This is a genomic window from Lysobacter soyae (genome assembly GCF_019551435.1).
GTDB lineage: Bacteria > Pseudomonadota > Gammaproteobacteria > Xanthomonadales > Xanthomonadaceae > Solilutibacter > Solilutibacter soyae.
The window spans coordinates 168449-224572 of record NZ_CP080544.1 but is presented as its reverse complement, the minus strand read 5'-3'; the positions used below and the strand labels follow the sequence as shown (position 1 = coordinate 224572).

Here is a 56124-nt window from a genome sequence, read left to right as displayed (position 1 = left end):
GCTTCACCCATCTGGAAACGCGACGAATTTCGCAAGCCTCGGCCGACCAACGCGCCGGCCGCGCGGGCCGCGTTGCCGAAGGACTGGCACTGCGCCTTTGGCCGGCATCGCAGCGCCTGCAGTCACAACGCACACCGGAAATCCTGCAGGCGGATCTTGCACCGCTGCGTCTTGAGCTTGCCGCCTGGGGCAGTGACGATTTGCGTTTTGTGACCGCACCGCCCACGGCCGCGATGCAGAACGCCTCGGCCTTGCTGCGCGACCTTGGCGCCTTGGATCGAGATCAGAGCTTGACTGCCCGCGGCCGTCGCCTGCTCGAGCTCGGACTGCATCCACGCATGGGTGCGATGGTGTTATCCGCACAAACCCCCACCGAGCGCGCCCTCGCCTGCGATCTGATCGCCTTGGCCGATGCGCGCTCACCCCTGCTGCGTCCGGGTGATGCTTTCGCAGAACGCTGGCAAGCACTGGCGGCATTTCGCGCAAGAGGATTTGTGGACGGCGCACACGCCGGCGCCTTGCGCGCGTTGGATCGTGCCGCGATGCAATGGCGTAAACGATTGCGCGTCGATGCAGGGGCGCCCAACGTATTGCCTGCGCATGCCTTGGGGGCATTGCTCGCGCAGGCCTATCCCGACCGTATTGCGCGTGCGAGTGCGAACGATCCGTATCGCTACCAATTGGCCAACGGACAAACCGCCAAGTTGTCTGAGTACACGCAGTTGCTTGGCGAGCCTTGGCTCGTCATCAATGAACTGCATTACGCCCGACCCGATGCACGCATCCTGTCGGCGGCGCCGGTGGATGAAGCCTATTTGCGCGAGGCCTTCTCCGCACAATTCCAGGAAGGGGATGAAGTGGAGTGGGACGAAGCGCGTGCCGCCTTGGTGGCCGCACGGATCAAACGCTTCGATCGCATCGTGCTGTCGCGTGCGCCTGGCGGCCAAGTAGATGCCGAGCGCGCGCAGGCTGCCTTGGTGGATGCGGTCCGCCGACTGGGTCTCGCGGTGCTTCCATGGTCTGATGCCAGCCGGCAGTGGCAGGCGAGAGTTCAACTGCTGCGCAAGCATTTGCCGGCATTGGCCTTGCCCGCGATGGATGACGACAGTCTCGTCGCCGACTTGGATGATTGGCTCGCGCCCGCGTTCGCCGGAAAGACGCGATTGTCAGCCTTGGATACGCAGGCGCTGTCGAATGCCTTGCGAACACGCTTGGATTGGTCGCAACAACAGGCGCTCGACATGCATGCGCCGAAGCAAATGCAAGTGCCCTCGGGACTGTCACGCGATATCCATTACGCGCTCGATCACGAGGGTGAACCCGAAGCACCGGTGCTGGCGGTGAAGTTGCAAGAGTTGTTCGGCCTTGGTGATACCCCGACGATTGCCGACGGCCGTGTCAGCTTGACCTTGCATTTGCTCTCGCCCGGCGGTCGGCCGCTACAGGTGACGCGCGACTTGCGCGGTTTCTGGGATCGCACCTATCCGGAAGTGAAAAAAGAGATGAAGGGCCGCTATCCCAAGCACCCCTGGCCGGATGACCCATGGTCCGCAACCGCGACGCACAGGGCCAAACCGCGCGGAACTTGAATGCCGATTCAGGCTCGCGGCGCGTGCCAAGGATTTATCACGCGGGTATGACATTCCGCGCCAGATACTGAGCCCATCGTTTGACAGACTTGGATTTGCGCCATGAGCAACAAATTTGAAGATCTCGCATCCGTCGCTGGCGACATGGCAGAGAAGCTGGGCGGCAATTTGAAGAACGGCTTGCCGGGCAAGGCCATGAAGTGGGTCGAAACCGGCGCTGCGCTCACCGCATTGCGTACCGGCTCGCGCATCGGCCTGCGCTTTGCGCGCCGCAATCCCGTGCTGGCCGTTGCCGCCCTCGCCGGCGCCGGCGCATTGATGTACGCCACCCGCCGCGCACAGCAGAAAAAGCTTGAAGCCGGCGAGGTGATCGAAGGCAAGAGTAAACGCGTCACCGCACGCAAGATTTCGCGTGCAAAGAGCGAATAGTTTTCAGAGTGGTTTGGTGTTTGGGTGAAAGTTTTGACGGCGCCGCAAGGCGCCGTTTTTTCATCCCCAATTTCCCCAGCCCTTCTCCACAAAGTGGAGAAGGTGGCGCGAAGCGCCGGATGAGGCGCTCCCCTACCAAAATGCATCACCAACGGAACCACCCCATACGACCGTTGATACGTAGCTGGTAAATAGCCTCTTTGTCGAATGTCATCGGAAACGTAGGCACACCATGCATGATGTAGCCAGTGTAGCCATGATGATGACTACCTAACAGCGAGCTATGCCCGCAACGGCAACTCCACCACAAACCGCGACCCGCCGCCTTCGCGATCTTCATAGAACAACTGTCCGCCGAAGCGCGAAATGATTTGCCGCGCCAATGACAGTCCCAAGCCGTTCGACATCTCTGCATGGGTATCGTCATCTGACAAGCGAGTGAACGCTTTGAACAATTCACGTTGCTTGTGGCTAGGAATGCCAGGGCCGCGATCTTCCGCCATGATTACGCCAAAACCCGGTGCGCCGGTACGTGCAGTGAGTTTGAGCTCGCCCCCTTCGGTCGCGTATTTCAACGCATTGGTAATGAGGTTTTCGCACACCTGGCGCAGCACCATGGCGTCCACGGCCGCCGTGCGTTCTTCGGGCACTGTGACCACCTGCATTGCCAAGCCTTTGCTTTCACATTGCAGCTCATAGCGCGATCTCAGCCAATCGAGCGTATCGTTCAAACCCGCACCGGTATGTGCGGCATTGTCCATGGCAACGTTGTGCGGATCCTGCGATTCGAGATAGCGCCGGATGTAGACCACGGCATCGTTCGCGCTTTCGTGAATCATTTCCAGATAGCGCGGCACGCGCTCGGGCTTGCAGCCCTCGTGGATGATCACTTCACTGGCAAACATGATGCTGGTCAGTGGGTTCTTCAGATCATGCGCCACCAGATTCACCAGACTTTGCCGTTCGCTAGCCACGCGCTCCAAGCGGTCTCTGGTCAACTTGAGGCCGACGTGTGCACTGACGCGCGCCAACAATTCTTCCGCCAGAAACGGCTTGGTGATGTAATCCACGGCGCCGGCCTCGAAGGCGCGTACCAACAGATCGCGATCCTGCATCGCTGTCAGGCAAATGACAGGCACTCGCATCAGCGCCTCATCTTGCTTCATGCGCGTCAAGACATCGAAGCCATCCATCATCGGCATCAACATGTCGAGCAGGATCAGGTCCGGCATTTGGACTTCGCAGGCGGCGAACATGGCTTCGCCGTTCTCGGCGGTGGCCACTTCGTAGCCATTCCGTGTCAACAATGTGGAGACCACCCGCAGGTTTGCGTCTTGGTCGTCCACGACCAAGATGCGCCCGGAGTGGGGAATCGTCGACGCCATGCTTTATGAACCCCTTCAGGAAAGCGAAGTATAGCCCGCTAATTTCCGCTCGTCTCGAAGTTTAATGAACCGTTTATCTTCATGGTTGCGCTAATCCATCCAGCGCGCGCCATTCGCCCGGCGACAGCGTCTCCAAACCGATATGACCGATACGTACGCGAACCAAACGCAGTGTCGGCAAACCCACTGCCGCGGTCATCCGGCGAACTTGTCGATTGCGTCCCTCGTGGATTTCCAGTTCGATCCAAGCGTCGGGAACGGTTTTCCGGAATCGCACCGGCGGATTGCGCGCCCAAATCGCCGGCGGGTCGAGCAGTCGCGCGCGCGCCGGACGCGTCGGGCCATCGTTGAGCTGCACCCCGCGCGCCAACTGTCCGAGCTGGTCCTCGGTTGGCGAGCCTTCCACTTGGGCCCAATAGGTTTTCGCAACTTTGTGTTTGGGGTCGGTCAACCGGTGCGCGAGCGCGCCGTCATCGGTCAACAGCAACAGCCCTTCACTGTCGAAATCGAGGCGGCCGGCCGCGTAAACGCGTGGCGGCAAACGGAAGTCGGCCAAGGTCGCGCGCGGCGGTCGGCTTTGATCCGTGAATTGGCAGAGCACGTTGAACGGTTTGTTGAACGCGATCAACATCCGGATCAGGGTTTGCGGAATCGCAAAGTCATACGATCGCTTTCGCCGATGGCTTTGTACTTTGCATCATCTTTCGCGTCGTGCCGGTTGGTTGGCGGCAAGGTCCAGACACCGTTGGGATGGTCGGTCGTGTCCGCGGGGTTGGCGTTGATTTGCGAGGTTTCTTCGAGCACAAATCCCGCGCGGGTCGCGTAGTCGATCACCAGTGCTTCGGTGAGATAACCGGTCTTTTTCATGGTGTCGAGATCGGTACCGGGTTTGGCGCGATGATCTGCCACACCCAAAACGCCGCCCGGCTTCAAAGCTTTGAAGAACGCGTCGAAATACAACTGGGCATTGCCGGCGGCCACCCAGTTGTGCACGTTACGGAATGTCAGAATCGTGTCCACGCTACCGGGAGCCCCGAAAACGGGGGCACTTGGATTGAAGCCGATCTGTTTGAGCGTGTTAAAGCCTTGCACTTTGCCCGCGAGAAAGCGCGCAAAGGTATCGCGTTGTTTTTCTTGGAATGCGCGCGATGCACCCATGGGCACGGTCGCGGGATCCACCAATGCGGCGGTGTAGGAACCGTCAGTGATCAGGTACGGCTGCAGGATTTCCGTGTACCAACCGCCACCGGGCGTGATTTCCACCACATGACTTCGCGGCGTGACTTGGAAGAAGCGCAGCGTGTCGAACGGATGGCGATAGACGTCGCGGGCGCGATTGGCGGCTGAGCGATCTTCGCGATCGATGGCCATTTGTAATTCGGCCTCGTCGGCGGCATCGGCAGCGGCTTTGGCCGCAGCGTCTGCCGCTTCAACTGCGGCGATGGCGGCCGCTGAGTGGACGGGCGCGCCGTCGGTGCCGGTCGCGACATCGTGGGATGCCGAGCTGGCGCAGGCGGAGAGCACCAGGCTAAGGGAACAGGCTAGGAGCTTGGACTTTTGCATGGTGGGGACTCCGGGGGTTGGGGGGAGTGGAAAAATGAGAGAAAGATTTAAGAGCGCCTCATCCGCCCCTGCGGGGCACCTTCTCCACGGAGTGGAGAAGGGATTCTCTTCGTTTTAGATTAGGGCTAGGTCGGTGTTGAAGGTGGGGCTGGGGCGCATTGCGGCGGCCAGTTTGGTGAGGTCGGGTTTGTAGTAGCCGCCGATATCCACCGGTTGGCCTTGCGCGCCGTTCAACTCTGCGAGGATTTTGGCTTCGTCGCGGGTCAATGCTTCGGCCAAGGGCGTGAACGTGGCTTTCAAGTCGGCGTCGGCATTTTGGGCGGCCAAGGCTTGCGCCCAGTACATCGCCAGATAGAAGTGCGAGCCGCGATTGTCGAGTTGACCCACCTTGCGCGCCGGTGAGCGGTTTTCGTCGAGAATCTTGCCGTTGGCGACATCCAAGGCGTCGGCCAACACGCGGGCTTTTTGGTTACCGGTGTGTTCGGCGAAATGTTCGAACGATGCGGCCAAGGCCAGGAATTCACCCAAGGAATCCCAACGCAGATAGTTTTCTTCGACGAATTGCTGGACATGCTTGGGTGCGGAACCGCCGGCGCCCGTTTCGAACAAACCGCCGCCGGCCATCAGCGGCACGATGGACAACATCTTGGCCGAGGTGCCCAGCTCCATGATCGGGAACAGGTCGGTCAAATAATCACGCAGGACGTTGCCCGTCACCGAGATGGTGTCTTCGCCTTTGCGTGCACGTGCGAGGGTGAAGGTCATCGCCTCCACCGGCGTTTTGATGCTGATCTCAAGCCCTTGGGTGTCGAGGCCCTTCAACGCCGCTTCGACCTTGGCAATCATTTGGCGGTCGTGGGCACGCTGGGCGTCGAGCCAAAACACGGCCGGCGTCTTCGACAGGCGTGCGCGATTGACGGCGAGTTTCACCCAATCCTGGATCGGCGCGTCCTTGGTTTGACTCATACGCCAAATGTCGCCGGCCTTGACCGCATGCGACATCAATACCTTGCCGGCGGCATCCACGACTTTGACCGTGCCGTCTTCGCTTAACTGGAAGGTCTTGTCATGGCTGCCGTATTCTTCAGCTTTCTGCGCCATCAAGCCGACGTTGGGCACACTGCCCATGGTCGCCGGATCGAGCGCACCGTTGGCCTTCATGTCGGCAACGACGGCGGCGTAGATCCCGGCGTAATTGCGGTCGGGAATCATCGCCAACGTGTCTTGCAACGCGCCTTGTGCGTTCCACATTTTGCCGCTGTCGCGCAGCATTGCGGGCATCGATGCATCGACGATCACGTCGCTCGGCACATGCAGATTGGTAATCCCCTTATCCGAATTCACCATCGCCAGCGCAGGACGTTGGCTGTACAGCGCGGCGATGTCCGCTTCGATGGCCTTGCGCGTTTCTTCCGGCATGGACGGCAGGCGCGCATACAAATCGCCGATGCCGTTGTTGGCGTCGAAGCCGGCGTCGTCCAAGGCTTTCGCATGCTTTTCCAGCACCGGCGCGTAATAACGCTTCACCGCGACACCGAACATGATCGGATCGCTGACCTTCATCATGGTGGCCTTCAAGTGCAGCGACAACAGCAAATTCTCGGCTTGCGCGCGGGCGATGCTGGCATCGACGAAATCGGCCAAGCGGCCGGTATCCATGCTGGCCGCGCTGATGATTTCGCCGGCCTTGAGTTTCAATCCTTCTTTCATGGTCTTTGCACCGTTGGCGCCTTCAAACACGATGTTCACCGTGTCGTCTGCCGCCAGCGTGACGGATTGTTCGGTGCCGTAAAAATCACCGGCATCCATGTGCGCGATGGCGGTCTTGGAGCCGGCATCCCACTTGCCCATGCGATGCGGATGCTTCTTGGCGTAGTTCTTCACCGACAGCGGCGCGCGACGATCACTGTTGCCTTCGCGCAGGACCGGATTCACTGCCGAGCCCATGACCTTGGCGTAACGGGCACGCGCGTCTTTTTCCGCGTCGGTCGCCGGTTCATCAGCGTAATCGGGAATGGCAAAGCCTTGTGCCTGCAATTCTTTGATGGCCGCCTTCAATTGCGGAACGGAGGCCGAGATGTTCGGCAGCTTGATGATGTTGGCATCCGGCGTCGTGGCCAACTGGCCGAGCTCGGTCAGATCGTCTGGCACCTTGTTGGCGCCCAAGCTTTCCGGAAACTGGGCGAGGATGCGTCCCGCCAGCGAAATGTCACGCGTCTCGACGGCAATACCGGCCTGGGCCGCGAACGTGCGCACGATGGGCAGCAGCGATTGCGTTGCCAGAAACGGGGCTTCATCGGTCAACGTATAAATGAGCTTGGCGTCATTCGACATTTCAACATCCTTGGATTCGACATAAGCGACCATTGTCGCCGCTGCCGCGGGTCACATGCAAAGAAAAGGCGCGCCGTTTCCGGCGCGCCCGACTACACGCAAGCGTGTGGTGGCCTTACTTGGCGACGGTGAATTCAGCCGACTTGACCGGCGCGCCGTCCAAGCTGATGTCTACCTTGTACTTGCCGACCGGGAAGCCCTTCGGGCTGTTGATCTTGAAGTTGGTGACACCATTGCCGTTGAAGTTGATGTCTTTGGACTCTTCGTTGACGGTCTGACCGTCTTGGAAGGTCCACTTGGCGCTCAACTTGCCCGGGACGGTGGCGGCAGCGTCGCTGGTGGCGGTACCCACAGCGGCGATGATCGCGTCGGTGGGCTTGAAGGTAGTCATCGGCATGGTGACCTTCATGTCGGCGCCGACGGCATTGCCGAGATCCAACGAGGTCACCGAAGCGGTGGCAGCGACCGGAGCCGGTGCAGGTGCGGTTTCAACCGGTGCCGGCGTCGGGGTCACAACGGCTTCTTCTTTCTTCTTACAGCCAACCACCGCAACGGTCGAAATCAAGGCGGCGGCAACAAAAAGCGAGAGACGATTCTTGGTCATTTTCATTCCTTGGAAAAGTGATTGAGTGAAGCGGATCAGGCCGCCGGGATGTTGAGCACTTGGCCCGGTTTGATCTTGTCGGGGTCGTCAAGCTGGTCGCGGTTGGCCTCGAAAATGGTGTTCCACTTGTTGGCGTTGCCGTAGAACTCCTTCGAAATGTGCGACAGGGTGTCGCCGGACTTCACGGTGTAGGTTTGTGCTCCGGCACCGCCGCCGTTTTCAACAATTTCTTCGGTCGAGGTGACCGAGGATTGCACGTCAGAGAAATCAGGACGTTCGTTGTTCATTGCCATTTGCCTCCGGGGGATCGAGTGGATTCACGATGCCATGGCGAATGTTAAGAACGAATCATTTCCTCATTGCCGGACATCACGCTCGAAATCGATTCGGTCTTCGTTCACGGTGGCGCGCCAAGGGTTGATATCCAGCCCGCCCCGCCGTGTGTAGCGCGCAATCACGGACAAACGATCAGGTGAAGTCCGCGTCATCAAATCGTTGAAAATCCGTTCAACGCATTGCTCATGAAATTCGCAGTGATTGCGAAAACTGACGATGTATTCGAGCAAGGCGGCGCGATCCAAGCGCGGGCCGCTGTAATCGATCGTGAGCGTCGCCCAATCCGGTTGCGAGGTGACCGGGCAATTCGACTTCAACAAACGCGTCAGCAACACCTCCGTCACACGCGTGTCGTCGTGCCGGAGGAGACCGGCATCGGGCGGACCGTAGCTGGCAATCGTCACCGGCAAATCGTCGATGCAAATGCCGCTTTGCTGCGCTTGTGTATGCGGGACGCCGAAGCGCATGGTCACTTCGCCACCCGCCGCGGTCGATAGCGCGGCAACGACCTTTGCCTGCACCTCGTCATGGCTGGCAAAGCGTTCGTTGTTCAAGCTATTCAAGTACAGCTTGAAGGATTTCGACTCAATCAAATTCGGTGACTCGGCCGGCACGATGAATTGCGCCGTCTCAACCACGGGCTTGCCGCGTGTATCCAGCCAGCTCAGTTCGTAGGCATTCCAAATGTCGTGGCCGATGAACGGCAGCGCCCCGTGGATGCCGATCTCATTGCGTGCCTGTGCGCGTGGAATGGGAAACAACAAACCTTCGTCGTAGGCTGCCGGATATTCCGTGCCACGTCCCAAGCTGCTGTTTTCCGGGGTATGTGCATTCATGATGCAATGTCTCTTGAGGGCTCGCCATCGCCGGCATGCTCACCGGCGAGATATTCGGCACTTTGCATTTCAATCAAACGCGACGAGGTGCGCTCGAAGACCGCCGCCATGCGCGTGCCTTGGTAAAGGGTTTCCGGCGCGGCATCTGCCGTGCAAATGAAATTGACACCGCGATCATAAAACTCGTCGATCGCGTTGATGAAGCGTCGCGCCGGATCGTCGTTACTACCGTCGAACACCGGAATGCCACCACAAAACACGGTGTGGAATTCGCGGGCGATCTCAATGTAATCGGTGGTACCGCGCGGCCCGTCGCACATGGCCGCAAAGTCCAGCCACACCATGCCCTGCCCGCGCGCGCGTACCGGAATGCGGCGTCCGTCAATTTTCAATCCGGCATCGCGGTGCCGGTCGTCGCCACCCAATGTGTGCCAACGTGTTTCCAGCCAGGATTCCGACTGCGCGTCGAGCGGGGCGCGATAAACCGGGCTTTGCGTCAACGCACGCAGTCGATAATCGGTGCTGCTTTTGATCTCGACGACTTCGCAATGCTGTTCGATCAATGCAATCGCCGGCAGGAAGCTGGCGCGCTGCAAACCATCTTTGTAGAGGTTCACCGGCGGGGTATTCGAGGTGGTCACCAAGGTGATGCCTTGCGCGAAGAGCTGATCCATCAAGCGACCCAATAACATCGCGTCGCCGATGTCGGTGACGATGAATTCATCGAGCACCAGCAAGCGCAAACTGTCGCGCCACGCTTCGGCAATCTTTGCCAAGGGATCACTCTCGCCGGCATGCGCGCGTAAGCGCTCGTGAACCTCACGCATGAAGCGATGGAAATGGGTGCGTTTCTTTTTCGGCGTGTCGACGGTGTCGTAGAACAGATCGACCATGAAGGTCTTTCCGCGGCCAACGCCACCCCAGACATACAAACCGCGCACCGGCGCGTCGGCGTCACGATTGAACCATTTGGACAACAGACCGCCCGACGCGGGTGTTTTGCGCAATTCCGATTGGATGCGATCAAGGACGCGCAGCACTTCAAGCTGGGCGGGATCCGATTGCCAGTCGCCACGTTGCACGCCGGCGAGATAGGCCTGCGTCGGAGAAAGCGCTGCGCTCATGCGCGACGCACATCGGCTGCCCAAGCCAAGATGGCTTCGCGCAGATCGATCAATTTGCCGTGGAAGAAATGCGAGGTCTCCGGCATGGAGACGTAGCGCGCCTGCGGCGCTTGCAGTTGGTCGAACCATTGTTTGGTGACGTTGGCATCGACCAACTCATCCGCCTCGCCCTGCACCACCAACCAAGGCATGCCCGGCCGCACCAAGGCATCAAAATCCCAACGACCCGCCGGCGGCGCGATGGACACCAGATAGTCGGGGCGCGAGAGACCGATCGACGACAAGGACACATAGCTGCCGAAACTGAAACCGGCCAGCCACAGTGTGGTGTTCGGCCGCGTCGCGCGAACCCACTCCACGACCGCCATCAGATCAGCCACTTCACCAATACCGTTATCGAATGCACCGGCGGATTTTCCGGTACCGCGAAAGTTGAAGCGGACGCTGGGCATGCCGAGTGCGCGAAAAGCCTTTGCCGCGGTCGTCACCACCTTGTTGTCTTTAGTGCCGCCGCCGGTGGGCAGCGGATGACAAACGATCGCGGTTGCCGCGATAGCGGTTTGATCGGCATCAGGCCACTCGACGTGGACCTCCAGCGGCCCCTCAGGCCCCTCGAGCATCAGCAGCGAATCAATGGCGGGAAAAGGGGTCTGTGTGTTGTTCATCGAAACAGTGTGCCTGTCGGCACGTAAACGACGGAAAAAAGAACGCCGCCCGAAGGCGGCGCGAGACTTTTCAAGCTGGGGGCTTATTTCGCTTGCGCGACCATCCAGTCCACCGTGGCCTTCATTTGTTCGTCGGTCAAGGCCGGGTTGCCGCCGCGCGCCGGCATCGCACCGGACTTGCCGGTGAAGCCTTCAATGGCGTGCTTGTACAAGGTTTCCTTGCCTTGGGCGATACGGGCGGTCCAATGCGACGGGTCGAGCGTCGGGGCGCCGCCCGAACCGGAGGTGTGGCAACCGGTGCAGAGGTTGTCGTAAATCACCTTGCCGTCCGTGGTGCCGCCGTAGGCGACAGCCGATTTGGCCTTGTCCTTGGCCGCTTCGTCGGCCGCGGCTTGCTGGGCGAGACCCGTGCGACCGGCGTAGACGGCACCGACCGGCGCAATCCGTTCGATGGTCTTCTTTTCCGCGCTCTTGGAAGCTTCGTAGGGCAGCTGCTTGCCGATGTAATGGGCAGCAATAATCAGGGCGATCGTCAATCCCAAGAGGAAAGCGATAACCATGGAAAACTTCTTCAAAAATTCAAGATCGTAATTGCGCACGTTGCCTGTTCCCAAGCCGCTCCCTTGCGGCGCTAGCCACACAGTATAAAGGCTAGGCGCAGGCGCAACCAGTCAGCTCCGGCGGCGGATGACCGCCAAGGTCAGGCGGGAAATACAAACCAGCTTGCCTGCCTCGTCTTCGATGCGGATTTCCCAGACCTGGGTCGTGCGACCAACATGCAGCGGTCGGGCGGTGCCCGTGACTACGCCTTCGCGGACCCCGGCGAGGTGATTGGCGTTGATTTCAATGCCGACCACGCCTTGGCCTTCTTCGACACACAACCCTGCGGCGGTACTGCCCAAGGTCTCGGCCAGTGCGGCCGATGCGCCGCCATGCAAGAGGCCGTAGGGTTGATGCGTCCGCGCATCCACCGGCATGGTGCCGCGCAAATAATCGGGACCGATCTCGGTGAAAAGAATGCCGAGCGGTCCCATCAAGGTGTTGCGGGACAGATCGTTCAGTTGTTCAAGGGTGACGGGACGCTGAAACATCGGGGGCCTGCAGTTGGGGTAGAACTGAAGGTTACCCCGAAGTTTCAGCGAACGGAAAAGCGGGCCGGACCCCAATCCTGGCTGTAACGGCGGCGGCTGACATAGCCGCTGCTGCTGCCATAGCCCACGCCGAAGCGGGCGGGTTCTTCATTGATTTTGGTTTCCGGCAAGTAGGATTCGCTATTGGCGGCCAGGCTGCGGTTATCGAAGCGGACGAATTCACGGCGGTCGGCGGTGGCGTTGAGTTGGGCGTTCATGTCTGTCTCGTTGTTGTGGTGTACTGGTAAAGTAACACACCAAGACAATTGCGAATGTGCCGGAAGTCACCCAACCAAAGTAGGCGAATCGCCGAAGTTGAGGCCAGTAGTCCCGATGCTGCGTTCCATTTCAGTAGTTGGAGCCCTTCCACGGGCTCCACGTCGAGAATGCAATGACCAATCCCTTACTGCACTAGTTAGGCCGCTGAAGCGTAGGTTTGGTGGGTGGGTGCTTTTCTTTGCCAGCGCAGCTGCATCACGAAAGTTGTGATGGGTCGAAATCTGAATCACGTTGGTCATCGAGTCGCCTTGAATGTTGACCCAAGCGCGTGGCTTTTTCCGCTAACTGGCGCTTGCGTTCGAAGGCATTCACAGCGGAAAACAAAGCGTCCGCTATAGGAATCGCACCAGACGGCATACGCTTCAGTAATTGCGGTGCAGATCGCTCAAAAATTCCCTTAACGGCAGCGTCCCCACGCCTGTTGGCTCCGGCGGTGCCAACAAGCCGCGTCACTGCCCATCGCTGGCTCAAAACTTTTCCCATTCGCCAGTGCACCAAGCGGACCGGTTCGACCCCTATTGCATCGAACGCCGCTCAAATGGGCACGGCCGTTTCCATGATCCAGACGCTTGCGGCCGCAGCCGCGCAGGCGGCATAGCGATTTACGATCTCCCATTCGCGAAAAGTGGGGTCCTACTTTCCTGTTTTGCCCAAAGGGCACGGCGCCTCGCTGCCCCAATTCGGATCAGTCAAAGACCTTGCCGGGGTTGAGAATCCCGTCTGGGTCGAAAGTTTCGCGGATCCCGCGCAAGCGTACCATCTCCGCTTCACCCCGCATGCGCGCAAGCCACGGCTTCTTGACCAGCCCAATGCCGTGCTCGGCGGAGATGCTGCCGTCGTGGCGCGCCAACACGTCGGCGAGCATGTCGGTGGCGTGTTCGCAATGCGCCACGAACGCGTCGGGCGCGAGGTCTTCGGGTCTCAAGATGCTGATATGCAAGTTCCCATCGCCAATGTGCCCGAACCAGATCACTTCAAATGTTGGGTACCCCGCCGCGAGCAAGGCCTCGGCTTCCGCAAGGAAAGCCGGTAGCGCGGAAACACGCACCGCGATGTCGTTCTTGTAGGGCGTGCGCGCGGCAATCGACTCAGTGATGCTTTCGCGCAATCGCCACAAGGCCGCCACTTGGGCATCACTACCGGCGACGACGATGTCTGATGCGACCCCGCGTTCAAGACAACGCTCGAGCACGGCCAGCATTTCCGTCTCCTCGGCGTCATCTATCGAATCGACTTCAACCAATGCATAGGCTGGGTGCATCTCCGCAAACGGATCCTGTGCACCGTGTGCGACGACATGGCGTAGCGCGTCGCCTGAGAAAAACTCGAACGCCTGCAGGCCCAATGCGCCGCGCACTTCGACAAATGCAGCCATCACGGCGTCGAAAGACGGCAGTGCGAGCAGCACCACTTTGGACGCGGGCAACGGTGCTCCCAATCGAACGATGGCCTCGGTGACAATGCCCAGCGTGCCTTCGGAACCGATGACCAAATGGCGCAAGTCATAGCCGGACGAATTCTTGATGAGGCCACGGTTCAAACGCATGACTTCGCCGGTGCCGGCAACCAAAGTCAGCCCAGCGATCCACTCCCGCGTATTGCCATGGCGAATCACCCGGATGCCGCCGGCATTGGTGGCGATAGTGCCGCCGATAGTGCAAGAACCACGCGATGCGAAATCGACGGGATAGGACAGGCCCTGTTTGCCAGCCGCGTCTTGTACTGACTGCAGCGTAGCGCCGGCCTGGACCGTCAAGGTGCGATCGACGGGATCGAACGCGAGAATGCGATTCATCCGTTCCAAGCTCACCACCACCTCGCCGTTTGCAGCGACAGCGCCGCCAGACAGACCGGTTCGCCCACCCGAAGGCACCAGCGGCGTACCCGTGGCGCGCGCCCACTGCACTAGCGCTTGCACTTCTGCGGTGTCTGCTGGGAAAACAATCGCCAACGGCGCCGGGGTCCAACGTCGCGTCCAATCGCGGCCATAGTGGGCCAAGTCACTCTGTTCGGTGGAAATACGCAGCGCGGGGATGGTGTGGCGAAGCTTGTCGAGTGTGTGCATCGATGCAGTATCGTATGGATTCGCCCCGCCAGCGCACGCCATGAACGCAACCTCCTTTCCGAAATCAGAAATGCGCGTGGTGCTGCTTGAAGGCATCAGCACGCGCGCCGAAGCGGTGTTCCGCGCCGCAGGTTACAGCCGGATCGAAACACACGCGACCGCGTTGGACGGTGATGCCTTGCGCGCGGCACTGGCCCAAGCGCACATCGTTGGCATTCGTTCGCGCACGCGATTGAGCGCCGATATGCTCGGCGATGCGAAGCGCCTGCTTGCGGTGGGTACCTTTTGCATCGGCACCAATCAGGTTGACCTTGATGCCGCGGAAGCGCTCGGCATTCCGGTTTTCAACGCACCCTATTCCAATACCCGCAGCGTGGCCGAATTGGTCATTGCCGAAACCGTGCTGCTGTTGCGTGGGATTCCGGCCAAATCGATGCAATGCCACCGCGGCGGTTGGTCGAAATCCGCCCTCGGCAGCCACGAGGCGCGCGGCAAGACCCTCGGCATCATCGGCTATGGACACATCGGCACCCAGGTTGGCTTGCTGGCCGAAGGGTTGGGCATGCGCGTGCTGTTCCATGACATCGAGAGCAAATTGGCCTTGGGCAATGCGCAGCCGGCACCCGATCTCGACACGCTCCTCGCGCAGTCCGATGTCGTCACGCTGCACGTTCCGGATACGGCGGCCACACGCGGCATGATCGGCGCCGCGGCATTCGCGCGCATGCGCCGTGGCGTGCAATTCCTCAATGCCTCCCGCGGCACGGTGGTCGATGTGCAGGCCTTGGCGGATGCAATTGCGAATGGCCACGTGGCCGGTGCGGCTGTGGATGTTTTCCCAGAGGAGCCGGAGGGCAATGCGGATATTTTCGAATCACCGCTGCGCGGTCTGGACAACGTGATTTTGACCCCGCACGTGGGCGGCAGCACCTTGGAAGCACAAGACAGCATCGGCGTGGAAGTGGCCACCAAGCTGGTTCGCTACAGTGACAATGGCAGCACGCTTTCGGCCGTGAATTTTCCCGAAGTGACTTTGCCCGAACACGCGGGCAGCCATCGCCTGTTGCACATCCACAAAAACGTGCCCGGCATGTTGTCGCAGGTCAACGCGGTGTTCAGCGCACGCCACGTCAATATCGATGGCCAGTATTTGCGTACCGATGCCAACGTCGGCTACGTAGTCATTGATGTTGGCACCGGCGCCGCCCAGGCCGATGCCTTGCGTGCAGAGCTCGCAGCCATACCCGGCACCTTGCGCGCGCGTGTGTTGTATTAGAAGAAAGGCAAGCTGGCGACCCTTGGGCCGCGCGCTAGACCAATGCGTCGGCAACCTCGGCCCACGACAGCCCGTCGCCGAACTGCTGACTCTTGAGCTTCAGCCCGCGAATGCCCAATTTGCCCGCGAACTGCACGTCGGTATCGCGGTCACCCACCATCGCTGAACGGGTCCAATCGATGCGCGGGTCGCCCACGTAATGGGTCACCAATCCGATTTCCGGTTTACGGGTGGGTGCGGGATCATGGGCGAAACTGCAATCGATCAGCACTTCTCGAAATGAGAGGCCTTGGCTTTCGAAGACCTGCATCATCAAATTGTGCGGCGGGTTGAAGGTTTCCCAGGGAAATGAAGGCGTGCCCAAGCCGTTCTGGTTGGTGACCATCACGAATTCATAGCCCGCATCCCGCAGGCGCAACAGTGCGGGAATACAGCCCTCGACAAATCGCAGTTTTTGAAACGAATCGATTTGGAAATCGTCTGGCTCGGCGACGAGCGTGCCATCGCGGTCGACAAACAGGATCGGGGTGGGTGTCATTGGGATTTCAAGCTCGCGTTGTCAATCACGAAACGATATTTGACATCACCTTGCAACATGCGTTCGTAGGCGTGGTTGATTTCGTCAGCACGAATCAACTCGATGTCGGCGACGATGTCGTGCTTCGCGCAGAAATCGAGCATCTCCTGGGTTTCGGGAATGCCGCCGATGAGCGAACCCGCCAAGTTGCGTCGCTTCATGATCAGACTGAAGACGTTGGGCGAAGGATGCGGTGTGGAGGGCGCACCGACCAAGGTCATCGCGCCGTCGCGTTTGAGCAAAGCGAGGAAGGCATCGAGGTTGTGCGGCGCAGCCACGGTATTGAGGATGAAGTCGAAGCTCTTGCGGTGCGCGGCCATCGCCTCGGCATTTTTCGACACGACCACCTCATCGGCACCCAAGGCCAAGGCGTCTTGGCGTTTCGATTCGGAGGTGGTGAAGGCGACGACGTGGGCGCCCAAGGCATGGGCGAGCTTGAGCCCCATGTGACCCAGACCGCCAATTCCGACTACGCCGACTTTCTTGCCCGGTCCTGCCTGCCAATGCTTGAGCGGCGACCAGGTGGTGATACCCGCACACAACAGCGGCGCCACCGCCGCGAGCTGGTCTTCGCGATGACCCACGCGCAGCACATAGCGCTGATTGACCACGATTTGCTCGGAATACCCGCCCAAAGTGTGGCCGGGCGCATCCGGGGTCGGCGAGTTGTAGGTGCCGATCATGTTGTCGCAGTAGTTCTCCAAGCCCGAACCGCACTCCTCGCAGGTTCTGCAGCTATCGACGATGCAACCGACACCCGCCAAGTCGCCGACTTTGAAGGCGGAGACTTTCTCGCCCACCGCCGACACGCGACCGACAATTTCATGCCCCGGGACACAGGGAAAGACAGTCCCGGACCATTCGGCCCTGACCTGGTGCAAATCGGAATGGCAGACGCCGCAAAAGGCGATATTGATTTGAACGTCTTCAGGGCCCACTGCGCGTCGCGTGATCGCCATCGGTTGGAGGGGCTGGTCGCCGGCGTGTGCGCCGTATGCGTGGACGGTCATCGGATTTCCTTCGCGAATGGGTATGGGAGAGGTCTCCGATGACCTTAGTCTGCCGATCGTTATTGCGGTGCGAATCAGCGGATGGAAAACCGCAAGGGACCCCACGCATGAGTATACGGTTTGTTGTGGACATAACCGCTGCTGTGGCCGTAACCGACGCCGAACTGCGAGTTGCCATCCCCTTCATGCGATTCGGGGAGAAAGGATTCGCTCTCGCCTGAGACGGCATGCAGGCTGTTGTTGTCGCCCGCCAGGGTGCGGTTATCCATTCGAACGAATTGGCGGCGGTCTACTTTTGGGACTTTGGTGTCCATGACGTGCCTCTGATGATGAGTTTGGACACTTCGAATCTTGCGCCAAACTTGCTTAATATGTGATGAGCATCACATATTGATTTTGTCCGGTTTCCTCAAAGAAACGGCATGCTCACCGCGCCCATCGCGGTGATCACGCGCGTCAGCCACCAGCGAATTGAGATGACATCGACCTCGGGAAAGTCGCCGACCATGCGATAGCACTTGCGGAATCCCGGCGTCCGGTAGCTGATCGGCGCCGGGCATTCCGGGCTGGGCACGAATTCATAGCTGCTGCCGTAGCGCGACGGCCATAAATCCAGGATCGGCAAAGCTTCGGTGCCGGAGAGCACCACTTCGTCCAACTGACGGAAGGCTTTTGGTTTGGGCGCGATCGTCCAAGCGTTGGCCGGTTGCGTCATCCGCAAAATATTGCGCGCAACCACGTCGGCAACGCGCGGGTCATGCACGATCACCGCGGCCTCGGTGTTGTAGTGCTGGCTGCGCGGATCGAAATTGTGCGTGCCGACCACCGCGGTGGTCCGGTCGATCACGATGGACTTCGCGTGAATCGCCACGCTGGCGTCACGCTCGCTGCGCGCGGCCGCGCTGTCGAATACGACGTCGGTCGGGTCGGGCTTGAGTTCAAACATCTCGAAGCCCAAACGGCGCATGTAGCGACGACGGTATTTGTATGCCATCGCATACGTCAGCATGTTGTCGGTCGACGCCAGACTGTTGGTCGAAACGATGATACGCGGCGGTTCGGGTCTGTCTTGCAATGCGGCGACCGAACGTTGCGCGGCATTGGTCAGCACCAGATACGGCGTTTGCATGATGATTTCGGACTGCGTGGAGGCGACCAACTGCCCGAGCTCGGAGGAAAATGCATCTTGCTTGCGAACCGCTGTCGGCCCTTTGCGGTGTTTGGCCGGCAAGTCGGCGATGAATTGCACGGCGCCTGTTTGGATCTCGGCGTTCGCATACGCTTGGTCACGCGCGCGCACATCGGCCGCGTCGTTCAAAAAATCACGCACGCGGTCGGGAAATTCATAGGCCGCATCGGACATTTTCGGCACACCTTCGCGCTGCAAAATCGCGACGGCGTCTTTCAGTTCGGGCATCGATTTCGAACGCGGTGAGGCCCAGAACACATTGAAGGTGTCCGCCATGCGTTGGACGACCGGGCCCGCCACGAGGATGTCGCGGTCGAGAAAATTGAACTGCGGACTCCAGTCAAAATAATCGTCTTGGTAGTTGCGCCCGCCGGTCAGACCCAACTTGCCGTCAATGATCAACAACTTGGTGTGCATGCGCTGATTGAGCGTGCGGAACTGCGCGATGCTGGCCAAAGCATATTGGAAAGGATTCGACAACGAACCCCGTCCGAACAAGGGGTTGTAGATCTTCAAATCGAGATTGCGGTGCGCGCCGGCCACCGCCACTTGCGTTTCCGCACTGTTGAATGCCGACAGTTGGTCGATCAATACGCGCACCTTCACGCCGCGTTTTGCCGCCGCGACCAACTCGCGCAAGATCATGCGCGCGCTGTCGTCCTCATCGAAAATGTAGGTCTGCACATCGATCTGTGTCTTGGCGGCACGAATCATCGAGACGCGTGTGTGCAATGCCTCCTGTCCGGATTCGATGATCCACACCGCATGCTTGGGCGCGGTTTCGGTGGACGCCGCGATCGCCGCGTCCGCCGCTTGGCTCAGGCGATTGTCAATCGCGCAGTGGTCGGCGCGCGCGCAAGACAGGACGTCGGACTTGCCTTCGTCAAGAACGCGCGTCGCTTCGGCACTGTCTTTGGGTCGCAGCCCCGAGCAAGCAGTACAGGCCAGGCACAGCCATACCAAGGCGAGGGCCAAGCATTGGCGCATGGATCAAGGCGACCAGAAATCGACGAGCGTCGCGACACCCGGTTCGATGGCGGCATCTTTGGGGAAGTGCAGCACGGCGACCGACCCGGGCGACATGCCGCGGTAATCACCGGTGCGTCCTTCCGACAGCAACGCCACCAGCTGCTCCAAGCCCGGGTTATGCCCGACCAACCAGACAGCGTCGGCATCGCGGTTGCCATCCACCAAGGTGATCAACTCACCGGTACTGGCTTCATAAATCGACGGCTCCAAACGCATAGGCAACGGCCCCATGGAACGCATGATGGCTTCCATGGTTTCGCGGGTGCGCCGTGCCGGTGAGCACAGCACGCGCTCCGGGGGCGAGCGCCTGGCGTGCAGCCAAGCGCCGGTCGTCCATGCTTCGACTTGACCCGGATTGGAGAGCGCCCGCTCCATGTCGGTCTCATCGCCTTCCGCGGATTTCGCGTGGGCGTGACGAATCAATACCAGTTCAAACATCCATTAGCCTCGCGCGCGTTGGGTCCAGTTGATCAACGGCGCCCAATCCGCTTGGTGTTCACGGATCTGGGCCGAATGATAGTCATGCAGCCCGCGTCCGAGGCCGGCCAGCATGACGTAGGCCTGGCTGTCGCGCATCTGTGCAATCACCGGCACGTTCCAGGACTTCAACAGTTCGACCGCCTGTTGTGTGGCTTGGGTCCAGGGCTTGACGCGATTGACGACCAGGCCAATCGGCAACTGCCCCTTCTTCACGCGCGGGTGTTTGTGGATTTCATTCAAGAAATGCACGGTGGGTTCGATATCCAACGCCGAGGGACCGACCGGCACAATCACCACCTGCGCCTCGTCCAGAAAGCCATCGAGAGACGATCGGGTGGCGCCGGCCGGGGTATCGATGATGATGCGTTGCGCGTCGTCGGGCACATGCTTGGCCCATTGCTTGCGGGTGCCGTCAATCGGCAACACCGCGCTATCCAATCCGGCACGGCGTTGTGCCCAGTGGGTGGAAGATTGCTGCGGGTCGGCATCCACGATCACCGTGTTCAAACCGGCCACGGCGGCCTGCGCCGCGAGATTGGTCACCACGGTGGTTTTCCCGACACCGCCCTTCGAACTTGCCACAAGAATCGACTTCACCGTGCGCCCTCGAAAAAGTGCATTGGGTTCCAAGCCTATCATTTGCCCGCGGAAAATCGCGGCGATACCCGGGCGTGCGGCGGGGAATCAGGGAAATCCCCAGTAAAATACGCGTTGCCAGCATCTATTACAGGGACGCAATGACCTCCACGGCCGAACTCTCCTCCCCGGCGTCCGCCAACACGGGCCTCACCCACGGCGTCAGCGACGTCGACTACACACTGGAAGACAAATACCAGCGCACCGAGGGCCGCATTTATCTGTCCGGCGTCCAAGCGCTGGTGCGTCTGCCGATGATGCAGCGCCTGCGCGACCAAGCCGCCGGTCTCGACACCGCCGGTTTCATCAGTGGCTATCGCGGCTCACCGCTCGGCGGTTTCGACCTTGAATTGTGGCGCGCCAAGAAACACTTGGAACGCAACGGCGTGAAGTTCACGCCCGGCCTCAATGAGGACCTGGGTGCCACCATGGTTTGGGGCACCCAGCAAACGGGCCTGTTTGAAGGCGCGAAGCACGATGGCGTGTTCGGCATGTGGTACGGCAAGGGTCCCGGCGTCGATCGTTGCGGTGACGTGTTCAAACACGCCAATGCCGCCGGTACCGCGCGCCACGGTGGTGTTCTGGCATTGGCCGCAGACGACCATGCCTGCCGCTCCTCGACATTGCCGCACGGCTCCGAGCACGAGTTTGTCAGCGCGATGATGCCGGTGTTGAACCCGGCGGGTGTGCAAGACATTTTGGAAATGGGTCTGCTCGGTTTTGCGATGAGTCGCTTTACCGGTCGTTGGGTCGGCTTCAAGACCATTGCAGAGACGGTCGAATCCTCGGCGTCTGTCGATGTGAATCCCTTTGCGCAAACCATCGTGTTGCCGGGTGACGATGACTTCGAGATGCCGCAAGGCGGTCTCAACATTCGTTGGCCGGATCCGCCGATGGATCAGGAAATGCGTTTGCACCGTTATGCGGTGAAAGCGGCACAGGCATTTGCCCGAGCCAACAAGATCGACCGGGTCATGGTGGAGAGCCCCGAGGCGCGCCTTGGCATCGTCACCACCGGCAAGAGCTATCTCGACGTGTTGCAGGCGCTGGAATATTTGGGCCTGGACGATGCGGCCTGCCGCGACATCGGCATTCGCGTCTACAAGGTCGGTATGACCTGGCCGCTGGAACCGATCGGTATCCGCGCGTTTGCACAAGGATTGAAGGACATTCTGGTCGTCGAGGAAAAACACAGCTTCATCGAAAGTCAGATGAAGGAGTTGTTCTTCAATTTCGACGGCGACCGTCCGAGCATCGTCGGCAAGTATGACGAAAGCGGCGAGTGGATCCTGCCCTCGACCGGCGAGCTCACCCCGGCGCGGATCGCCGGCGTCATCGCCAAACGCATCCAACGCTTCCACGACAGCGAGCAGATCCGCAACGTCATGCAATGGATGGAAGGCAAGGAAGGCGAACTGGCACTGCCGCGCGCCAACTTCCCGCGCGTACCGCATTACTGTTCGGGCTGCCCGCACAATACCAGCACCAAAGTGCCGGAAGGTTCACGCGCACTCGCGGGCATCGGTTGCCATTACATGGTGACGTGGATGAATCGCGACACCGATACCTTCACCCACATGGGCGGCGAAGGCGTGACCTGGGCCGGGCAAGCGGCATTCACGAATACCCCGCACGTGTTCCAAAACCTAGGTGACGGCACCTACTTCCACAGCGGTTCACTGGCCATTCGCCAATCGATCGCGGCCGGCGTCAACATCACCTACAAGATTTTGTACAACGACGCGGTCGCCATGACCGGCGGCCAACCGGTGGACGGCACGCTGACCGTGCCGCAGATCGCGCAACAAGTGTTGTCGGAAGGCGTGCACACCATCATGTTGTTGTCGGATGACATCGGCAAATGGACGCGCCAGCGCTATCTGTTCCCGAAGGAAGTCGAATTCCACGACCGCAAAGACCTCGATGAAGTGCAGCGCCGTCTGCGCGAAGTGCCGGGCGTCTCGGTGCTGATTTACGACCAAACCTGTGCCACCGAGAAGCGTCGTCGCCGCAAGCGCGGCAAGATGGTCGACCCGAACAAGCGCGTCATCATCAACTCGTTGGTGTGCGAAGGCTGCGGTGATTGCGGTGAAAAATCTTTCTGTGTATCAGTGTTGCCGAAAGACACCGAGTTCGGTCGCAAGCGCGACATCGACCAATCGAACTGCAACAAGGATTTCTCCTGCGTCGAAGGTTTCTGCCCGAGCTTCGTGACGGTGGAAGGCGGCACGTTGAAGAAAGGCCGCAAGGTGTCCGCCGCCGAGCGTTTGGAGAATCTGCCGATGCCGACCTTTGCCACGTCACTCGACAAGCCTTGGAACATCCTGATCACCGGCGTGGGCGGTACCGGCGTTGTCACCATCGGAGCCTTGATCGGCATGGCCGGTCATTTGGAAGCGAAGGGCTCGTCCGTGCTCGACCAAACCGGTCTGGCGCAGAAGGGCGGCGCGGTCACCACGCATATTCGCATTGCCAAATCGCCCGCCGATATCCACGCCGTGCGCATCGCTGCCGGTGAGGCCGATCTGGTGCTGGGTTGCGACATGGTGGTGGTGAACGACTATTGGGCGTTGTCGAAGATTCGTGCCGATCGCACCCGGGTGGTCTTGAATACCTACGAAGCGATGCCCGGCACGTTTACCACGCGCCCCGACATGCAATTCCCGGCCCCGGACATCATCTCCGCGGTGGCACAAGCCTTGGGTGGCAAAGCGCCGATGACCATTGACGCCACGCAGCTCGCGACGGCGTTGATGGGTGACGCGATCGCCGCCAACCTGTTCATCCTCGGCTACGCCTGGCAACAAGGTTTGGTGCCGATCTCATTCGAAGCGCTGATGCGCGCGGTGGAATTGAACGGCGCGGCCGTGCCGATGAACAAGACGGCGTTCGCTTGGGGCCGTTTGGCGGCGATTGACATGGCTGCCGTGGTGGAGGCCTCCGGCGTGGTGCGCAATGCACAAACCCCGGCAGAACGTCAGCCGCATGCGTTGGCCATGCTGCCGGCGACGCACAACGAAGGCATGGAGTCGGGCCTGACCGGCGTGGGTCAAACCTTCGAGGAAGACGAGTTGCGTCACGTGCCTGCGCACGGCAACGCGGGTGTCGATTTCCTGCCCTTGGATGACTCGCGCTTGTCGCGCTCGTTGGACGAGCTCATCAAACGCCGTGTCGCCTTCCTGACCGACTACCAAGACAAGGCCTATGCGGACCGTTATCTCGGACTGGTCAACCAGGTGCGCGCCGCGGAAGAGCGTCGCGTCTCGGGCAGCACGGATTTGACCGAAGCGGTGTCGCGTTACTACTTCAAACTCATGGCTTACAAGGACGAGTACGAAGTGGCACGTCTGTACACCAACGGCGAATTCCAACGTCGAGTCGCGCAGCAGTTCGAAGGCGACGTCAAGATCAACTTCCACTTGGCTCCGCCGTTGTTTGCGAAGAAGAATGCCAAGGGTCAGTTGATGAAGAAGCAGTACGGTCCGTGGATGATGAAGGCGTTCGCGCTACTGGCGAAGTTCAAGCATCTGCGCGGCGGTACGCTCGATGTGTTCGGCTACACCGAAGAACGCAAGATGGAACGCCGGTTGATCAGCGACTATGCGGAAACCATCGGCCAACTGTTGCCGACGTTGGATGCCGGAAATGTGGCGTTGGCGGCGGAGATCGCCTCGATCCCCGAACACATCCGCGGCTTCGGTCACGTCAAACACGCGCATGTGGAAAAGGCCAAACAGCGTGAGAAAGAGTTGCTGTCCCAATGGGGCAATCCCCTGCGAATTGTGCAGGTGGCCTGATGCAATAAAGACCCCGCGCAAGCGGGGTTCTTTTTTGGTTGATCAGCCGTCGGTATTACGGCGAACCCTTTGCCGCGTCAGGTATCCGGTGTGTCAGTGTCTTGGTTGCCGTTCTCCAATGCCGCGCGCGCGGTTGCGGCCAGCATCCGGTATTTGGCGCGGAATTCGTCCAGCCGATGATCTTCCAAATCTTCCAGATCCAACAACGCGTTGTGCGCGCCTTGCGTGGCGCGAATCAATTCGTCGAGTTTGATTTGAATGGCTTCGGTGTCGCGGTTCTGCGTGTTTTGAATCAGGAACACCATCAGAAACGTAATGATGGTCGTCGCGGTGTTGATGACCAGTTGCCAAGTGTCGCTGTATTTGAAGATCGGCCCCAAGACCAACCAAACGATGATGAGCAACACGGCAAAGGCGAACACTGCGGGTCGGCCGCAAAAGCGCGAAGCGCTTTGTGCGATCCGGGAATACAAATTCGTTGTTTTCATGCCATCCCTCGTCTTTGTTCGTGACCCTCAGGCAAAACGGAAGTGCAACCAGATGCAAAAAAGAACCAGACCGACCACGGCTTGCAGCCATAGCAAGGCTTTGGGTAGCGGTCTGCCGGACGTCACTTTTTTGGCGTAGTGCAGAGCGACGAATCCGAGGCCCATCGTCAATGCGTAAACCACGACCCAGGCCATCCACGCGATAGCCACACCCAAGCATTCGAACCCTTCGCAGGGCACGACATACAAATACACCGCGCAAGCACACAACAGCGCAACCAGTACTGCATGGAGGCCGATCAGGATTGACGGCAGTCTGCTATGCGGAGTGTGCATTCAAATCCGGGAGAGGATTCTCTCAAGCGACGCGCGCGACCGCGGCGCCCTGCGATCGGCCGCCGAGCAAACGGGCCGGCAGGAACAGGAGCGCGCGCAAGAACGCAAACACGGCGCCGAGGGTGATGCCCACCAAGCGGAACGGCAGCGACAACAGCCAAACGACCGGCCAAAGCACCAGCGCCAAGAGCGCCAACGGCCAACACAATACGAACAAAACGCACCAAGCAATCAGGGTCAATAGGGTTTTCATGATCGGGACTCCATCAATCCATCATCATTGCGCGGTGTCGCGTAACGGAACCTATCACACGCCCGCCAACGCCACGAAAAAGCCCCGCTTTCGCGGGGCTCTGCAGTGTCGATCGGTCCTGCCTCAAATCAGGGCGCGGCAACCGCCACAGCACCGCCGCCGGCGTTGTGCTTGTTGTCGCGGGCGCTGGCCATGATCTGCGCCACGGTTTGGCCGTTGCAGCCGAAGAAGCGCGAGGAATGCAGCCAGTTGTTGTCGTTCGCATACGAGAACACCAACTGCTTGTCTTTCATGATGTTGATCACTTTGGCGGCAACGGCGCGACGCAATGCCGGGCAACCATAGCTGCGGCCGATGCGACCTTGGCTGGCGATCATGTTCGGATTCACGTAGTCGGCACCGTGCATGACGATGGCGCGTTGGCGCGCGTTGTCATTGAAGCCGCGGTCGAGGCCGTCCATGCGCATCGAGTAGCCGTTGCCACCCTCGTAGGTTTCAGCGGTCAGGAACAAACCGATGCTGGTTTTGTGGCTGTTTTCGGTGTTGCCGAACGAGGTGGCGTAATTCATGCCACTGCCCTGTCCGTGCGCGACGTATTCGTTGAACAGCAAGGTGTTGTTGGCGAGGTCGAAGACCCACAAACGCTTTTCCGTCGACGGACGCGAATAGTCGATGACGGCCAAGCGGCTGGAGTTCGGGACGTCGCCGTTCAAGACGGCGCAGCTGCGCGCTTCCAGCGCCAAAGCCAACACGCCCGGGTCGGCGGTCGGCGCCAGCTTTTGCAATTGCGCCAGTTCCTGCTGCTGCGGCGTCAGAACAGTCATCGCCGGACGGATGGGCGATTGGATGACGCGCGGCTGCGGTGCTTGGGCGGTCTTCGGCGCCGTGGTACAACCGAACAGGGTTGAAGCGGTCAGACAAATGAAGAGGGCGTGAAGTCTTTTCATGCGTGTGAAGATACACGCACAACTTCTTGATTTGCATGAATGGGAGACCGAAATCTTCGGTCACGCGCATTCATTTTTATCAACAAATTCCGGCGCTTAGCTCGGCTGCACCGTCGTTTCAGCGGTGGATGCCGGCGGCGCGCTGGCCGGTTTTTGCGGGTTTTCAGGGCTTTCCGCGGCAGGCGACGGCGGCGCCGGTTGTGGCGTCAGGGCCGGATCTTCAGCCTTTGGAATGGCGGGTTTCAATTCAGCCGGAGTTTCGGCTTGTGAAGGCGTTTCGGCCGGGTTTGCGCGAGCCGGCGCATTCACATTGTCGCTGGCGGTCGCCACAGGTGCCGCCGGGTCCTTGGTTTTGCTCGCGACCTCATCGACCGGCTTCTTCTTGGCGGCCACCGGCCAAGTGCCGGCATCCGCTTCGGGCACCGGCACGCCGGTAATCGCATCGATCGGTGCCTGGTCGCCCGGATGAATCAGGTTCTCCACCGAGGCGGTCAGGTCATCCGTGATGATGACGCGCGTACCGATCTTGGTAATGCCATAGAGCTTTTCGGAGAAGGCCTTCGGCATCCGCACGCAGCCATGCGAGGCCGCGTGACCCGGGTTGTAGCCAGCATGCAAGGCAATGCCGTCCCAGGTCAGTCGCTGCATAAAAGGCATGGGCGCGTTGCTGTACAGGTTGGAGTGGTGCATGGTCTTCTTTTGCAGAATCTCATAGCTGCCCGACGGTGTATCGCGACCGGCGATGCCGGAGCTGACCGTGGAAACGGCAATCCGCACCCCGTTGCGATACACGTGCATCCGCTGCTCGTTCAAGCTCACGACAATGACCACCGGACCCGTGGGCGACAGATCCGGCGCCCATGAGAAGGTGTTGGGCTTGGTCACGTCAGGGTTCAAGGTCAGCAGCTTTTGCTTGGCTGCCGACGTTGTCTTCGCTGTGATCGTTTTCTTTGCCGCTGATTGCGCGTGCGCCGACCCGACCAAGGCCAGCGCGATCGCCATTGCCAAAACCGCACGCATGTCTCACCACCACCCCGTATTCAGTCAACGCAGATTACCCGAAGCGGCGTGAACGGGGTGGGGTGAATTTCCCTCACTTCTTGGAGAAGATCGGCGTCAGGTAGTCGGTCTTGCCTTTGATCTGCTCGAGGTGCGGGTAGCGCTTGCCCTCGTAATACGGCAGTTCAATCGTCCGGAAGCGGTTGAAATCCTTGACCGTCAAACGAATGGGTCGCTTGCTGGTCTTGGCTTCGGTGATGGCGTCGTTCAACACTTCCGCGCTGTATTCGACATCGTTCACCGCCACCAGGGTCATGCCGGTGCCGATGCCGGCATTGAAGGCCGGGCTATCCCAACGGGTGTCGCCGACCTTGCCGGCCTTGTCGGTCGTGATTCCCAGGGAGTAGACGAAATCGCCGCGACCGGATTCCTTGGCGGCCGCTTTCGCAGCGTCGGTCGGGGTGTCTTTGTAAACCAGCTTCCAACCCGCGTCTTCGATGGTTTTGGCGAACGACACGCGTCCTTCCAAGCGATCGCGCAACCAGGTGCCCCAATCCATCGGCAGCACGTCATTCAAGGTCGACACGACTTCGTCGAAGTTGTAACCGAGCGGCGTTTGCCATTGGCCGTCGTTCTTACCAAAGAAAGCCGCGGCGAAGTTGTCCAACGATTTCTTGCCGCCGGTCTTCGAACGGATGAGTGCGTCAGCACCCAACCAGATGAGCTGGCCGGCGCTGTAATAGTCTTCACTCAACTGATAATTGCGATACGGTTTCGGGCGGCGTTGCGCGATCACCGGATCGTAGGTCGTGTCTTGCACCGTGCGCCAATCCAGACCGGTGGCGCCGTCGGTGTAATAAGCGACGACCGATGCCAAGGTGTCACGCGAGCGATCCATCGGACGCAGGCCGGAGCGCGCGGCAAGCACGTTGCCCCAGTATTGGGTTTGACCTTCATAGACCCAGAGCAGGCCGTCGTCGAGCGGCGTGTTGAAGTTGCCGACCATCTGGCCATCCGGGCGACGGTACTTGCCGTTCCAGGAGTGGGTCATTTCGTGCGGCAGCAAATCGTCGCTGCCGGTCTTCTTGTCCCAATCTTTGAAATAGCCCAATTCCTGGCCGTTTTCGCTGGAACGTTGGTGCTCAAGCCCGTTGCCCGCCATTTGCGTGGACAGTGACAACAGGAAGTCGTAGTGATCGTAGTGCTCCGAGGCGTACAGCTTTTTCGCTTGGCGCAGCAGTTCCTTGTGTTGTTCGATGTGTTCCGGCTTGGTTTCGAGGTACTTGGCCTCGTCCGCCACCACATTCAAACGCACCGGTTTTTGACCCGGTTCCGACAACAGGACTTGCTTGTAGTGGCGTCCGGCGTAAACCGGCGAATCCGCCAACACTTCCAAAGGCACTTGTTTGTAGGTGACGGTGTCGCCTTGCTTGGACGCGACATCCAGCGCGGTGCCCGCGCCCCAACCGCTCGGATACTTCACCGACGGGTTGAACAGAATCTTCGACTGCGCATAGCCCGCCGGGTACAGAAGCACGGCGTTCCATTGCAGGTTGAGCATGCTCGGGGTCATCACCACGCGGCCTTGGCCGGAGTCGGTCGGCGTCAGGTATTGGAATTCGGCCTTGATATTGCTGACACCCGCGGGGACATCCAGATTGAAAGCGAACACATCCAGCGGATCCCGCGTCCACACCAGCGGCTTGCCGTTGGCGGTGAATTTGATGCCGGCGATTTTGTCGATCGGGCCACGCGGTGAGTGATTGCCGGGCAACCACTCCGGATACAACAGGGTCAACTTGCCGGGCTGCACAGGGATGTCTTGCGAAATGCGCATGATCCGTTGTTGCAGATTGGTCGCATCCACCGCGACATTGATCGGACCGGCCGGATAGGCCTCGTCCTTGACCGGAATGGTCTGTGCGGCGACGCCTTGAATGGCGAATGCGCAGGCCAATGCAAGCGCGGAACGAACTGGCAATTTCTTCAACACGATGTGGCTACCCCGAATTCGATTGAACACTTCATCCTATCGAACGGGGTCGGCACCGTATGTGCCGAAAGACATAGGCGACGTGCGCGCGGTCGCTTCTTGGCCGCGCGCTCAGTGCCCGGCTTGCGTATCCGGGTGGGTCCGCCAGTGCTTGAATGCCAACACGAGCGCCATGCCTAGCAAACTCGCGGCAATGAACCACGGAATGCCGGGCAGTTCGATCGGGGCGCCGCGACCGATGAATTTGGCGAAGGTGAAGGTGTACAAGGCGGGACCGATAATGCCGGCCAGCGACACCAAACTCGCCATCGCGCCTTGAATGCGCCCCTGCACTTCCGGCCCCACCTCGCGGGTGACCAAGGCTTGCGCGGCAGGCCCGGCCAAACCCCATAGCGCCATGATCGGTACCGCACACAGGAACAAGGTGCCGGTCGGCGCGGCGCCATAGGCGGCGAAACCGACGACCCCTGCGAGCAACCCCAACACCAACGCTTTGTGTTCACCGAGCACGGGTACCCACTTGCGCACCAAGAAGCCCTGCACCAAGGCCGAGCACACGCCGACCACGGCCAACACTTTGCCCACCGCCAACGGACCCCAGTCATAACGGTAATCGGCATACAAGACGAAGACGCTGGGATAGACGTAGTGCGCGAGATTGCTTAACAACAGGATCAGGGCGAGGGCAAACAGCTGCGGGTATTGCAGGATCAACTTCACCGAACCGACTGGATTCGCGTGTCGCCATGCGATGGCGCGGCTGCGATTTTCCGGCGCTAATGACTCCGGCAAAACGAACAGGCCGTAGAGGAAGTTGGCGAGCGCGAGCACAGCGGCACCCCAGAACGGATAGCGCAAGTCATAGTGGCCGAGCCAACCGCCGAGCATCGGGCCGATGATGAAGCCGACGCCGAAGGCCATGCCGACCATGCCGAAGGCGCCAGCGCGTTTGTCTTTGGGCGTGACATCAGCAATGTAGGCATTCGCGGTGGTGAAGCTTGCCGAGGTCACCGCCGAAATCACACGCCCCACGAACAACCACATCAATGACGGTGCCAAAGCCATGAAGATGAAGTCCAAGCCAAGGCCGAGGCAGGACAGCAAGATCACCGGGCGTCGTCCGAACCGGTCGGACAAAGCCCCTTGGATCGGCGCGGAAAAGAACTGGATGGCCGCGAACACCGTGCCGAAAATGCCGACCCAATACGCGGCGCTCTTGGTGTCACCGCCCACAAATTGTTCAACCAGATGCGGCAGCACCGGGATGATGAGCCCGAACGCGAGGATGTCGATCAACACCGTAATGAAAATGAAAACGAGCGCCGCTTTGCGTTGCGGTGCTTTCAACGTGGTTTGCATGGGTGATCTCAGGCGTGAAGTGCGTTGCCGGCCAACATCAACACGTGGTCGCGGATGTCGTCGGGCCAAATGGCGATGTGGGATTCGAAACCGGCGAAATCGCGTGCGAACAGTGCACGCGTCGCTTCTTCAAAGCCCGGGAGGTTGCCGGCAATCGCCGACATGAAACGATAGCAGCGTTCCTGAGATTGTCGAACCCGGTCGGCCCCCTCGTGCAGCTTTCGGGCGTCTTCGACCAGCTTCCGCAGCGCCACCGAGGCACCGCCGGGTTGGGCGTTCAACCATTGCCAGTGCCGCGGCAACAAGGTGACTTCGCGCGGCACCACGCCGAGTTTCGGTCGTCCACGACCGCGCTTGAGGGGGGTTTCAGGCGTCGATGCGGGGGCGGCCAAGTGGGCGCTGCCTGCGCTCATGGCATAACGATGAGTGACATCGGTGACGCTGCCGCGCAGATCCAGCTCCATGGCGGTGCCGTCTTGATCGTTGAAAACCAGCAGTGCCGGCACATGATCCATGTGCGGGAAACGCTGTTTCACCTTGATGGCCACATGGCGCAGTTCGCCCCAAGCCAAACGCTCATGGTCAAGGAAGGCGGTGCATCGGGTCGTGGCGGGATAGTAGGACATGGCGGCAGTGTGATCGGGGGGATGCGGCCATTATTTATATCCGGATAAAATTGTCAAGCGTCTTGGTTTTCCCGGAAATTGCGCGCCAAGCGCCGGTGGATGGCCGTCGCGGCAACCGCGGCATGGCCCACGGCCACGCTGATTTGATTCAAGGCACTGACCACATCGCCGATGGCATATAGCCCGGGCACGCTGGTCTCCAGATCAGCCCCCACTACGAGCTCGTCGTTGTCGTCGTGTTTCGCGCCCAGGGCCAAGGCCAAACCGCTTTGCGCCACGCTGCCCAAGACGGGATAGACCGTGTCAAACAATGCGCTGGCGCCGTCGCCGAAGCTAACTTCCGTCTTGCCTTCTTTCAACGCCATCGCGGTTGCCGGCGCGCGAATCGCCACATTGGCGGCGTCGGCTTCCGCTTTCAAATCGGGGTCGGGTGCCTCAGCGTCGGTGGGCAGCACGCAAACGCGCTCGGAATAACTGCGCAAAAACAGCGCATGACGAATGCCCTCATCCACCGGTGCGAGCACGGCGATATGCGCATCACTGGCCTCATAGGCATCACAGACCGCACACAGGCGAATGGCTTGGCAGTCAATCGCTTCGGTCAGACCTTGCATGGCGGGCATTTCGTCGACCACACCCGAGGCGAGGATCACAAAACGCGCTTGCCAGCGCCGGCCATCTTCCGCGGTGGCGCAAAAAGCCTCATCCGCCAGCTTCTCCAAACGCGCGATGCAGCCGTCAGTGACCGCCACACCATAGTTCGCCGCTTGATCGCGATAGCACTTCAGGAGTTGATCGCCCTCCACGCCCAAGGGAAACCCGGGGCAGTTGTGACTGGTGGGAATCCAGCGCGCGCGGCTTTTGCCGGCATCCACCACCACGATGTCACGGCGATAGCGCGCGAGATAGGTCGCGGCAGTGAGTCCCGCAGGACCCGCGCCGATAATCAGCACATCGTGCAGCGGCTCAGCGCCGGCCGGTTTCGATGAAGCGGAGGAATTCATTGCGGGTGCGCGCATCTTCGCGGAATGTGCCGAGCATGCTCGAGGTCAGCATGCTGACCCCGCGCTTGTGCACGCCCCGTGTGGTCATGCATTCGTGCGCACCCTCCACCACCACCGCCACGCCTTGCGGTTGCAGTGCGCGTTGGATGCAGTTGGCGATTTGCGCCGTCATTTTTTCCTGTACTTGGAAGCGTCGCGCATAAGCGTCAACCACGCGCGCGAGCTTGCTGATGCCCACCACACGGCCCTTCGGCAAATAGCCCACGTGCACGCGCCCGATGATCGGTGCCATGTGATGTTCGCAATGGCTCTCATATTCGATGTCGCGCAGGATGATCATTTCGTCGTAACCGCAGACCTCTTCGAAGGTGCGCGAGAGATATTCATCCGGATCGATGGCGTAACCACTGAACCAATCGGCATAGGCTTTGACCACGCGCTTGGGCGTGTCCAACAAACCTTCGCGTTCGGGATCGTCGCCCGACCATTTCAACAGGGTGCGGACGGCGGCTTCAGCCTCGGCACGCGACACATCATTGCGGATATCGTCTTGATCACTCATGCCGACAGTTTAGATTAGGCGCAGTGACCGCGTTGGGGTCGATCGATTTGACCGGGCGACTCGGTGTCGAGCAATTGCCAGGTTTCGCGCACCGCGCGGCGTGCCTCCGGCCAGATCAGACGCGAGCGGCCATGTGCTTTTGCCCAGGCCCTGCGCAATTCGCCTTCCACTTCTTCGAATTGTCGGTGGCGAAAGCGCTGATAGGTGTCGTAGCCGAAGGCGTAGGCGGGCGCATAGTCCGTCCATGCGCGTCCGGCGGAATAGTACGGCGACCCCAGATAGCGGTCGGAAAAATGGGCGACACATGCATAGCGGTTCTTGAACATGGCGTCGTGTCCGTGCGCTGTCTTTGCTGCTTTCGAATTCATGTGATCACTGTCGGACATGCGCATGCGTGTGGTCGTGAAAACGGCCGATGTCGGCGCCCGTCATTTACCCGGCGGTGGCGCTTGTCGCGCCGGCATGAAACGCCTCGTTAAAGTTTCGTTTAGAGACATAAGCTGCATTCAGCTTTTAGGGGTCATCCTTCACGGTGATTTCCTGTGTCCGTGACGCCGTGTCCGCCTCCGCCCTCCCCGCCATCGCTGTGGATGTCAGCGCGCTCCGTTTGGTGCGCGACGGGCAGGTCGTGCTCGATGGTGTGGACATCCGGGTGCCGAAGGGCAGCGTCACGGCGGTGCTAGGCCCCTCCGGTAGCGGCAAGTCGACCTTGCTCGCTGCGCTGATGGGCGAGCTGGCACCAGCCAAGGGCAGCGTGACTGTGTTTGATGCGCAGGTGCCGGCCGGCAAGACGCGCGCGCTGCTCGCCTTGCGCAAACAGATGGGCGTGCTGCTGCAGGGTAACGGCTTGTTGTCGGATCTGACTGTCGCGCAGAACGTGGCTTTGCCGATCGAAACCCATACCCGACTGCCGACGGACGTGATCGATCGCTTGGTCGAACTGAAATTGCATGCCGTCGGTTTGCGCGGCCTCAAAGACGCGTTCCCGCGCGAGCTCTCGGGTGGACAAGCGCGCCGTGTGGCGTTGGCGCGCGCCTTGGCCTTGGATCCGCCGCTGATGATTTACGACGAACCCCTCACGGGTCTCGATCCGATTGCCGCCGGTGTGATCACCGAATTGATGGGGCGCTTGAACAAAACCCTCGGACTGACCAGCGTGATCGTCACTCACCACGTGCATGAAACCCTGCCGATCTGCGACCACGCCGTGGTCATCGCGAATGGCCGGGTGGTGTTCCAAGGATCGCCCGCGCAATTGAATGCCAGCGATGATCCGTGGGTGCGTCAGTTCCTGGATGGCGCCGCCGATGGCCCGATTGCTTTCGATGCGCAGCCGAGGTCGTACGCATGAGTACGTTGTTCAACGGCGTCCGTGACATCGGTCGCATGGGTTTGTTCTTCTTCGCCGTGTTGCGCGCCTCGGTGCCGACTCCGGCTTTGTTGCGCGAATTCGTGCGCGAGATCTACAAGATCGGTGCGCGTTCATTGCCGATCATTCTGGTCGGCGGTGCCTTTGTCGGCTTGTCGGTCACCTTGTTGGGCTATCGCGCACTGGATACCTACGGCGCGAGCAACCAGGTCAGCGCGATGCTGGGCCTCGGGCTGTATCGGGAATTGGCGCCGGTGTTGACCGCGTTGCTGTTCATCGGCCGCGCCGGTTCCTCCATTGCGGCCGAGCTGGGCTTGATGCGCGCCACCGATCAAATCACCGCATTGAATTTGATGGCCATCGATCCCATTGCCAAAGTGGTGGCGCCGCGTTTTTGGGCGGCCGTGTTGTGCGTTCCATTGTTGGTGGCGTTCTTCGTTGCAGCGGCGATTGTCGCGGGTTGGTTCGAGTCGGTGCACATCATCGGGCTCGACGACGGCACGTTTTGGCAGGTGATGAAAGATGCCGTCGATGCCAGCCACGATTTCATTCCGGCCTTCATCAAGGCCTCGATTTTTGGTGCCATTGCGGCGCTGATCGCGGCTTTCGTCGGCTTCCATTCCGAGCCCACCATCGAGGGCACCTCGGTTGCCACCACGCGCGCCGTGGTCAATGCCTCGCTGATGGTGCTGATGTTCAACTTTGTGCTCTCGGCATTGATGTTCCGCTGAGGAGGAAAAATGAGTTTGCGTGCCCCCCGTACAGAATTCGCAGTCGGAATCTTCCTGCTGCTCGCCTTGGCCGTCGTGCTGGTGTTGGCCATGGCCTCCACCAACGGCAAGTTCGGCTTCGGTCAGAGCGCCGGTTATACGTTGAAGGCGCGGTTTACGGCGATCGGCCAGCTGCGTGACAACGCACCGGTGCGCATCGGCGGCGTCACCGTTGGCCGTGTCGACAGCATCAAACTCGACCCGCAGCGTTTCGACGCCGTGGTGAGCTTGAAGATGCAACCTGAATTCAAGGATCTGCCTGCAGACACCACCGCAGGCATATTCACCAGCGGTTTGCTCGGCGAAGCCTACATTGGCTTGCAACCGGGTGGCGATCCGGACGTCTTGAAGGCGGGCGACGAAATCGTGATGACCCAATCCGCCGTTGATTTGCTGCAACTTGCCAGCAAATACATGTTTAGCAATAACGCACCGAAGTCCGATGCCGCAGCGACCGAAGAGGCCGACGGCAGCGCACCCGCAACCCCCGATGGAACCGAAAAATGAAGAAGTTGATTTTGTCTGTTGCCCTGAGCGCGGCCGCCATGACCGTGGCGCCGACCATGGCGTTGGCCGCTGCACCGGCAACGGCGAGCGCCAAACTCGGCGCACCGTCGCAACTGGTGTTGAGCAATACCACGCGCGTCCTGACCACGCTTGAGAAGCGTCGTGCCGAATTCAAGAAAAACCGCGCAGCCTTGAACAGCTTCGTGTATTCCGAATTCAATCAGATGTTCGATCGTGATTACGCCGGCCGTTTGGTGCTGGGCGTCAACGGTCGTGGCGCATCCGATGCCGACGTTCGCGCGTTCAGCGACGCCTTGGCTGACAGCCTGATGCAGCGTTACGGCAGCTCGCTGCTCGATTTCAACACCAAGCTGACCCCGCGCGTGAAATCCGAAATCGCCCTCCCGCAAAACAAGGGTGTGCGCGTGGTGAGCGAGCTGACGCGCGCCGGCGGTGACCCGATTCCGGTGACCTACTTGATGCACCAAGTCGGCGGCACCTGGAAAGTGTTCGACGTGATGGTGGAAGGCGTGTCGTTCGTGCAAACCTTCCGTAGCCAGTTCGACGCCCCGTTGCGCCAAAAGGGCATCAAGGCCGTGACCGCGGACCTGCGTTCGGGCTCGATCAAGGCGAAAGCCAACTAAGCATGCGCAATGACGACGCCCGCGCGACGTTGACCGACGGGCGCCTCGGAATCTCCGGGGCGCTTTCTGTCTCGAACGTGGCTGCACTTTGGGCGGAGGTGTGTCGTCTTCGATACAACGTGCTCGACTTGACCGGATTGACCTCGGCCGACAGCGCGGCACTGGCGATGCTCTCAAAGCTGCAGGATAATCAAGCGTCCGCCGAAGTCCACGGGCTCCCTGCGCACTTGGACGCACTTCGCCAAGCCTATCGCTTGGACCCGCATTTGCGATTCACCGCCTAAGAAAATCACGTCATGACCTTGCGCCACGTTGCCGCTATCGCTGCACTTGCTTTTGCGCTTTCCGCATGTGCAACACGGCCTGTGGGCCATGTGTCGGGCACGCCTGAACAAGTGGCAGTTTCATCTGAAGTCACTGACGGCGTAGAAGCTTCTGCCACGGCAAACACGGCACGGGTTGAGGCGGGCGATTCGACGCCGGTCACCGACGCGAAAACCGAAGCAACAGTTACAGCTACTGCCAAACCTTCCGCCCCCACAGATGCAGCCGGCGAAGCGGAAGCCGATTTCAATGTGCTCTATGGCAACGCCGAAGACGACGACAGCGTCGACGGCGGCGTGGTGTCGCAAATTCGCGATCCGTGGGAAAAATACAATCGCAAAGTCCACGAATTCAACAACGTGATTGATCGCGCCATTTTGCGGCCGGTGGCCAAGGCCTACATCCGTGTCGTGCCGCGCCCGATCCGCACCGGCATCAGCAACTTCTTCCGAAATTTGAGCCAACCCATCACTGTCATCAATGCGTTGTTGCAAGGCAAGCCCGACATCGCGGCCAATGCCACGATGCGTTTCGCGCTGAACTCGACCTTCGGTTTGGGCGGTCTGCTCGATCCGGCAAGCAAGATCAATATTCCGAGTGAACAGGAAGACTTCGGTCAAACCTTGGGCACCTGGGGTTGGAAACAATCGCGCTATGTGGAATTGCCGATGTTCGGCCCGCGCACCCTGCGTGATGTCGTTGGCATGGTGGTGGATCGCCCGTTGAATCCGACGCGTCATTTCGATCCCGAATCGCAAACCGGTATCGGTGTGCTCCAGGTCGTGGATATCCGCACCCAGCTGTTGTCGGTCGACAGCATGCGCGAAGGTGCCGCCGACGACTATCTGCTCTATCGCGATTCCTGGATGCAGCGTCGCAGTTTTCAGATCTTCGGCGACGATGACGACGATGACAAAGGCGTCCCCGCGTATCTGCTGACCGCACCGGTGCCGATGGCGGAAATGGCGAAGCCCGCACCGACGCCGAAGAAGAACAAAAAGATAAAACCGCGCCGCGGCGTCTCGCGTCCGCCGGCTTACTGAGAATATTTCACGCGTCGTCGTCGGCTGCCGGCAACTGCAGTTCGGCCGCGTCCTCTGGATACGGCAATGCCTCGACGTCGCGCAACTTGCGTTCGAGCACGCGTGAACGCACGCCGGTTTCGTCGATCTTGTTGCTGGCCTCGGTCAGCTTCTTTTTGACGGCATCGAGGGTGGCACCGAATTTCCCGAACTCGGTTTTGACCTGACCCAACGTTTGCCAGACTTCGCTCGAGCGCTTTTCGATGGCCAAGGTTCTGAAGCCCATTTGCAACGCGTTCAAGACCGCCAGCAAGGTGGTCGGTCCGACCAAGGTGATGCGATGCGTGCGTTGGATGTCTTCGAACAAACCGGGACGCCGGATGGCTTCCGCATACAGCCCCTCGGTGGGCAGGAAGAGCAACGCAAAATCCGTGGTGTGTGGCGGCCCGACGTACTTTTCACGGATTTTCTTCGCTTCGTCGCGCAATCGGCGTTCCAACGCGGCACCCGCGGCGTGCGCGCCGTCGACATCGGCTTTTTCTTGCGCTTCCACCAGGCGTTCGTAATCTTCGCGCGGGAATTTGGCATCGATCGGCAGCCAGATTTGACCGCTGTCTTTGGGGCCGGGCATACGGATCGCAAACTCCACGCGCTCTGCCGAACCGGGCAGGGTGGCCACGTTGGCCGCGTACTGATCCATCGTCAACACATCTTCGAGCAGGGCGCCCAATTGGGTTTCACCAAAGGTACCGCGCTGCTTCACGTTGGTGAGGACGCGCTGCAAACTTCCGACATCGGAGGCCAGTTGTTGCATTTCGCCCAGGCCGCGTTGCACCGATTCCAAGCGCTCGGAAATCATGCCGAATGAGGCGTTGAAACGTGTCTCCAAGGTGGATTGCAGTTTTTCATCCACGGTCTCGCGCATCTTCTCGAGCTTCTGCGCGTTGTCGGCCTGGAGGGCCTTGAGTTGCGTTTCCAATGAATGCCGCAACTCGCCCATGCGCTGTTCGTTGCCCTGGGTCAACTCCGACAAGCGCTGACCGAGGCTGTCGGCAAACACTTTCTGTTGTTCCAGCGCCGCAGCGCGCGTCTTGTGGGCTTCCTCCGCCAGCGACAGACGGAATTCATCCAAGCGACGATCGGTACGCTCGGTGAGCGCGTTGACCTTTTGATCGAGTCCGGCGTGGTGTTGCGATTGCCCGCGCCCTAGCGCCTCGAGCGAATCACGCAACTCTCCGCGGCCGCCCCGTTGTTCATCGCGAAGCGCCGCTTCCAGCTGATCGCGCAAGCGCGCCATCGCCGCATCGGGTTTGCGCAACAACAACAGGATCAAACACACGATGGCCACCGCGACGGCCAGCAACACGATCCACAAGAGCATTTCATTAGACATGCCCACAGTTTAAGACGGCTTCCGTCTCACTGGATGCGACCCCCGCCACAGCCGGGCGCGTGAAAACTTGCACACGGGTTTGGCAAGCGCGATGACACAATGCCGGGGTATCTCATTATGCTAAGGACCGTTTATATGCAAGCGGCATCGAAAGGAAAGCAAGCGATGGCTTTGCTGGTGTGGCTGGCCATCACTTTTTCCGCCTCGGCCATCGGCGCGATCGCCTCGGTTCGGGCGGCGTCGTTCTACGGACAACTGGTGCAGCCGGATTGGGCGCCGCCCTCAGCGGTGTTCGGACCGGTGTGGACGGTTTTGTATGCACTCATGGGCGTGTCCGCTTGGTTGGTTTGGCGAGAAGGCGGTGTGGCCAAGCACCGCTCCGCGCTGACGCTGTTTCTCGTACAGCTTGCCGTGAATGCGTTGTGGAGCTGGCTCTTTTTCGCTTGGCATCGCGGCGCGCTGGCAATGGCCGACATCATTTTGCTTGCGCTGTTGATCGTCGCGACAATGCGGTCATTCTGGAAGGTGCGTCCGCTCGCCGGCATCTTGCTCGTCCCCTATTTGTGTTGGGTGTTGTTTGCTTCCGCGCTCAACTACGCGGTATGGCAGTTGAATCCGAACGTTCTCGGTTGATCAAGGAGAGACCCGTGCGAATCCCTTTTTGTCTCCCCGCACTGTTGGCATTGACCGGGTGCGCAACGCTTCCCGAAGACAATGGCGAACATGTCATCGCTCATGGCGCGGACGTTGCCCGCGACGTGAAGCTCTGCAAAACCAATATCGCGGAACTCGAAGCCCGACTCGGCACCCCGAGCCGCGACGGCGTTCTTGGCACCGCCCGCATCACCACCTGGGTTGTTGAATGGGATCCGCTGGCCAAGTATCTCGGCGTCATGACCGATGCCGCCGGAACGGTGGTCGATGTCTACTGGAACCTGCCCTCCGAAGTGCAGTGGTCACCCGTCAATCGTTGCAAGTAAGGAAGTCTCATGAAACATTTGATCGTGCTCGCCCTGTTGCTCGGTAGCGGCGCCGCCACAGCGGCTTCTTTCAATTGCAAGAAAGCCGCCACGTTGGTCGAGAAGGAAATTTGTGCCAACCCGACGCTTGGCAGACTCGATGACGCATTGAAGAAAAATTACGACGGCGCCCTGGCGACGAACATCGGCGAGGAGGCGCGGCGCGAAATCAAATCCAGCCAGCGCCTTTGGCTGAAGAAGCGTGATACCTGCAAGACGGCCGCGTGTATCGAAGCGATGTATCGCCAACGGATTGATGCGCTCTGTGACTATCCCGCAATCAGCGGGGTGAATTGGGGCTGCGCCGTGACCTCGGACGAGATTCACTGATCGTCGTCACTTCATATTCGCCACACATTCGGAGCGGATGCTGGCGCCACTGAAGACACGGAGACGACGCATGACCAAGCAACTGTTGACCCGCCCCGCGCTCGGCACGGGATTGCTCTTGATGATTCCGATGGTGATGACGCTCGTCGATCGCGCCAAAGCGCCCGGTGAAGGTTGGCATTGGAGCCCGATGGATTTCGTCATCATGGGCGCCTTGTTGTTTGCGGCCGGTCTCGCTTACGAACTCATCAGCCGACGCCTGAAGACGCCTGCACAACGTTGGCTCGCCGGTTTGGGTATTCTCGTGATAGTGGTATTGGTGTGGGTCGAACTCGCCGTGGGCGCACTCAGCCAGCTCTTCGCCTATCTATTCGCCTGACCGGAGTGCCCGATCGGCAAGCACACCTTTACCGGGCGCGGATGACCGCACCATGGGGCCGACCGTATTTGCACTCAAGGAACTCGACGCTGCCAACACCCAACGAATCATCGCCTTGACCGCGCCCCAGCGATTCACGGGATTCGCGAAATTCCGAACGGCCTGGGTCGGCTTTGATTATTCTGTCTTGGAGTGGCTGATTTGGAATGGATCAACGTGCCGACCCGCCCGCGTACGGCACCCGCCGACGACCCTTTTCCCTCAATGTTTCGCGCTTTGCCGAAGGCAGCGCGATTGCCCACATTGTGTCTCGCCGTTGCCGCGGGCATTCTCCTGTTTCAGCTGGTCGGCTTTACGCATTGGGGGATCGGGGCTTGGGTGCCGTTCATGGCCATCTGGATGTTGCCCAAACGTCACTGGTGGGCCTTGGTTCTGACTCAAATCGCCACATCCCTGATGTACGGCATGTTGATAAGCCACGCCACGGGTGATGGTGACAACGCCTTTCTCGGTTTCTCCCCCGGCCCCGTGCAGCTGTTTTTGGGGAGTTTCGTCCACCCGTTTACCAATCTTATCGGGCCTTGGCTGATGTTGCGCGCCGGGATCCGGGCGCGCGATGCGGTCAGTGCGCGCACCTTGGCCTGGCTGCACGTTGCCGCCATGGCGAATTTCGCGGTTCCAGCGTTCAAAGATGTGATTTACGTCCTGTATGAAGGTCGTATCGGGGACGTGCGCGGTTACATCCGCGGTTTCTATTCCGCTTTGGGCAATGCAGATGATTGGGCGCGCTTGGGCGAGTTTTACATCTCGCATTTAATGGGCGGCTTTGTCGGCCTGATGGTCTCGGTGCCCTTGGTGCTTTGGTGGCTTCAACGCAAAACACTGCAAGGCAACGGCATGATTCTTCGCCATGCGGCTTTTTCGCTGCTGCCGATAATGACACTGTACGTCGGCTTGTCTTTGGCAGCAAAGGGTTTGTCGTTGGCCGAACTGCTGCGTTTGCTGTTGATGGTGGCGGTGATCGTGTTTGCCGTGAAGCATGGCTGGCGGGGTGCGGCGATCTCCGCCTTTGCAACCAGCTGCGCGGTCGCGATCGAAGAGCATTTGGGCGGTTTCTCACGCAACCCGATCTGGGTGCAGTTGTTCATTGCCATCGTCGGCGCGGTGGCCTTGATGTTCGGCTCGGCATTGGAAGAGCTGCGGAAAAAGAATACAGATCTGCTGCGCATGCGCGACGACTTGATCGATTTGGCACGCCGCCTGCAAAGCAGCGCCACCCGAACTGTCCAGTCTGAAGAACGCGAACGCAGACGTTTGGCTTCAGAGTTGCATGACGAGTTCGGTCAGACCCTGGTGGCTTTGGCAACACAGTTGCAGCAGGTTTCACCGCTCTTGCAAGCAACCGGCGGCCAAGCCTACGTCATTGCTTTGGCGGACACCGCCAAAGCGCTGCGCAAGCATTTGACCTCCACTTTGGAAAGTTTGCGGCCTGCCGCGCTTGACGAATTGGGCCTGTATGGAGCGATTGAAAACGGCGCGCTGCGCGACTTGGCAGAGCGCGCCGGTCTGGATTACCACGTCGAACTGGCGGGCGACGGGCGTCTCTGGCTGCAACTGGAAGACGCCACCCGCGTGGCCGCCTATCGCGTGGTGCAGGGTGCGGTCACCAATACCATTCGTCACGCGCGGGCCAGCAGCTGCCGTGTGCGTTTGCGGCTGGAAGCGCGGCATACAGAATTGTGCTTGCTGGTGACCGTCGACGACGACGGCATCGGCCGCGTCGAACAGATGACACACAACCATGGTCTGAGAGGTCTCGAAGACCGGATGGTCGCCATGGGCGGCGTCCTGCGCTTGCGCAATCTCGAACCCGGAATCCGCGTCCACGCCTTGCTGCGCCAATCGGTTTAAACCCGAATTCTCAGACCGCAGAAACTCCGAACAGACGGCCGATGGCCCATGTGGCCGCCATCGCGAGCGAACCCCACACCATCACGCGCGTAGCGCCCTTCACCGCCGAAGCACCGCCGAGGTTGCCGGCAATTGCACCGAGGGCCGCCAACAACACCAACGTGACGCCCGCCAAATAGACGGGTAGTTGTGCGCCCTTCACCACCCACACCAAGAACAGCGGTGGTAGCGCACCCACGGCAAACGCGGCAGCAGAAGACAAAGCGGCTTGTACAGGCTTTGCCGCATGCACTTCACTGATCCCTAGCTCGTCACGCAAATGCGCGCCAAGCGCATCATGTGCCGTCATGGCTTCGGCCACTTGGGTAGCCAATTCTTTGCTCAAGCCACGACGCTGGTAAATGAAGATCAACTCTTTCAATTCCGCTTCGGGCATTTCAACCAATTCTTGCTTTTCTTTGGCAATGTCAGCCGCTTCCGTATCTGCTTGCGAACTGACCGAGACATACTCGCCAGCCGCCATCGACAGCGCCCCAGCCACCAAGGCTGCAAGCCCCGTCAACATCACGGTGGCGGGTTGTGCGTCGGCCGAGGCCACACCCATAAGCAAAGAACTCGTCGAAATCAAACCGTCGTTCGCGCCGAGAACGGCGGCGCGCAGCCAGCCGATCCGGTCAATGCGATGCGCTTCGTGATGGGACTTCGCAAGCTTGGCCATGATCCGGTTTCTCAGTCGAGAACGCGGCAGAATACCGCTTTCAAATAGCGCGATTCTTGCACTTGGGCGAGGAAGGGATGGTCGGAACCCGCCCCCGACACCTTCAACACCTGGACGGTGCGCCCGGCATAAAACGCCGCACGACGCAGCATATCGAGGAACTGGTCTTCGCTGACCAAGCCGGTGCACGAGAACGTGGCGAACAAGCCGCCGGGCTTCACCACACCCAAGGCAAGCTTGTTCATGTCGAGATATTTCTTCAGTGCGCTGATGACTTGCTCGCGATCGCGGGTCATCTTTGCCGGGTCGAGCACAACCACGTCGAACTGCTCGCCATTGGCGGCCGCATCACGCAACCAGGGAAAAATATCGGCTTGGATATAGCGCGGCTTCACCCCGTTCAAGCGCGCGTTGTTGCGGGCAATATCCAACACAGCTGGGTCGATGTCGATGCCCACCACTTCACTGGCGCCGCGCACCGCCGCATACACACCGAAGCCGCCGGTGTTGCAGCACAGATCGAGCACGCGTTTGCCGGCGCACAGATGCGACAGCCATTCGCGGTTTTCGCGTTGGTCGGCAAAGAAGCCGGTCTTGTGCGCGCCGGCAGGATCCGCCTGGAACTTGATGCCGTACTCGGTGATCAGTGCCGGCTCGGTGCCTTGGGTGTCGCGATAGTCGAAGCTTTCCTGCTTTTGCACGTGCTCGTCGGCGAAGCTGTGGAAGCGGCAGCCCGGGAAGAGGTTGCGCAAGGCATTGAAGATCCACTCGCGGTGGCGCCAGGCACCGGCACTGAAGAATCCGACCACGATCAGATCGTCGTAGCGGTCGATCACCAAACCACTGATGCCGTCGCCTTCGCTATGGAACACCCGCCATGCATTGCTGATGTCGTCGAGTTTCAAGATCTCGCGGCGCATCGCGACCGCCTCGGCGATCTTGGCTTCGAACCATGCTTGGTCGATCACCTCGTCCGGATTGTTGCTCAGGATGCGCAGGGCAATGCGCGAATGTCCGTTGTAAAAGCCTTGGCCGATGTACTTGCCGTCAACACCCTCGACGTCGACGATGCTGCCCGGTTTCGGGCGTTGGGCGGGTTTTTCAACCAAGCGTTGGAAAATCCACGGATGGGTGGAGTTCCAAGCATTTTTCAGGCGGACACGCTGGATCAATTCGTTCATGCGTGCATTGTAAGCGGTGGCGCCGGCCGGCTTGCTTTATGCGATGGCCACCGCCATCTCTGATCCATGCATATTCCCGCGCACGCCCCGACCGACGCCGCCTTACAGAAACAGCAAGACCGCTTTCGGATCCGGCGGGCCTTCCGTTTGAGTGCGTTGGCCACCTTGCTGCTGCTGTCGCTGCAGGCCCTGCTGGCAAACGTCGATATTCATCCGTTCACCGTCCAGCCTTGGCGCCTGGAGGGGCTACTCGGCATCGTGTTTGCGCCCCTGCTGCATGGCAGTTGGAACCACGTGTTGAGCAACAGTATCGCGGTGTTGCTGCTGGGTACGCTGGCCGGCAGTGTGTACCCGCGTGCAACGGTACGCGCCTTGCCATGGCTGTGGCTTGGTTCGGGCGTCGGTGCCTGGTTGCTGGGCGCGCCGGGTGAACACCATCTGGGTGCCAGCGGCATCACGCACGGGCTGATGTTCTTGGTCTTTGTGCTCGGGTTGCTACGCCGTGACCGCGCGGCAGTCGCCGCGGCGATGATCGCGTTTCTCGTCTATGGCGGCATGATGATGACGATTTTTCCGCAGGAGGCCGGTGTCTCCTGGCAGTCGCATCTGGGCGGCGCCGTCGCGGGTGTGCTGTGCGCCTTGGCATTACGAACGGCCGATCCGTTGCCGCCAAGACGCGTTTACAGTTGGGAACTTGAAGAGGACGCCGAGCAGGGCGATTCCTCAGAACCCTGAATTTCACCACCAACCAATTGTTAGAGGAAGTCCGATGAGCCGCGCCAACGATGTGATCGATTACAAGATTGTCGGCAACGACATGCCCTTCGTCGAAGTGGAACTTGACCCGGGTGAGAGCGCCATCGCGGAAGCGGGCTCTTTGATGTACAAGGACGCGTCGGTTCAAATGGACACCGTGTTCGGCGACGGCAGCGATAGCAGCGGCGGCGGCGTGATGGGCAAGCTGTTCTCTGCCGGCAAGCGCCTCGTCACCGGTGAGAGCTTGTTCACCACGGTGTTTACCCACACGGGACAAGGCAAGGCGCATGTGGCGTTTGCCGCCCCCTACCCGGGCACGGTCGTTCCGTTGAAGCTGTCGGATTTCGGCGGCACGCTGATTTGCCAGAAGGACAGTTTTCTCGCCGGCGCACGCGGTGTCTCGCTCGGCATTCATTTGCAACGCAAGATTCTCACCGGCCTGTTCGGCGGCGAAGGATTCATCATGCAAAGGCTCGAAGGCGACGGCATGGTTTTCGTGCACGCCGGCGGCACCTTGGTGGAAAAACAACTCGCTCCTGGCGAACGTTTGGATGTGGATACCGGTTGCGTGGTCGCGCTGCAGCCGAGCGTCAATATGGACATCCGTGCCGCTGGCGGTATCAAGAGCATGATGTTCGGCGGCGAAGGCATGTTCCTCGCCACCCTCACCGGGCCCGGTCATGTCTGGCTGCAATCCTTGCCGTTCTCGCGCATGGCCGGCCGGATGTTCGCGGCAGCCCCGCAAGGCGGCGGCAAGAACGTCGGCGAAGGGTCGATTCTGGGCTCGGTGGGCCGCATTCTCGACGGCGACGGCTTCTGATTGCCACGCCATACCCCATAGAATGCTGAATGGGCGAAGGCACACTCGGCATGAACTGAGACTGATGCAAGGCGTGTTTTAACAATTGACATTCAGCTTGCGGTTTTCTACCTAAGCGATTGATTTACGAAGATGTTAAGCGGGGTTTTCAATCGCCGACCCCCTCCCTATCTTGTCTCTACGCCCCACCTCCCTCCCCCGGGGCGATAGAGAGAAGAACCATGAAGAACAAGAAGACACTCGCATTCACCTCTTTGGCCGCTGCTGCTTTGGCCGTCATGTCCACCGGCGCTTTCGCCCAGGACGCAGGTAACAAGGGCGCGTTCATCCGCGGTGAAGTCGGTAAGACCGAAATCAACAACGGAACCGCCGGTGTACCGGACTCGAAGGACACCTCGGTGAACGTGCGCGGTGGCTATTACTTCACCCCGCATGTCGCGGTTGAAGGCTTCTACGGTCGTTACTACGACAAGGACACCACCTTGCCGGCCGGTGCCGGTTCGGTGAACCAGCGCGTCACCGGTTACGGTGTCGGCGTGGTCGGCAAGATGCGTTTGGCGCAAGACCAAACCGCAAACACCGGTTGGTACGGTCAAGCCCGCGGTGGCGTGATGAAGGCCGACAGCAAGGTTGAAACCAACCTGCTCGCCTCGTCCACCAACGTGGTCACCACCGACAAAGGCACCGTCACCCCGTACGTCGGCGTGGGCGTGGGCTATGACTTCACCCCGAACGTGGGTGTGGGCGTGAACTACGACTACTTCCGCGGTCGCAACAACGATGCCTACACCGGTGCGAAGAACCGCTACAACAGCAACAGCCTGACCGTGAGCGGCGAATATCGCTTCTAAGTCATCACATCTGTTGTGGAAACATGGAATGGCCGCGTAATGCGGCCATTCTTTTGGCTGGAAACAGGAGACATGCCATGCGCGCAACGATCAGCACATTCGTCATAGCGACTGCCATGGCGGTGATGGGTTGCACAACGACACCGACCGCAACACCGGCCAATGATGGCGGCACTTTCTCATTCAGCGGTGTCGTCAAGGCGCGCGACAACGGCTGTTTTGTGGACGGCGTTTGCACGATCACCGTCAACGACACGGTGGTGACCACCATGAGTGGACGCCGCATGGGCCCTGCACCGATTTGGGGACGCGTGGAAGGCGATCCGCAGGTGGGCACACGCGTGGCGGTGTACTGCAAGCGCGTCAACGATGCCTGCACGTTGGAAGGCAGCGAATCGTTTTTCATTCGCGTCTTGCCCTGAAAATACGTTTCCCGCGCGGGTAGAATGGTCATATGAACATGCCACCGCGACGCGTTGAAAATCTCCACACCGATAAAGGCAAGGTGCCGGTCTATGCCACCGGTATCGTCGATCAACCTTGGGACAGCTATAGCGCTGAAGACCATGGCGTGTGGAAGGTGTTGTACGAACGTCAACGCGCGTTGTTGAAAGGCCGCGCTTCGGACGAGTTTCTGCAAGCGCAAGACGCGATGGGCATGAGCCCCGACCACATCCCGAAATTCTCCGACATCAATGCGGTGTTGGAACCTGCCACCGGATGGACCTTGATCGGTGTGGAGGGTTTGCTGCCGGAGCTGGACTTCTTCGACCACTTGGCCAATCGTCGCTTTCCGGTGACCTGGTGGATCCGACGCCCCGATCAAATCGATTACATCGAAGAGCCGGACTTGTTCCACGATCTTTTCGGCCACGTGCCGTTGTTGATGTTGCCGACCTTTGCTGACTACATGGCCGCCTATGGCCGCGGCGGTGTGAAAGCACACGGCATCGGTCCGGAAGCTTTGGTCAACTTGACGCGTTTGTATTGGTACACGGTGGAGTTCGGGCTCATCGAACAGGCCGACGGGCTGCGCATTTACGGCAGCGGCATCGTTTCCTCCGCAGGCGAATCTTTGTACTCGTTGGAATCCGAAGCGCCGAACCGGATCGGTTTTGATTTGGAACGCATCATGCAAACGCGCTATCGGATCGATACGTATCAGAAGACCTATTTCGTGATCGATTCCTTCCAGCAATTGATGGATGCGACCGCCCCCGATTTCACGCCGATCTATCAGCGCTTGTCCGAGCAATCGGCGATTCCTGCCGGCGACGTGCTGGCGTCCGACCATGTGATCCATCGCGGCAGCGGCGAAGGTTGGGCCACCGACGCCGACGCCTGACGGGCTTTATTCCGGTTGCGGCATGCTTGCGCGCAGCCTGCGTGACGGCGGCTTGCGGTTGTACTTTTTGCCGAGCCAAACACCGGCGGCAGTCGCGACAATCACCGGCGCGAACCAAGGGAAGACCTCAATCAGCACACCGGGAATCTGTGTGTGCGTGGCGAGCCAGGCCCAGACCGGTCGCATGCCGATGGAAAGAAAGGCCACGTGGGTGGCAATCCCCGCACCCAGCATCGCTTGGTAGTGCATCACCACATGCCAGTTGCCTTGCTGCGGGCCGTCCTTCGCGAAGCGGTGCATACGCCAAGCGGTAAGCAGCGGGATCAACGCAAACCCCACGAAGACCAACTGGCCCGTGCGCACGCCGACCCAAATCACCGGCACCGCCAGTAATGCCGGCAAGTATTGCGCAAGCTTCCAGCCCGGACGTGCCACCAAATTTTTCCAGTCACGTTTATCGGTGACCGCGCGCCAAGCGGTCCAACAGGCCTGTGCGGTGAGCGGCAGCAAGAAGGTCAGAAACAGCGCAATGGCTAATTTTTGTCGGAAGAACGCAAACTCGATCACCAAGGGAATGCCGCTGACCACGATGCCGGCCATGGCCAGCAGGAATAGCTTGCCGATACCACGATGTTTCGGACTGCCTTTCTTCAAAAAGGCGGCAGACCAGAAGGTGACCAGCGCGATCAGGCCGAGCAAGCCGTGTATGGCAACGATGTAGGAATAGCCGGGCATATCGGTGTCCGTAGTGGATGGCGGGATGTAGGGTCATGGTGGGTTTTGCCGCGTGCCGCACGCAGTGCCGCGCGTCATTGCTTCGACCTGCCGGAAGTCACTTTCTTCGAGCCGCCGCTTGTATCCGTGCAAATCGACACGCACCATGCACGCATGACAACCTCACGCCCCCGACTTTTCGAGCCGCTCAATTTGGTGGCACTCGCCACGCTGGCGGTGGTGGGTTATACGATGCTGCGCTTGGAGATGCCCGACCGGTGGTATGCCCTGCTGTTGGTGATCGCCTTCGGCCTGTTGTCGGTGGGCATGGACCTCAGCCCGTTGGATGCACACAGGTCGACGACCGGATTTCTGCTCAGCCTCGCATTGGGCGTCTTGGGGATCTTGGCCTGCTGGTTTGGCGCCGGTGCCGGCACGGCACAAATCTTGTTGGTTCTGTGGGTGGCGCGCGCCTCGTACTACTGGCCACAGCGCACATTGTTGATCGCTGCAGTGGCATTGAACGTTGCGGTGTATTTCATCTTGAGCGCGCGCGGTGTCCGACAGCCGTTGTTGGTCACCCTGCTTTATGCTTGCTTCCAGGCATTCGCGGCGTTTCTTTCCACCTATTCGCGCCGCCTTGAAGAGGCCCGCGATCATCTGATGCAAGTGAATGCCGATCTGTTGGCCACCCGCGCATTATTGGCAGAGACCACGCGTAGCAATGAACGTTTTCGCGTCGCACGCGACCTGCACGATGTAGCCGGTCACAAACTCACGGCACTGCGTTTGAACTTGCGTGCGCTGGCTCTGGCACGACCGGACCAACCCGAACTCGCGGTCGCCGAGCAGCTCTCCGCTGATTTGTTGTCCGACATTCGCGGTGTGGTGCATACCTTGCGTGCGCAAGAGGGTTTGGATGTCGCACCCGCATTGGCGGCACTGGCCGCGCCCTATGATCGGCCGCGTGTGCGGGTGGAGATGGGCGATCACGTGCATATCACCGACGCGCGCCAGGCAGAGGCGATCGTGCGCTGCGTGCAAGAAGCCCTGACCAATGCCGCCAAGCATGGCGACGCGGATTCGTTGACCGTGACGTTGCGATGCGATGCCGGCCGCTTGCAATTGTCTATCACCGATAACGGCCGCGTCCTGCAGCACTGGGCGCCCGGCCACGGTCTGCAAGGCATGCAAGAGCGTGTGGAAGAAGCCGGTGGCGAGGTGTCGATTCGCGCATCGGCTGACGGTGGCATGCACATTGCGGCGAGTTTTCCCGCATGAGTGGCGCCATCCGAATTGCGTTGGCAGATGACCAAGCCTTGGTGCGCGCGGGATTGCGTGCGCTCTTGCAGGAGCTCGGCATCACGATTGTTTTCGAAGCGGAGGACGGGGATGCGTTGATGGCCGGCATGGCAACGCACACCGTGGATTTGATCGTGTCGGACATCCGCATGCCCGGCGTGGACGGCATTGATGCCTTGCAGACGCTGCGCGCGGCGGGCAACCAAACGCCCTGCATTTTCCTCACCACCTTTGACGACAGCGACCTGTTGCTTCGCGCTACAGAAGCCGGCGCCCAAGGCTTCTTGTTGAAAGATGCGGCGCCGGCCGATTTGCTGGATGTGATCAGCCGGGTTGCGCAGGGCGAAACTTTTTTGCTTCCGGTCAGTACCGATCCCCTGCGTCATCGCTTCCGCTTTCACGAGGAAGCCGCGCCGACAGAGCGTTTCAGTGCCAAGGAAGTGGCGATTCTTCGCTTGTTGGCCGGCGGCTACAGCAACAAGGAGATCGCACGCAGTCTGTTTCTTGCCGAAGGCACGGTGAAGAACTACGTGTCGGCGATTTTGGAAAAACTCGATACCCGTGACCGCACACGCGCGGTGCTCAAAGCGATCGCGCTTCGGATCATTTGAATTGACCGGCGCCGCGGCGCAAAACGCTAGAATGTGGCGTCCACACGGAGCCCGACTGCATGTCCCAGCACGTTTCCCTCACCCGTTTCCTGATTGAAGAAGAGCGCGCCGATCACATCAACGCCGATTTGCGTTTGTTGATCGAAGTGGTGGCCCGCGCCTGCAAGACGATTTCTGTCGCGGTCGGCAAGGGCGCATTGGGCGGCATTCTCGGCGATGCCGGCACGGGCAACATCCAAGGGGAAGCACAGAAGAAGTTGGATGTGATCGCCAACGAAGTGCTGCTGGAAGCCAATGCCTGGGGCGGCCATTTGGCGGCCTGTGCATCGGAGGAGATGGACGATCCGTACCCGATTCCCGATGCGTTTCCGCGCGGCAATTTCTTGCTCCTGTTCGATCCCCTCGACGGCTCCTCCAACATCGACGTCAACGTGTCGATCGGCACGATTTTCTCGGTGCTCAAGTGCCCGGGCGACGTGCAGTGCGTGGACACACAAGCCTTCTTGCAACCGGGAAGTTCACAAGTGGCCGCGGGCTACTGCGTGTACGGCCCGGCCACCACCCTGATTCTGACCGTCGGGCACGGCACCCATCAGTTCACGCTTGATCGCGAGCAAGGCAGCTTCGTCTTGACCCAGCGCGACATGCGCATCCCGGAAGAGACCCAGGAGTTCGCCATCAACATGTCGAACAAACGCCATTGGGAAGCGCCGATGCAGGCCTATATCGATGATCTCTTGATCGGCAAAGAAGGGCCGCGCGGCAAGAACTTCAATATGCGCTGGATTGCTTCGATGGTCGCCGACGTCCATCGCATCCTGACGCGGGGCGGTGTCTTCATCTACCCCTGGGACAAGAAAGATCCGAACAAGCCGGGCAAATTGCGTCTCATGTACGAGGCCAATCCGATGAGCTTCCTGGTCGAACAGGCGGGCGGCGCTTCCACCAACGGGCGTTCCCGCATTATGGATATTCCCCCGACCGAGCTGCACCAACGCGTGCCGGTGTTCTTGGGTTCCAAGAAGGAAGTCGAGGCGGTGACCGACTACCACCGCAAGGCCGACCAAGCCTGATTGGCGCCTGCAGGCGCATATAATGTGCGCTTCGTCACATTCTGCTAAACTTCCCGACTCCCCTTGGGGGAATCGGGACAGATCGGCGGGGTGTCTGGGTGATTGCAACACGGGCGAGGGAACTGATTGTTGTCACGAAGCGCTATGACGCCTCGTGCGCAGCCTTTGCTGCGATGGCGTCCCACGGTTGGCGCATCCACTTCGTTGAAACGCCGGCAGCCGTGGCGCGCATCTTGTCGCAGTCAAACCGCAAGGCGCTGGCCGGGCTCGTCGACCTCACGGATTCACAGGGAACAGTGGACTATGCCCGCTATGTGCAAGACCTGCCGCGCGAGCGCATGGGCTGGGTCGCCGCCATAGATCCGGGCCAACTTGAAATCAAAGACGTTCGCCATCTGATTCGCGACGTCTGTTTCGACTTCATCACGGTGCCCTGCCCCGAGACCACCATCGAGTCGGTGCTCGGCCACGCGTTGGGTGTGGCGTCCTTGCATAGTGAAAGCACGCGCCACGTCGTCCAGGAAGAAGAGGCTTTCGGCGGCATGATCGGCGACAGCCCCGAGATGCGCGCGCTGTATAAATTGATTCGCCGCGCCGCGCCGAGTTTGGCGCCGGTCTACATCGCCGGCGAAACCGGCACCGGCAAGGAATTGGCCGCCGCCGCCATCCACCATCTTTCGCACCGCAGCGCATTTCCGTTTGTCGCCATCAACTGCGGTGCGATTCCACAACACTTGATGCAATCCGAATTGTTCGGCTATGAACGCGGCGCGTTCACCGGCGCACAACAACGCAAGCTCGGCCGCTTTGAGCTCGCCAACAAAGGCACGCTGTTCCTCGATGAAATCGGTGACCTGCCTTTGGATTCCCAGGCGTCATTGCTGCGTTTCTTGCAGGAGGGCATCATCGAGCGCTTGGGTGGCACCGATGCCATTCGCGTGGATGTTCGCGTGGTCTCGGCGACGCACCATGATCTTGAAGCGGCGGTCGCCGCCGGACGTTTCCGCGCCGACCTTTACCACCGCCTATGCGTCATTCGATTGAAGCAACCGCCGTTGCGAAGCCGCGGCGATGACATCGAACAATTGGCCGAACACGCACTCAAGCTTTATAACGGCACCGGCCAAACGCAGATGAAGGGGTTTTCCAACTGCGCGTTGAAGGCGATGCAAACCTATCCGTGGCCGGGCAATGTGCGTGAACTGTTGAACCGCGTCCACCAAGCGGTGGTGATGGCGGAAGGCCGTTACATCACGTCGAAAGATCTGGGGATTGATGCCAGCGAAGCCGGCCCGGTGCAAACCTTGGCCGCGGCGCGCGATGCCGCCGAAGTGCTTGCCATCAATGCGGCACTGCGACGCAATTTGTATCGGGTCGGGCATTGCGCGAAAGAGTTGGGCATTTCGCGCATCACCTTGTACCGGTTGATGAAGCAGCACGGACTGCGCACCGAAGCCATGGAACGTACCGCGGAAGTGGGCTGAGCGCTTAGAAGGCGCGCGTTGCCCGAACCCCCAGCACGTAGTTCGGTGCATCCGGCGACAAACCGACGACAGCTTGTCCGTTGATCGTCCAGCCAGAAGGCAACACATAGGTCCCGCCGACATTGAACGTGGCGGCATTCGACGAACTGCCGACGACACGACTCTTGTTGCCGTTGGCGTCCTTGATATGGGTGGCGCCGGATTGCGCCATCGCCACACTGAAGCTGAGAGCGGCGCGATCATTCAACGCCAGTGCCATGCCGGCGCTTAGCTGGATCGGGTTGCCCATGTAGACCGTCGCCGGCACGGTTTGTCCGAGCACGGGCGAGATGTCGTCGAACTTGCGACCGATGTTGTAGGTGTAAGCCAGGTTCGCAAACAGGATGACCGGATCGTAGGTTCGCAAGGCCGAGACACCCGCAGTCACGCTGTACATGCCGGTGCCCGTGGGCAAAGCGTCAGGAATGTTGAGGTTGTTGTTGTTCGAATCGGGCTGCACCAGTTTGATCCCGAACGGGCTGTCGCCGGTCGGGATGCGTACCCGCACGCTGCCGACGATGTCGGGCCAACGCTGCGACTCTTTGACGAATTGATAGTAGGCGGCGACGCTGGCGTCGCCGATGCCCTTGGAGGTGACGGTTTCTTCGCTGAGCTTGCTCGATGCCCCGCCTGCGCCGCCGGAAATAAAGCGCGTGCTGCGGATCACGTAGGGCACATTCGCTTCCAAGCTCAAGCGCGGCGTGAGACCGAAGCGGCCGGTGGCGTCAATGGTGAAGGTATTGGCTTTGACCTGGTCGAGGTTGATCGAACCGAGGAAGATCGCATCCAGCGCGAGAAAACCGCTGAGCGCCAATTGCCGGCGATCGTAGTAGCTATAGCTGCCGCCGATGTCGAGCGAAAACTTGCGCTCGAACAGCGGCGCGTGTTCGCGCACGGTGAGTGCGCGATCTTTCGCACGCTCATCCTGCGCCGCACGCTGTTGTTCTTCTCCGATGGTTTGTCCGGCCGGCGCGCTCTGCGCTTGTGGCGGTCTAGTCGCACCGCTGCCATCCGCCGGCATCGGTTGGGGCGCACTTTGCACCGCGTAAGCCGATGAAATGCCGCGGCCGCGAATTTGTTCCAGTTGCAGGGTTTCCACCTGCGATTTAAGTTCGCCGATGGTGTGTTCTTGCGCTTCGAGTCGCGCATTCAATGCACGGATTTGCGCGGCGACATCTTGTGGTTGCGATTGGGCAAACGCGCAAAAAGGCAATAGAGATACGGCAATGCCGAGCGCGAGTGGCGCCTTACGTAAAGTTTTCATAAGTATTCCCCCCCGGGAAGATCAACGTGGAAGACCGCGAAGGCCGGACAATGCGTTCTGCACACCCCATTGACGCTGCAGGTCTTCAGTGACGCCGGATGTTTGAACTTGAAGATTGAGGGCGTTGTTGGCGGACTGGTTGTCGCCCGCCACGCGAGCGGCCTGCATCACGCCATTGCCGTCACCGACGCTTTGCATCGCGGTGCCATTGGGGCCTTGCAAGGCCATGGACATACCGTTGGCGGCAAAGCGCACTTCAGTGCTGTACCCGCCCTGCGCCGCCGAGGCATAGCTGTTGCCGTTGAACTGGCTGCTATCCCCCAATGTCGGCACGAACGAGATTTGGGCAAGATTGGCCACACTGTTGCGGTCGCCTGCGAGCTGGGTGACTTGGGTCAAACCGTTGCCGGAAACGCTTTCCGCACCGGTGGCGCTGCGGGTGATGGCGACCAGGGGTGTGCTCCCGTCGGTGCTGCCGGTGGCGCCGGCCGTGGTGTGGATAGAGACCTGCATGGCGCCATTGGCATCACGCTGCATCTGTACCGCGGCCACCCCTTGCATCCATCCGCCGTCGGGCGCGCGCCAGTTGGAGACCATGTCTACGCGGACGCCAACCAAGAGATTCGCGCCGTAGTACTTGCCTTGAATCAACGCCAGATCCGCATCACTCACGCGTTCGACGCGCAGTACGGTGGTCTCGGCGGCACTCGCCTTCCAACTGGCCAGCATGAAGATCAGCATCGCCAGACCGATGGTCAGATGGGTGCCGGATGATTTGTGGTGTTTCATGTCGTTCTCCTCGTGCGCTTACATCAAGTCGCCACGGATCAGGCCGAGCTCGACCAAAGGCACGGGTGCGGCAGACCACGACAGGGCGTCGTTTCTGCGAAGCAGTGCATTGGAATGTTTGTCTTGCATGAGAAAACTGGCACGATTGAAATCGCTGTCGGTCATGACCGCCAGGACCACGCCGTTCCAGTTCTTCAAAAATTCGTCTTGATAGATGACGCGATGACCCAAGGCCGGATCCGCGATCATGATGCGACCGGCATTGGCGCCTTTGACGACAACGAAATGCTTGTAGCCGCGGGTGTCGAGCAAGGTGATCACCGGGATCTGCAACCGGTAGAGCGCTTCGATATCGACTTTGAAACCATGTGCGCGCATGCCGTTGCGTTCGCTGTAGCGCTTCATGTCCAGCATGGAAAATCCGCTGCGTGCGACATCCGCCGGGTTGGCCGCATGCGACACCATGTCTTTGATCATGGCGGTTTCGTCGACGTTTTTGCCGTAGCCGTAGCGCAAGACGGTGGCGAGCGCGGCACTGCCGCAGCTGTAGTCATAGCCTTGGCGTACGACGTCGCGATACTTCAGATCACGCAGGGTTTTGATCGGCTT

At 60.1% G+C, this 56124-nt stretch carries 57 protein-coding genes and 4 pseudogenes (2 of these 61 only partly in view); 24 read left to right on the top strand and 37 right to left on the bottom strand.

Going from position 1 to position 56124, the window contains the following annotated elements:
* Positions 1-1589 carry the 3' portion of an ATP-dependent helicase HrpB gene (hrpB, locus tag H8L67_RS01130; protein WP_220379975.1) on the top strand. It extends 913 nt beyond the left edge of the window, so the window shows 1589 of its 2502 coding nt (coding positions 914-2502); its start codon lies off the left edge, out of view; the stop codon is at positions 1587-1589.
* A 102-nt stretch (positions 1590-1691) separates the two neighbouring features.
* On the top strand, positions 1692-2018 hold the full coding sequence (locus H8L67_RS01125) for a hypothetical protein (protein WP_220379974.1): 327 nt from the start codon (positions 1692-1694) through the stop codon (positions 2016-2018).
* 281 nt (positions 2019-2299) lie between these two features.
* Here H8L67_RS01125 and H8L67_RS01120 read toward each other — a convergent pair whose 3' ends face one another.
* The 13 genes from H8L67_RS01120 to H8L67_RS01060 form a co-directional block, all read right to left on the bottom strand.
* Positions 2300-3403, bottom strand: a complete 1104-nt coding sequence (locus H8L67_RS01120; protein ID WP_220379973.1) for a hybrid sensor histidine kinase/response regulator — start codon at positions 3401-3403, stop codon at positions 2300-2302.
* A 79-nt stretch (positions 3404-3482) separates the two neighbouring features.
* A complete protein-coding gene (locus tag H8L67_RS01115) occupies positions 3483-4034 on the bottom strand; it encodes a pseudouridine synthase (RefSeq protein WP_220379972.1) in 552 nt (183 codons plus the stop codon).
* 5 nt (positions 4035-4039) lie between these two features.
* Complete coding sequence (locus H8L67_RS01110; RefSeq protein WP_220379971.1) at positions 4040-4966, bottom strand: class I SAM-dependent methyltransferase; 927 nt, start codon at positions 4964-4966, stop codon at positions 4040-4042.
* A 114-nt stretch (positions 4967-5080) separates the two neighbouring features.
* Entirely contained in the window at positions 5081-7300 is a 2220-nt protein-coding gene (locus H8L67_RS01105; protein ID WP_220379970.1) for an NADP-dependent isocitrate dehydrogenase, read from the bottom strand.
* 115 nt (positions 7301-7415) lie between these two features.
* Positions 7416-7904 (bottom strand): hypothetical protein, encoded by a 489-nt coding sequence (locus H8L67_RS01100; RefSeq protein WP_255555984.1) that lies wholly within the window; start codon positions 7902-7904, stop codon positions 7416-7418.
* 35 nt (positions 7905-7939) lie between these two features.
* Positions 7940-8191: a LysM peptidoglycan-binding domain-containing protein gene (locus tag H8L67_RS01095; RefSeq protein ID WP_220379968.1), complete on the bottom strand. Its 252-nt coding sequence runs from the start codon at positions 8189-8191 to the stop codon at positions 7940-7942.
* 69 nt (positions 8192-8260) lie between these two features.
* Positions 8261-9076: an NADPH-dependent 7-cyano-7-deazaguanine reductase QueF gene (gene queF / locus H8L67_RS01090; protein ID WP_220379967.1), complete on the bottom strand. Its 816-nt coding sequence runs from the start codon at positions 9074-9076 to the stop codon at positions 8261-8263.
* Positions 9073-10200, bottom strand: coding sequence for a cell division protein ZapE (gene zapE, locus H8L67_RS01085; RefSeq protein WP_220379966.1), 1128 nt, complete (start codon positions 10198-10200; stop codon positions 9073-9075). Before zapE ends, queF begins: the two co-directional genes overlap by 4 nt.
* Complete coding sequence (locus H8L67_RS01080) at positions 10197-10865, bottom strand: alpha/beta hydrolase (RefSeq protein WP_220379965.1); 669 nt, start codon at positions 10863-10865, stop codon at positions 10197-10199. The genes zapE and H8L67_RS01080 overlap by 4 nt, the downstream gene beginning before the upstream one ends.
* Before the next feature lie 83 nt (positions 10866-10948).
* Entirely contained in the window at positions 10949-11464 is a 516-nt protein-coding gene (locus H8L67_RS01075) for a c-type cytochrome (RefSeq protein WP_220380673.1), read from the bottom strand.
* Positions 11465-11536: 72 nt separating this feature from the next.
* Positions 11537-11956, bottom strand: a complete 420-nt coding sequence (locus tag H8L67_RS01070) for a hotdog fold thioesterase (protein ID WP_220379964.1) — start codon at positions 11954-11956, stop codon at positions 11537-11539.
* A 44-nt stretch (positions 11957-12000) separates the two neighbouring features.
* Positions 12001-12213, bottom strand: coding sequence for a hypothetical protein (locus H8L67_RS01065; RefSeq protein WP_220379963.1), 213 nt, complete (start codon positions 12211-12213; stop codon positions 12001-12003).
* A 746-nt stretch (positions 12214-12959) separates the two neighbouring features.
* Positions 12960-14339 (bottom strand): FAD-binding oxidoreductase, encoded by a 1380-nt coding sequence (locus H8L67_RS01060; protein WP_220379962.1) that lies wholly within the window; start codon positions 14337-14339, stop codon positions 12960-12962.
* A 40-nt stretch (positions 14340-14379) separates the two neighbouring features.
* Between H8L67_RS01060 and serA the strand changes: the two genes are divergently transcribed.
* The gene (gene serA / locus H8L67_RS01055) at positions 14380-15615 is read left to right on the top strand and encodes a phosphoglycerate dehydrogenase (protein ID WP_220379961.1); all 1236 of its coding nucleotides are present in this window, start codon (positions 14380-14382) and stop codon (positions 15613-15615) included.
* A gap of 40 nt (positions 15616-15655) precedes the next feature.
* Here serA and hisB read toward each other — a convergent pair.
* The 6 genes and pseudogenes from hisB to H8L67_RS01025 form a co-directional block, all read right to left on the bottom strand.
* A pseudogene (gene hisB / locus H8L67_RS01050) lies at positions 15656-16153 on the bottom strand (histidinol-phosphatase); the annotation flags it as partial.
* On the bottom strand, positions 16150-17202 hold the full coding sequence (locus H8L67_RS01045) for an NAD(P)-dependent alcohol dehydrogenase (protein WP_220379959.1): 1053 nt from the start codon (positions 17200-17202) through the stop codon (positions 16150-16152). The gene H8L67_RS01045 and the pseudogene hisB, both read right to left, overlap by 4 nt.
* A gap of 74 nt (positions 17203-17276) precedes the next feature.
* Positions 17277-17471 carry a hypothetical protein gene (locus tag H8L67_RS01040; RefSeq protein ID WP_220379958.1) on the bottom strand — a complete coding sequence of 65 codons (195 nt, stop codon included), beginning with the start codon at positions 17469-17471 and terminating at the stop codon, positions 17277-17279.
* Positions 17472-17611: 140 nt separating this feature from the next.
* Positions 17612-19378 (bottom strand): phospholipase D family protein, encoded by a 1767-nt coding sequence (locus H8L67_RS01035; protein ID WP_220379957.1) that lies wholly within the window; start codon positions 19376-19378, stop codon positions 17612-17614.
* Between the two features lie 3 nt (positions 19379-19381).
* On the bottom strand, positions 19382-19858 hold the full coding sequence (locus H8L67_RS01030) for a SixA phosphatase family protein (protein ID WP_220379956.1): 477 nt from the start codon (positions 19856-19858) through the stop codon (positions 19382-19384).
* Between the two features lie 3 nt (positions 19859-19861).
* On the bottom strand, positions 19862-20497 hold the full coding sequence (locus H8L67_RS01025) for a ParA family protein (protein ID WP_220379955.1): 636 nt from the start codon (positions 20495-20497) through the stop codon (positions 19862-19864).
* Between the two features lie 186 nt (positions 20498-20683).
* Here H8L67_RS01025 and H8L67_RS01020 point away from each other — a divergent pair.
* Positions 20684-24333, top strand: a pseudogene (locus tag H8L67_RS01020) (indolepyruvate ferredoxin oxidoreductase family protein); the annotation flags it as partial.
* Between the two features lie 77 nt (positions 24334-24410).
* On the opposite strand, the gene H8L67_RS01015 reads toward H8L67_RS01020, so the two are convergent.
* From H8L67_RS01015 to H8L67_RS00965, 11 genes are all read right to left on the bottom strand, one after another.
* Positions 24411-24821 carry a low affinity iron permease family protein gene (locus H8L67_RS01015; protein ID WP_220379953.1) on the bottom strand — a complete coding sequence of 137 codons (411 nt, stop codon included), beginning with the start codon at positions 24819-24821 and terminating at the stop codon, positions 24411-24413.
* A 27-nt stretch (positions 24822-24848) separates the two neighbouring features.
* Positions 24849-25157 (bottom strand): hypothetical protein, encoded by a 309-nt coding sequence (locus tag H8L67_RS01010; protein ID WP_220379952.1) that lies wholly within the window; start codon positions 25155-25157, stop codon positions 24849-24851.
* A gap of 22 nt (positions 25158-25179) precedes the next feature.
* A complete protein-coding gene (locus H8L67_RS01005; RefSeq protein ID WP_220379951.1) occupies positions 25180-25410 on the bottom strand; it encodes a hypothetical protein in 231 nt (76 codons plus the stop codon).
* 128 nt (positions 25411-25538) lie between these two features.
* Complete coding sequence (locus H8L67_RS01000; RefSeq protein WP_220379950.1) at positions 25539-26357, bottom strand: murein L,D-transpeptidase catalytic domain family protein; 819 nt, start codon at positions 26355-26357, stop codon at positions 25539-25541.
* A gap of 96 nt (positions 26358-26453) precedes the next feature.
* On the bottom strand, positions 26454-27377 hold the full coding sequence (locus tag H8L67_RS00995; RefSeq protein ID WP_220379949.1) for a L,D-transpeptidase family protein: 924 nt from the start codon (positions 27375-27377) through the stop codon (positions 26454-26456).
* Between the two features lie 73 nt (positions 27378-27450).
* Positions 27451-29346 carry a M61 family metallopeptidase gene (locus H8L67_RS00990; protein WP_491546935.1) on the bottom strand — a complete coding sequence of 632 codons (1896 nt, stop codon included), beginning with the start codon at positions 29344-29346 and terminating at the stop codon, positions 27451-27453.
* A gap of 114 nt (positions 29347-29460) precedes the next feature.
* Positions 29461-30708 carry a TCR/Tet family MFS transporter gene (locus tag H8L67_RS00985; RefSeq protein ID WP_220379947.1) on the bottom strand — a complete coding sequence of 416 codons (1248 nt, stop codon included), beginning with the start codon at positions 30706-30708 and terminating at the stop codon, positions 29461-29463.
* A gap of 8 nt (positions 30709-30716) precedes the next feature.
* Entirely contained in the window at positions 30717-31334 is a 618-nt protein-coding gene (locus tag H8L67_RS00980) for a DUF2239 family protein (protein ID WP_220379946.1), read from the bottom strand.
* 53 nt (positions 31335-31387) lie between these two features.
* Positions 31388-32338, bottom strand: coding sequence for an NAD(P)/FAD-dependent oxidoreductase (locus H8L67_RS00975; protein ID WP_220379945.1), 951 nt, complete (start codon positions 32336-32338; stop codon positions 31388-31390).
* On the bottom strand, positions 32301-32900 hold the full coding sequence (folE, locus tag H8L67_RS00970; RefSeq protein ID WP_220379944.1) for a GTP cyclohydrolase I FolE: 600 nt from the start codon (positions 32898-32900) through the stop codon (positions 32301-32303). Before folE ends, H8L67_RS00975 begins: the two co-directional genes overlap by 38 nt.
* A gap of 14 nt (positions 32901-32914) precedes the next feature.
* Positions 32915-33268, bottom strand: coding sequence for a hypothetical protein (locus tag H8L67_RS00965; RefSeq protein WP_220379943.1), 354 nt, complete (start codon positions 33266-33268; stop codon positions 32915-32917).
* A gap of 188 nt (positions 33269-33456) precedes the next feature.
* Between H8L67_RS00965 and H8L67_RS00960 the strand changes: the two genes are divergently transcribed.
* Genes H8L67_RS00960 through H8L67_RS00935 form a run of 6 tightly spaced genes read left to right on the top strand, consistent with a single transcriptional unit; the run spans position 33457 to position 37557 of the window.
* Entirely contained in the window at positions 33457-34251 is a 795-nt protein-coding gene (locus H8L67_RS00960) for an ABC transporter ATP-binding protein (protein ID WP_220379942.1), read from the top strand.
* Positions 34248-35000, top strand: coding sequence for an MlaE family lipid ABC transporter permease subunit (locus H8L67_RS00955; RefSeq protein WP_220379941.1), 753 nt, complete (start codon positions 34248-34250; stop codon positions 34998-35000). Before H8L67_RS00960 ends, H8L67_RS00955 begins: the two co-directional genes overlap by 4 nt.
* Before the next feature lie 9 nt (positions 35001-35009).
* The gene (mlaD, locus tag H8L67_RS00950) at positions 35010-35546 is read left to right on the top strand and encodes an outer membrane lipid asymmetry maintenance protein MlaD (protein WP_220379940.1); all 537 of its coding nucleotides are present in this window, start codon (positions 35010-35012) and stop codon (positions 35544-35546) included.
* Positions 35543-36190 carry an MlaC/ttg2D family ABC transporter substrate-binding protein gene (locus H8L67_RS00945; protein WP_220379939.1) on the top strand — a complete coding sequence of 216 codons (648 nt, stop codon included), beginning with the start codon at positions 35543-35545 and terminating at the stop codon, positions 36188-36190. Before mlaD ends, H8L67_RS00945 begins: the two co-directional genes overlap by 4 nt.
* Positions 36191-36192: 2 nt before the next feature.
* Positions 36193-36474: an STAS domain-containing protein gene (locus tag H8L67_RS00940; protein WP_220379938.1), complete on the top strand. Its 282-nt coding sequence runs from the start codon at positions 36193-36195 to the stop codon at positions 36472-36474.
* A 12-nt stretch (positions 36475-36486) separates the two neighbouring features.
* Entirely contained in the window at positions 36487-37557 is a 1071-nt protein-coding gene (locus H8L67_RS00935) for an MlaA family lipoprotein (RefSeq protein WP_255555983.1), read from the top strand.
* Positions 37558-37564: 7 nt separating this feature from the next.
* Here H8L67_RS00935 and H8L67_RS00930 read toward each other — a convergent pair whose 3' ends face one another.
* A complete protein-coding gene (locus H8L67_RS00930) occupies positions 37565-38929 on the bottom strand; it encodes a DNA recombination protein RmuC (RefSeq protein WP_220379937.1) in 1365 nt (454 codons plus the stop codon).
* A gap of 135 nt (positions 38930-39064) precedes the next feature.
* On the opposite strand from H8L67_RS00930, the gene H8L67_RS00925 reads away from it, so the two are divergent.
* From H8L67_RS00925 to H8L67_RS00905, 5 genes are all read left to right on the top strand, one after another.
* Positions 39065-39562 (top strand): TspO/MBR family protein, encoded by a 498-nt coding sequence (locus H8L67_RS00925; RefSeq protein ID WP_220379936.1) that lies wholly within the window; start codon positions 39065-39067, stop codon positions 39560-39562.
* A 14-nt stretch (positions 39563-39576) separates the two neighbouring features.
* Complete coding sequence (locus H8L67_RS00920) at positions 39577-39909, top strand: hypothetical protein (protein ID WP_220379935.1); 333 nt, start codon at positions 39577-39579, stop codon at positions 39907-39909.
* 9 nt (positions 39910-39918) lie between these two features.
* Positions 39919-40278 carry a lysozyme inhibitor LprI family protein gene (locus H8L67_RS00915; RefSeq protein ID WP_220379934.1) on the top strand — a complete coding sequence of 120 codons (360 nt, stop codon included), beginning with the start codon at positions 39919-39921 and terminating at the stop codon, positions 40276-40278.
* Between the two features lie 70 nt (positions 40279-40348).
* Positions 40349-40657 (top strand): hypothetical protein, encoded by a 309-nt coding sequence (locus H8L67_RS00910; protein WP_220379933.1) that lies wholly within the window; start codon positions 40349-40351, stop codon positions 40655-40657.
* A gap of 192 nt (positions 40658-40849) precedes the next feature.
* Entirely contained in the window at positions 40850-42568 is a 1719-nt protein-coding gene (locus H8L67_RS00905) for a histidine kinase (protein ID WP_220379932.1), read from the top strand.
* 10 nt (positions 42569-42578) lie between these two features.
* On the opposite strand, the gene H8L67_RS00900 is transcribed toward H8L67_RS00905, so the two are convergent.
* The gene (locus tag H8L67_RS00900; protein ID WP_220379931.1) at positions 42579-43286 is read right to left on the bottom strand and encodes a VIT1/CCC1 transporter family protein; all 708 of its coding nucleotides are present in this window, start codon (positions 43284-43286) and stop codon (positions 42579-42581) included.
* 11 nt (positions 43287-43297) lie between these two features.
* Entirely contained in the window at positions 43298-44467 is a 1170-nt protein-coding gene (locus H8L67_RS00895) for a class I SAM-dependent rRNA methyltransferase (protein WP_220379930.1), read from the bottom strand.
* A 66-nt stretch (positions 44468-44533) separates the two neighbouring features.
* Between H8L67_RS00895 and H8L67_RS00890 the strand changes: the two are divergent.
* The 5 genes and pseudogenes from H8L67_RS00890 to phhA all read left to right on the top strand — a co-directional run.
* Positions 44534-45199: pseudogene (locus H8L67_RS00890) on the top strand (rhomboid family intramembrane serine protease); the annotation flags it as partial.
* A gap of 49 nt (positions 45200-45248) precedes the next feature.
* A pseudogene (locus tag H8L67_RS00885) lies at positions 45249-46043 on the top strand (TIGR00266 family protein); the annotation flags it as partial.
* A gap of 221 nt (positions 46044-46264) precedes the next feature.
* A complete protein-coding gene (locus H8L67_RS00880) occupies positions 46265-46894 on the top strand; it encodes an outer membrane beta-barrel protein (RefSeq protein ID WP_220379928.1) in 630 nt (209 codons plus the stop codon).
* Between the two features lie 77 nt (positions 46895-46971).
* The gene (locus H8L67_RS00875) at positions 46972-47316 is read left to right on the top strand and encodes a hypothetical protein (protein WP_220379927.1); all 345 of its coding nucleotides are present in this window, start codon (positions 46972-46974) and stop codon (positions 47314-47316) included.
* Between the two features lie 32 nt (positions 47317-47348).
* Complete coding sequence (gene phhA, locus H8L67_RS00870; protein ID WP_220379926.1) at positions 47349-48239, top strand: phenylalanine 4-monooxygenase; 891 nt, start codon at positions 47349-47351, stop codon at positions 48237-48239.
* A 6-nt stretch (positions 48240-48245) separates the two neighbouring features.
* Here the strand turns inward: phhA and H8L67_RS00865 are convergent, their stop codons facing one another.
* Entirely contained in the window at positions 48246-48974 is a 729-nt protein-coding gene (locus tag H8L67_RS00865; RefSeq protein WP_220379925.1) for a hypothetical protein, read from the bottom strand.
* A 153-nt stretch (positions 48975-49127) separates the two neighbouring features.
* Between H8L67_RS00865 and H8L67_RS00860 the strand changes: the two genes are divergently transcribed.
* The 4 genes from H8L67_RS00860 to H8L67_RS00845 all read left to right on the top strand — a co-directional run bounded on the left by H8L67_RS00860 (position 49128) and on the right by H8L67_RS00845 (position 53423).
* A complete protein-coding gene (locus H8L67_RS00860; RefSeq protein WP_220379924.1) occupies positions 49128-50234 on the top strand; it encodes a sensor histidine kinase in 1107 nt (368 codons plus the stop codon).
* Positions 50231-50866: a response regulator gene (locus H8L67_RS00855; RefSeq protein WP_220379923.1), complete on the top strand. Its 636-nt coding sequence runs from the start codon at positions 50231-50233 to the stop codon at positions 50864-50866. Before H8L67_RS00860 ends, H8L67_RS00855 begins: the two co-directional genes overlap by 4 nt.
* A gap of 59 nt (positions 50867-50925) precedes the next feature.
* Entirely contained in the window at positions 50926-51939 is a 1014-nt protein-coding gene (locus H8L67_RS00850) for a class 1 fructose-bisphosphatase (RefSeq protein WP_220379922.1), read from the top strand.
* Between the two features lie 98 nt (positions 51940-52037).
* Positions 52038-53423 carry a sigma-54 dependent transcriptional regulator gene (locus tag H8L67_RS00845; RefSeq protein WP_220379921.1) on the top strand — a complete coding sequence of 462 codons (1386 nt, stop codon included), beginning with the start codon at positions 52038-52040 and terminating at the stop codon, positions 53421-53423.
* Positions 53424-53427: 4 nt separating this feature from the next.
* Here the strand turns inward: H8L67_RS00845 and H8L67_RS00840 are convergent, their stop codons facing one another.
* The 3 genes in view from H8L67_RS00840 to H8L67_RS00830 are tightly spaced (at most 21 nt apart) and all read right to left on the bottom strand, a layout consistent with a single transcriptional unit that may run on beyond the window.
* Positions 53428-54726, bottom strand: coding sequence for a hypothetical protein (locus tag H8L67_RS00840; protein WP_220379920.1), 1299 nt, complete (start codon positions 54724-54726; stop codon positions 53428-53430).
* 21 nt (positions 54727-54747) lie between these two features.
* Positions 54748-55515, bottom strand: a complete 768-nt coding sequence (locus H8L67_RS00835) for a hypothetical protein (protein ID WP_220379919.1) — start codon at positions 55513-55515, stop codon at positions 54748-54750.
* A gap of 18 nt (positions 55516-55533) precedes the next feature.
* On the bottom strand, positions 55534-56124 hold the 3' portion of the coding sequence (locus H8L67_RS00830; protein ID WP_255556087.1) for a C39 family peptidase. Its footprint extends 39 nt past the window's final position; the window shows 591 of its 630 coding nt (coding positions 40-630); the start codon falls outside the window, past its right edge; its stop codon occupies positions 55534-55536.

What these genes read in the sequence shown, in the direction of transcription:
- H8L67_RS01125 (WP_220379974.1), top strand. Translation starts at nt 1,692, where the DNA reads ATGAGCAACAAATTTGAAGATCTCGCATCCGTCGCTGGCGACATGGCA.
- H8L67_RS01120 (WP_220379973.1), bottom strand. Translation starts at nt 3,403, where the DNA reads ATGGCGTCGACGATTCCCCACTCCGGGCGCATCTTGGTCGTGGACGAC.
- H8L67_RS01115 (WP_220379972.1), bottom strand. Translation starts at nt 4,034, where the DNA reads ATGTTGATCGCGTTCAACAAACCGTTCAACGTGCTCTGCCAATTCACG.
- H8L67_RS01110 (WP_220379971.1), bottom strand. Translation starts at nt 4,966, where the DNA reads ATGCAAAAGTCCAAGCTCCTAGCCTGTTCCCTTAGCCTGGTGCTCTCC.
- H8L67_RS01105 (WP_220379970.1), bottom strand. Translation starts at nt 7,300, where the DNA reads ATGTCGAATGACGCCAAGCTCATTTATACGTTGACCGATGAAGCCCCG.
- H8L67_RS01100 (WP_255555984.1), bottom strand. Translation starts at nt 7,904, where the DNA reads ATGACCAAGAATCGTCTCTCGCTTTTTGTTGCCGCCGCCTTGATTTCG.
- H8L67_RS01095 (WP_220379968.1), bottom strand. Translation starts at nt 8,191, where the DNA reads ATGAACAACGAACGTCCTGATTTCTCTGACGTGCAATCCTCGGTCACC.
- queF (WP_220379967.1), bottom strand. Translation starts at nt 9,076, where the DNA reads ATGAATGCACATACCCCGGAAAACAGCAGCTTGGGACGTGGCACGGAA.
- zapE (WP_220379966.1), bottom strand. Translation starts at nt 10,200, where the DNA reads ATGAGCGCAGCGCTTTCTCCGACGCAGGCCTATCTCGCCGGCGTGCAA.
- H8L67_RS01080 (WP_220379965.1), bottom strand. Translation starts at nt 10,865, where the DNA reads ATGAACAACACACAGACCCCTTTTCCCGCCATTGATTCGCTGCTGATG.
- H8L67_RS01070 (WP_220379964.1), bottom strand. Translation starts at nt 11,956, where the DNA reads ATGTTTCAGCGTCCCGTCACCCTTGAACAACTGAACGATCTGTCCCGC.
- H8L67_RS01065 (WP_220379963.1), bottom strand. Translation starts at nt 12,213, where the DNA reads ATGAACGCCCAACTCAACGCCACCGCCGACCGCCGTGAATTCGTCCGC.
- H8L67_RS01060 (WP_220379962.1), bottom strand. Translation starts at nt 14,339, where the DNA reads ATGCACACACTCGACAAGCTTCGCCACACCATCCCCGCGCTGCGTATT.
- serA (WP_220379961.1), top strand. Translation starts at nt 14,380, where the DNA reads ATGAACGCAACCTCCTTTCCGAAATCAGAAATGCGCGTGGTGCTGCTT.
- H8L67_RS01045 (WP_220379959.1), bottom strand. Translation starts at nt 17,202, where the DNA reads ATGACCGTCCACGCATACGGCGCACACGCCGGCGACCAGCCCCTCCAA.
- H8L67_RS01040 (WP_220379958.1), bottom strand. Translation starts at nt 17,471, where the DNA reads ATGGATAACCGCACCCTGGCGGGCGACAACAACAGCCTGCATGCCGTC.
- H8L67_RS01035 (WP_220379957.1), bottom strand. Translation starts at nt 19,378, where the DNA reads ATGCGCCAATGCTTGGCCCTCGCCTTGGTATGGCTGTGCCTGGCCTGT.
- H8L67_RS01030 (WP_220379956.1), bottom strand. Translation starts at nt 19,858, where the DNA reads ATGTTTGAACTGGTATTGATTCGTCACGCCCACGCGAAATCCGCGGAA.
- H8L67_RS01015 (WP_220379953.1), bottom strand. Translation starts at nt 24,821, where the DNA reads ATGAAAACAACGAATTTGTATTCCCGGATCGCACAAAGCGCTTCGCGC.
- H8L67_RS01010 (WP_220379952.1), bottom strand. Translation starts at nt 25,157, where the DNA reads ATGCACACTCCGCATAGCAGACTGCCGTCAATCCTGATCGGCCTCCAT.
- H8L67_RS01005 (WP_220379951.1), bottom strand. Translation starts at nt 25,410, where the DNA reads ATGAAAACCCTATTGACCCTGATTGCTTGGTGCGTTTTGTTCGTATTG.
- H8L67_RS01000 (WP_220379950.1), bottom strand. Translation starts at nt 26,357, where the DNA reads ATGAAAAGACTTCACGCCCTCTTCATTTGTCTGACCGCTTCAACCCTG.
- H8L67_RS00995 (WP_220379949.1), bottom strand. Translation starts at nt 27,377, where the DNA reads ATGCGTGCGGTTTTGGCAATGGCGATCGCGCTGGCCTTGGTCGGGTCG.
- H8L67_RS00985 (WP_220379947.1), bottom strand. Translation starts at nt 30,708, where the DNA reads ATGCAAACCACGTTGAAAGCACCGCAACGCAAAGCGGCGCTCGTTTTC.
- H8L67_RS00980 (WP_220379946.1), bottom strand. Translation starts at nt 31,334, where the DNA reads ATGTCCTACTATCCCGCCACGACCCGATGCACCGCCTTCCTTGACCAT.
- H8L67_RS00975 (WP_220379945.1), bottom strand. Translation starts at nt 32,338, where the DNA reads ATGAATTCCTCCGCTTCATCGAAACCGGCCGGCGCTGAGCCGCTGCAC.
- folE (WP_220379944.1), bottom strand. Translation starts at nt 32,900, where the DNA reads ATGAGTGATCAAGACGATATCCGCAATGATGTGTCGCGTGCCGAGGCT.
- H8L67_RS00965 (WP_220379943.1), bottom strand. Translation starts at nt 33,268, where the DNA reads ATGAATTCGAAAGCAGCAAAGACAGCGCACGGACACGACGCCATGTTC.
- H8L67_RS00955 (WP_220379941.1), top strand. Translation starts at nt 34,248, where the DNA reads ATGAGTACGTTGTTCAACGGCGTCCGTGACATCGGTCGCATGGGTTTG.
- mlaD (WP_220379940.1), top strand. Translation starts at nt 35,010, where the DNA reads ATGAGTTTGCGTGCCCCCCGTACAGAATTCGCAGTCGGAATCTTCCTG.
- H8L67_RS00945 (WP_220379939.1), top strand. Translation starts at nt 35,543, where the DNA reads ATGAAGAAGTTGATTTTGTCTGTTGCCCTGAGCGCGGCCGCCATGACC.
- H8L67_RS00940 (WP_220379938.1), top strand. Translation starts at nt 36,193, where the DNA reads ATGCGCAATGACGACGCCCGCGCGACGTTGACCGACGGGCGCCTCGGA.
- H8L67_RS00935 (WP_255555983.1), top strand. Translation starts at nt 36,487, where the DNA reads ATGACCTTGCGCCACGTTGCCGCTATCGCTGCACTTGCTTTTGCGCTT.
- H8L67_RS00930 (WP_220379937.1), bottom strand. Translation starts at nt 38,929, where the DNA reads ATGTCTAATGAAATGCTCTTGTGGATCGTGTTGCTGGCCGTCGCGGTG.
- H8L67_RS00925 (WP_220379936.1), top strand. Translation starts at nt 39,065, where the DNA reads ATGCAAGCGGCATCGAAAGGAAAGCAAGCGATGGCTTTGCTGGTGTGG.
- H8L67_RS00915 (WP_220379934.1), top strand. Translation starts at nt 39,919, where the DNA reads ATGAAACATTTGATCGTGCTCGCCCTGTTGCTCGGTAGCGGCGCCGCC.
- H8L67_RS00910 (WP_220379933.1), top strand. Translation starts at nt 40,349, where the DNA reads ATGACCAAGCAACTGTTGACCCGCCCCGCGCTCGGCACGGGATTGCTC.
- H8L67_RS00900 (WP_220379931.1), bottom strand. Translation starts at nt 43,286, where the DNA reads ATGGCCAAGCTTGCGAAGTCCCATCACGAAGCGCATCGCATTGACCGG.
- H8L67_RS00895 (WP_220379930.1), bottom strand. Translation starts at nt 44,467, where the DNA reads ATGAACGAATTGATCCAGCGTGTCCGCCTGAAAAATGCTTGGAACTCC.
- H8L67_RS00880 (WP_220379928.1), top strand. Translation starts at nt 46,265, where the DNA reads ATGAAGAACAAGAAGACACTCGCATTCACCTCTTTGGCCGCTGCTGCT.
- H8L67_RS00875 (WP_220379927.1), top strand. Translation starts at nt 46,972, where the DNA reads ATGCGCGCAACGATCAGCACATTCGTCATAGCGACTGCCATGGCGGTG.
- phhA (WP_220379926.1), top strand. Translation starts at nt 47,349, where the DNA reads ATGAACATGCCACCGCGACGCGTTGAAAATCTCCACACCGATAAAGGC.
- H8L67_RS00865 (WP_220379925.1), bottom strand. Translation starts at nt 48,974, where the DNA reads ATGCCCGGCTATTCCTACATCGTTGCCATACACGGCTTGCTCGGCCTG.
- H8L67_RS00860 (WP_220379924.1), top strand. Translation starts at nt 49,128, where the DNA reads ATGACAACCTCACGCCCCCGACTTTTCGAGCCGCTCAATTTGGTGGCA.
- H8L67_RS00855 (WP_220379923.1), top strand. Translation starts at nt 50,231, where the DNA reads ATGAGTGGCGCCATCCGAATTGCGTTGGCAGATGACCAAGCCTTGGTG.
- H8L67_RS00850 (WP_220379922.1), top strand. Translation starts at nt 50,926, where the DNA reads ATGTCCCAGCACGTTTCCCTCACCCGTTTCCTGATTGAAGAAGAGCGC.
- H8L67_RS00840 (WP_220379920.1), bottom strand. Translation starts at nt 54,726, where the DNA reads ATGAAAACTTTACGTAAGGCGCCACTCGCGCTCGGCATTGCCGTATCT.
- H8L67_RS00835 (WP_220379919.1), bottom strand. Translation starts at nt 55,515, where the DNA reads ATGAAACACCACAAATCATCCGGCACCCATCTGACCATCGGTCTGGCG.